We start from the raw sequence: 54,624 nt of genomic DNA, 5'->3' as shown, positions 1-54,624 counted from the left end.
CGCGCTCGATGGTGGTCGAGATCGCCTCCAACGACGGCTACCTGCTGCGCCATTTCCTCGCCGCCGGCGTGCCGGCGCTCGGGGTCGAGCCGGCGGCCAATGTCGCGGCGGCGGCGGTCGCCAGCGGCGTCCCGACCGAAGTCGCCTTTTTCGGCCGCACGACCGCGGCGTGGCTCTCGACGCGCGGCGTCAGCGCCGACCTGATCGCCGCCAACAACGTGCTCGCCCATGTGCCCGACATCCGCGATTTCGTCGCCGGCTTCCCGATCCTGCTCGCCGCCGAAGGCGTCGCGACCTTCGAGTTTCCCCACCTGCTCAATCTGATCCACGACGTCCAGTTCGACACCATCTACCACGAGCATTTTTCCTATCTGTCGCTGACGGCGGTCGAGACGGTGTTCGCTTTGGCCGGCTTGCGCGCGTTCGATGTCGAGCCGCTCTCGACCCACGGCGGTTCGCTGCGCCTCTTCGCCTGCCGCGCCGGCGCCGCCCATCGCCAGACCGACCGGCTCGTCGCCCTGCGCGCCAAGGAGCGCGCGGCCGGCCTTGACCGGCTCGACGCCTATCGCGGCTTCGCGCCGCGGGTCGAGGCGGTCAAACGCGACTTCCTCGCTTTCCTCGCCGCCGCGCGCGCCGAGGGCAAGCGCGTCGCCGCCTACGGCGCGGCGGCCAAGGGCAACACGTTCCTCAACGTCTGCGGAATCGGCGCCGACGACATCGTCTGCGTCTTCGACCGCAGCCCGGCCAAGCAAGGCCTGCTGCTGCCCGGCAGCCACATCCCCATCCTCGCGCCGGAGCGGCTCGCCGACGCGCGGCCGGATTATCTCCTCGTGCTGCCGTGGAACCTCTTCGAGGAGATCCGCGCCCAGACCAAGACGATCGCCGACTGGGGCGGTCGCTGGGTCGTCGCGCTGCCGCGCTTCGAGGTGATCGCGCCATGAAATTCGCGCCGACCGCATTGCCGGGCGTCGCGCGCGTGTCGCTCGATCGCTTCGTCGATGCGCGCGGCTTCTTCGCCCGCCTGCATTGCCCGGAGGAATTCGCCGCCGCCGGCTTGCCGTTCGCGCCGCAGCAGACCAGCCTGTCGCGCAACGACGCGGCCTTCACCCTGCGCGGCCTGCATTTCCAGGCGCCGCCGTACGACGAGGCGAAGCTGGTGCGGGTCGTGCGCGGCGCCGCCTTCGACGTCGTCGTCGATCTCCGCCGCGACAGCCCGACCTACAAGGGCTGGATCGCCGCGACGCTCAGCGCCGAAAACGGCGAAGCGCTGCTGATCCCGGCCGGCTGCGCCCACGGCTTCCTGACGCTCGAAGATTCGACTGACGTGCTCTACCAGATCGACCGCATGCACGTCCCCGGTCAGGCGCGCGGCTTGCGCTACGACGACCCGGCGATCGGCGTCGTCTGGCCCGCCGCGCCGCGCGTCATCGCGCCCGCCGACCTCGCCTGGCCGGGGCTGGCGGAGTGACGCTCGCTTGGGCAAAAGGCCTTTCTGATATTCAGAATGCGTGCTATCCTTCTTTTTCGATGGAATCCCACCTCGGCTCGCCCAATGACCGCTTCCGCTCTCTCGCCTTCCGCCGCCGGCCCGCGCGAAGCCGACCGCGCCCTTGACGCGCCGCAACATCTTGATCGCATTGAGAATTCCGCCGCGGCGTCAAGCCCCGGACTTGACATCGCTTGACAAAACTTGACGAAACTTGACGTCAGCCTTGACGCCGTCAATCACGCCGCTCGGAAATCCTCGGCGAAGCGGGTCAGCGCGGCGAGGGCGATGGCGCAATCGTCCGCGCTGATCGACTCGGCGGGGTTGTGGCTGACGCCGCCCTTGCAGCGGACGAACAGCATGCCGGCCGGCCAGCGCTGGCCCATCACCATCGTGTCGTGGCCGGCGCCCGACGGCAGCAGGCGCGGATCGGCGCCGACCGCGACGACCGCCGCCGCGAGCCCGGCGACGATCGCCGGGTGGCAGACGTAGCCGGCCGCCTCGTGGGTCGGCGTCAGTTCGTCGAGCCTGACGCCGCGACGCCGGGCGATCGCCTGCATCGCCGCGGCGATGTCGGCGACGGCGCGGCGGCGGGGCTCGTCGAGCGGCGCGCGGATATCGATCGTGAAGCGCGCCCGACCCGGGATGACGTTGACGGCGCCGGGTTCGACGTCGAGCCGGCCGACGGTGGCGACCAGTTCGTCCTCGGCGCGCGCGCGCGCTTCGATCGCCAGCACCATCTCGGCGGCGGCGGCGAGCGCGTCGCGCCTGAGGTCCATCGGCGAGGCGCCGGCGTGACCGGCGCTCCCCGTCACGACGGCGCTGAGCCGCGTCGCGCCGTTGATCGCGCTGACGATCCCGAGCGGCCGGCCCTCGGCCTCCAGCACCGGCCCCTGCTCGATATGCAGTTCGACGAACGCCGCCACGCCGTCGGCGCGCGCCGCGCCGAGATGATCGGGGTCGCCGCCGAACGCCTTCAGCGCGTCGCGCATCGTGACGCCGCCGGCGTCCTTCTGCGCCAAGGCTTCCGGCTCGTTGACCCCGGCGAGGCCGCGCGAGCCGGTCAAAGTGTAGGGGAAGCGCACGCCCTCCTCGTCGCCGAAAGCGACGATCTCGAGCGCGACGTCGAGCCGTCGCCCTTGCGCCGCGAGGCCCTCGGCGAGGCTGAGCGCGGCGAGCGCGCCGAGCGCGCCGTCGTAGCGGCCGGCGTCGCGCACGGTGTCGATATGCGAGCCGATCATCAGCGCCGGGGCGCCCGGCCGCCGGCCTTCGTAGCGCGCGCGGACGTTGCCGACCGGATCGATGCGCGCCGCAATGCCGCTCTCTTTCGCCCAGGCGATGAACTGCTCGGCGGCGCGCCGGTGCGATTGCGACAGGCAGAGCCTCGTCAGTCTGGGCGGGTCGTCGGTGAAGGCGGCGAGCGCGTCGAGCCGCGCCATCAGCCGCCGCGCCTGGCTTTCCGTCGTTAGCGCCATCGCGCGCTTGTCCCTCAATTGCCGGCGAGCGACGCGCCGGCGAGCCAACGGCCAAGCACGCGGCGCTCGGCCTCGGTCATCTCGGTCAGGTTGTTGGGCGGCATGGCGTGGGTCAGCACCGCCTGCATGCGGATCGACGGCGCCAAAGCGGCGATCCGCTCCGGCGTATCGAGCATGACGCCCTTCGGCGCAATGCCGATCCCGTCCCAGACCGGCTCGGGCGCGTGGCACATGACGCAGCGGGTCTCGACCACGTCGACGACGTCCTGCGGCGCGCGCGGCAGATCGAGGCCTGCGGCGAGCGTCGGCTGGGGCGTCGGCGCGAGGCCGAGTTCAGGCCGCATGCCGGGCGAGGACGCCATCGCGACCCAGAACGCCGCCCAGATCGCCACGGCCGCCGCCAGCCACGCCCACCACGGCGCCTTGCCGGCGTCCTCGTCGGCGTGCCAGCGGTTGTAGAAGTAGCGCACCAGCGCGCCGGCGACGACGACGCAGGTGACGATCGCCGGGATCGCGGCGCGATTGGCGAAAGTCACCGGATAGTGGTTGGACAGCATCATGAACAGGACGGGCAGCGTGATGTAATTGTTGTGGGTCGAACGCTGCTTGGAGCTCTTCGCCCATTGCGGCTCGGGCTCGCGCCCGGCGATCAGCGCCGCCACCGACTTGCGCTGGTTGGGCATGATGACCAGAAAGACATTGGCGGTCATCATCGTCGCCATCAGCGCGCCGGTGTGGATCAGCGCGCCGCGCCCGGAGAAGACGAGCGTGTAGGCGAAGCTGGTCAGCACCACATAGCCGAAGCCGACCAGCGCCAGCAGCGCGTCGTGCTTGCCGAGCGGCGACTTGCACAGCAGGTCGTAGACGATCCAGCCGAGCGCGAGCGAACCGACGCCGATCGCCGCCGCCTGGATCGGGCTGAGCGGCATTACCGTCGGATCGATCAGGAAGACGCTCGATCGGCCGTAATAGACCCAGCACAGCAGGCTGAAGCCGGAAATCCAGGTCCAGTAGGACTGCCACTTGTGCCAGACGAGGTGATCGGGCAGCTCCGCCGGGGCGAGCGTATATTTGCTCATCTCGTAGAAGCCGCCGGCGTGCACCTGCCACGAGACGCCGGCGACGCCGGTCTTCATGCCCGGCATTCTGCGTAGGCCGGCGTCGAGATGCATGAAGAAGAACGAGGCGCCGATCCAGGCGATGGCCGCGGTCACGTGCAGCCAGCGCAGCAGGATCGACCCCCATTCCCAAAGATAAGGACCCCACGCCGCCATCGTCTTTCCCGCCCTCGTCCGCCGCCGCGCGCCCCCATCGAGCGGCGCGCCGATTGCGACAATAACGACGGCCCCCGCGCTTGCCCACGAAGAATCTCAGGAATATTTTGCGATTGGATTGGAGGCGGATTCGCCCCGTCGCGGGGAGGAAAGCCATGACGACGCCCTTCCATCGCGCCGCGCTCATCGTCGGGGCCGGACACGGCCTCAGCGCCGCGCTCGCCCGCCGTCTGGCGCGCGAAGGGATGCTGGTCGCGCTCGCCGCGCGCAACGTCGACAAGATCGCCGACGTCGCCGAGCAGACCGGCGCGACGACCTACGCCTGCGACGCCGCCGACCCCACAGCGGTGCGGAAGCTGTTCGCCGAGACGGAATCCCGCATCGGCGTTCCCGACCTCGTCGTCTACAATGCGGGGCTTCGCGTGCGCGGCGCGCTCGTCGAGATCGACGCGGAAGCGGCGCGCGAGGCGCTGATCGTCAACGCCTATGGCGCGTTCCTGGTGGCGCAGGAGGCGGCGCGGCGCATGATCAAGAGGGGCGACGGCGCGATCTTCTTCACCGGCGCTTCGGCGAGCGTCAAAGGCTACGCAAAGTCGTCGCCGTTCGCGATGGGCAAGTTCGCGCTGCGCGGGCTCGCTCAGAGCCTGGCGCGCGAGCTGGCGCCGCACGGCGTCCACGTCGCCCATTTCGTCATCGACGGCGCCATCCTCGGCCCCAGCCGCATCGAGGACCCCGACCGGCCGGATTCGCTGCTCGATCCCGAGGCGATCGCCGAGACCTACCTGCACGCCCTGCGCCAGCCGCGCAGCGCCTGGACCTGGGAATTCGAGCTCAGGCCGTGGGTGGAGCCGTTCTAACGGGCCCATTAAGAGTCCCTTCTCCCCGTAGACGGGGAGCGGGGCATCGTTCGTCAGTCGCGCGACGCGATCTCGGCGGTCAGCTTGCGGATCATCGCGTCGCCGAAATTGCCGAAGTCGTCGATCGGCACGACGAAGGCGCCGGGGCCGCCGATGACGTTGTCGTGGTAGTACTTCGCCAGCCCGCCGGGCGGGTTGGTGTGCAAAGCGAGATAGCCGCCCTGCGCCGCCGCGCGGCGGTTGAAGATGGCGAGGCCGTTGATCACCGCGCCGGCCTGGAGTGCGGCGTCGCGCGCTTCGGTAACGCCGCGCCCTTGATTGCTGGTGCCGTCGCCCGACACGTCGATCACCTTGCGGTCGGCCTCGATCCCGCCTTCGGCGAAAAGCCCCATGGCGAAATCGAGCGCCGAGCCGATCGCCGTGCGGCCGAGAAAGGAGCGCGGCGAAGCGGTCAGCGCGGCGGCGAATTTCGCCGCGTCGGTCGAATTGCGCAGCACCGTCCAGTCGACGACGATCGCCTGCTCGCCCTCGCCCGCCCATTCGACATAGGCGAGCGCGATCGCGCCGTGCGGGCCCGAACGGATGGCCTCGATCACCTTGTCGCTGACGATCGCCGCCGCATAGCCGCGGCGCTGCAAGTCGAATTCCTCGTCGTCGATGCTGCGGGAGACGTCGGCCGCGAGCACGATCGCCGCGTCGACGGTCTCGTCGCCGCGCGCCGGCGACGCCGCGGCGAAGAGCAGCGCGAGGATCGCCAGACCAAGACCCGGACCCGCTCGACCAAACCGCATCGGACGCTCCCGCTCGCGCCCCCCGTCCGCGAGCAGAGCGACGGCGCGGCGCGGCGTCAATGCAAGTTCGCGTGACGGCGATCGGCGCCGTTCATGGCGTCCGTTCGAACAGCTCCCAGCTCGAAAGCTCGGTTCGACCCTGCGCGGCCAAGGAATAGTCGCTCGCCAGCGCGACGCGGATCGCGTCGGCGTAGGCGGCGGATTCGCAGACCGGGCGCCGATCGGGGTCGTCGAACACCACGTAGCGCGGCCTGGCGCCGAGATCGGCGACGAGCGCGGGAAGACCGGCCCCGGGGAAATCGCAGAGGATGTGCGCCCAGTGGAAGATCGGAGTCGGCGGTCGCAAGTCGGTGACGATATTGGCGAAGGCGGCGCCGTTGACGACCAGCAGCCGGTCGTCGCGCCGCGGGCCTGTCGCCGCGACGGCGGTTCTGATCTGGCGGAGCGACAGGTCATCGACCCGCGGCAGTTTCTCGAGCATCGCCAGGCCGCGGCCGGCCATCGCCGCCCAGACGGCGACTGCGCCGAACACGGCCAGGGCCGCGGCGCGGCGCCCCGACCCCTCGGCCTCGAAGCGCGCGCTCACCGCCTGGGTCGCGATGAGCAGCGCCGGCGCGATGAGCGGCGTGACATAGGTGCCGCAACCGGCGCGCTGCGCCGCCAGCCCCGCGGCCTCGATTCCCAGCCAGACGGCGGTCGCGCGGAGCGCCAAGCGTCCCCCGGGCCTGGCCGGCCGCGTCAACGCCGCCGCGGCGACGATCAGCACGACCGACGCCGGGAAGAGGCAGTCGGCCCACGAAGACAACGCGGCCCCGAGCGCGACATCGGCGCCGCGCCGCCAGGCGGCGACGACGACGTCGGCGATGAAGGCGTCCGCGGCCCCGAGCCAGACGTAGTAGAGAAAGAAGCCCGCCGGGACGATCGGCGTCGCGGCGGCGAACGCGGCGAGGACGCCCAACCGGTCGCCTTTCGCCCCCGCCCTCGCCCACAGCACGTAGGCGACCGCCAGCGCATCGATGACGCAGGTCTGCTTGATCGCGCAGGCGAGGCCGATCGCCAGGCCCGCCGCCGCGGCGCGGCGGCGCCCGAGCGGCCCGCCGAACGCCAGCGCGAAAGCGACGAGCAGCGTCGCGTTGATCATCTGGTAGACGACGTCGCCGCATACGACCATGAAGATCGGATAGAGCGCGACGCAGGCGATCGCCGCGACGCGGTCGCGCGTCGCCGCGATTCGGTAGAGAGCCGCCCCCGCGACGCTCGAGGCGACGACGGCGACGATCTTCAACGTCGAAAGCGTCGGGCCGAGCAGCGCCACGGCCGCGGCGAGAAAGGCGAAACCGGCGGGTCCCTTGACGTCGTAAGCCGCGACATAGGGCGGTAGGCCCTCCGTCCAAAGTCGGGCGACCTCGAGGAAGAAGGCGTCGTCGGCGTCCTGACGGGCGAAGGTCGGCAGATTGACCAGAAGGGTCCAGACGACGATCGCCGCGACGACGACGAAAGGCCGCGCCAGGGGGCGTGCGGCGGCGCGGCGGTCCGTGTCGGGGCCGGGCCGACGGCAGAGGAACTCATGGGCCAGCGCACCGTCTGCGAAGGAACGTTCGCCCCGGATTACGCCCCGCCGCGGTTAAGATTGCCTCACTCGCCGCCGCGCCGGCCCCGCCAGCGCTTCAGACGTCGAACTTGACCCCCTGCGCCAACGGCAGGCTGCGGCCGTAGTTCACTGCGCTGGTCTGGCGGCGCATGTAAGCCTTCCATGCGTCGGAGCCGCTCTCGCGGCCGCCGCCGGTCTCCTTCTCGCCGCCGAAAGCGCCGCCGATCTCGGCGCCCGAGGTGCCCATGTTGATGTTGGCGATGCCGCAGTCGGAGCCGACCTCGGACAGGAAGCGCTCGACCTCACGGATGTCGGTGGCGAAAATCGACGACGACAGGCCCTGCGGCACGCCGTTGTGCAGCGCCAGCGCCTCGTCGAAGTCGCGATATTTGAGCACGTAGAGAATCGGCGCGAAGGTCTCCTCGATCACTGGGCCGACCTGCGCCGGCATCTCGACCAGAGCGGGGCGGGCGTAGAACGAGTCGGCGCCGTTGACATCGACGCGCTCGCCGCCATGGACGATCCCGCCCGCGGCCTTGGCCTCGGCGAGCGCCTTCTGCATCGCCGCGAATGCGCCGCCGTCGATCAGCGGGCCGACCAGCGCCGACGAAGCGGTGGGGTCGCCGACCGAAATGTCGCGATAGACCTTCGCCAGCTTGGGCGCCAAGGCGTCATAGACGCTCTCGTGGACGATGAGGCGGCGCATCGAGGTGCAGCGTTGGCCGGCGGTGCCCATCGCGCCGAAGGCGACGGCGCGCAGCGTCAGGTCGAGGTCGGCCGACGGCGTGACGATCGAAGCGTTGTTGCCGCCGAGCTCGAGAATGCCGCGGGCGAAGCGGCGCGCCAGCCGCTCGCCGACGATCCGGCCCATGCGGGTCGAGCCGGTCGCCGAGACGACCGGCACGCGCTCGTCGTCGACCAGCGCCTCGCCGACCGTGCGCCCGCAGATGAGCAGCGTCAGCAGCCCATCGGGCGCGTCGGAGCCGAACTTGGCCGCCGCGCGGCGGTACAGCGCCTCGACCGCCAAGGCGGACAGCGGCGACTTCTCCGACGGCTTCCACACCACCGAATCGCCGCAGACAAACGCCAGCGCCGCGTTCCACGACCACACGGCGACCGGGAAGTTGAACGCCGAGATGACGCCGACGACGCCGGCCGGCCGCCACGCCTCGGTGAGCTTGTGGTCGGGGCGCTCGGACTGGATCGTCAGGCCATAGAGCTGGCGCGACAGGCCGACGGCGAAGTCGCAGATGTCGATCATCTCCTGCACTTCGCCGAGCCCCTCTGACTCGACTTTGCCGACTTCGATCGTCACCAGCCGGCCGAGCTCGGCCTTGGCGGCGCGCAATTCCTGGCCGAGCAGGCGGACGAGCTCGCCGCGGCGCGGGCCGGGGACGCTGCGCCATTTGAGGAACGCCGCGTGAGCGCGGCCGATCGTCGCTTTCGCGTCGCCGACGGTCGCCTCGTCGAGCGTCGCCAGTGGCCGGCCGTCGATCGGCGAACGGACGACCAGGTCCGCGCCCTTGAGACGCCGGACGTCGACGCCGAGCGACTCGAGGATGCGGCGGGTCTCGCCGGCGAGCTTGGAATCGGGAACGGGAACGGTCATGGGCGGTTCTCGACGGTTTGGCGCCGACGCGGGGCCTAGACCCGAGCGTAGACGAAATGGGCGGCCTGAGCGCCGACTTCGTAGAAGGCTTCGGCGACATGGCGCAAGGGCGCCGTTTTCGGCTCGCTGACCGGCAGCGGCAGGTCGGCCTCGCCGACCGCGCCGAGCGCCAATTCGGCCAGGCAGCGTCCGAACACCGTGCCGGGCGCGATGCCGCGGCCGTTGTAGCCGCTGAACGAGACGACATGGCGCGCGAGGCGGTGGAAGCGCGGCAGGTGGTCGGCCGTCATGCCGATCATGCCGTACCATTCGCCCGCGAATTCGACGCCGGCGAGCCGCGGGAACAGTTTGGCGAGCGACCGCCGCGCCCAGGCGCGGTGGATCGGCAGGCCGGTTCCGCGCAGCGCGCCGACGCTGCCGAACACCAACCGGCCGGCCTGGTCGAAGCGGAACGAGCTCAACACCTGGCGGGTGTCCCAGCAGCCTTGCCGCTCCGGCAGGATCGTGCGCCGGGTCGCCTCGTCGAGCGGGACGGTGGCGAAGTTGAAATAGGGCAGATGGGTCAGCTCCGCCCGCAGCTCGGCCCACGGCGCGACCGTGTAGGCGTTGGTGGCGACGAGGACCCATTTCGCTCGCGCCGCGCCCTGCGGCGTGCGCAGGATCCAGCGGTCGCCGTCGGCGCGGCAGCCGAGGACCGGGCTGGACGAGAACACGCGGGCGCCGGCCGCGATCGCTGCGCCGGCGAGACCGCGCGCATAGGCGAGCGGCTGGATCGTCCCGGCGCGCTCGTCGAGCAGCGCGCCGGCGTAGGCGTTCGCGCCGATCTTCGCCGCCGCCTCGGCCTTGTCGAGCAGGCGCACCGGAGCGCCGCGCGCGCGCCATTGCCGCTCGCGCTCCTTCAGTTCGGCGAACCCGCTCCGGTTGACTGCGCAATGCAGCGTGCCGACGGGCTCGATTTCGCAGGCGATTTTGTGCTTGTCGACGAGTTCGAACACGACCCGCGGCGCGTCGCCGAGCAGCCTCAGCAGGCGCTGGCCGTATGTGTCGCCCAGCGTCTTGGGCAGTTCGTCGGGCATCACCCACATGCCGGCGTTGACCAGGCCGACGTTGCGCCCGGAGCCGCCGAAGCCAATCTCGGCGCCGTCGAGCACGGCGACCGTCGCGCCGCCCTCAACCGCATGCAGCGCCGCGGAGAGGCCGGTGTAGCCAGCGCCGACGATGGCGATGTCGCAGTCGATGTCGACCTCCAGCTTCGGCGCCGGCGGCGCCGCAGGAGCGGTCTGTTCCCACAAGCCGTGGCTCAGCGGATCGCCGTTCATAGCGCGCCTCCCTCTCGCCGCGGGCGCCGATCGGAAAAGAACGCGCGAATGCCGGCCGCTGAGGCCATCGACCTTCCTCCTTGTTTCAGAAGATTGCGCGCCAATCCCGCCGGGCGGCCGCGCCCGGCATTCTAAGCTCGGCCAACTTCGCTAGGGAATAGCGCATCTGGCGCCATGCGGCGATGGGACGCGGGCGGTCGGTGCGCCAATCCGGGTTTCGGCGCCTGTCGACGCGAGCGGACTCGACCTGCTGGGCTCAGCGGCCCGCATTCGCCTTGAGGCCGCGCCCGGCCGCGGACGGCGTGTGCGCCTTCGTCAACGCATCGGCGAGCGCGGCGCATTGCCGCCGGATGTCGGGGATGGCGATGCATTCCCAGAACGCGGCGCGCGCAAGCGGGCCGATCGCCTTGATCCGCCGCGAAACCGCGCCCTCGGCGCCGACGAGGCCGAACTCGGGCGCGACGTCGAAACCGATGCCGAGCGCATCCGGCCGCGCCGCGCCGCGCTTCAGCAGCGCGCGCAGCAGCGGATTGGCGCTCTTCAGCGGCTGCTCGCAAAGGCCGGTGCAGTCGATGATCCGCGCGAAGCGTCGCGGCTCCGCCGCGCTGGCGCCGCGGCGCAGGATGTCGACCTCGATCTCTTCGCCGCTGCGGCGGGCAGCGACGACCCGACCGGCGACGAGCTCGAGCTGGCCGGAATCGACGAGCGCGCCGAACGCCGCCTCGATCTCGGGCGCCATGCGATGGCGGTGGACGTCCCAGTAGACGCGCGCGTGGCGCAGGAAGCGGCGGCGCTGTTCGAGGCTCATCGCGCTCCACAGCCGCTGGGTGTGCGGCCTGAGCGCGTCGACCGCCGAGCGCCAGTCGGCGCCTTCGGCGGCGAAGCGGCGCAGCCACGCGAGCAAGTGCGACAGCTCGGCGCCGAAAGGGATTTCGCTGGCGTTCACGCTGCGCGGCGGCGCCAGTCGGTGCGCCGTCGGCAGTAGGCCGCGACGCGACAGGACGACGATCGGACCGCGCTGGCCGCGACGTTCGAGCGACAGCGCCATGTCGACCATGGTCAGGCCGGAGCCGAGGATGAGGATCGGCGCGTCAGGCGAGAGGCCTTCGAGCGCGCCGGCGCTCCACGGCTGCTCGGCCGGAAGACCGCCGAGCGTCGGCTTCGCGTCGTGGCCGGTGGCGAGGATCGCGACGTCCGCAGCCAACGTTTCGCCGGTCGAGAGGGCGAGCCGCACGCCATCGACCCGCTCCTCGACGTCGAGACAACACGCGCGTTCGCGCCGAACGAGGCCGTTGGACAGCGTCTGCTCGGCGAGGTCGGCGAGGTAATCGCCGTAAAGGCCGCGCGAGATGAACGAGAACGGGCTCGTCGCGCCCGTGCCGCGGCGCCGGTTGAGCCACGCGGTGAGGTGGTCAGGCTCGTCGGCGAACGCGCTCATATTGGCGACGCGCACGTTCAGGAGATGCCGGGGATCGTCGGTGGCGTAGGCAAGCCCGCGGCCGAGCGTCTCGCCCGGTTCGACCGCCACGATTTCATCGATGGCCGGGTCGAGCCGCCGCGCAAGATGCGCCGCCGCGAGGATTCCGGTCGCGCCGCCGCCGACGATCGCGATTCGCATGGCCTTCTCCATATAATATAATCTACTATGATTATAGACACAGTATAAAAATAGCCATTGTCAAGTCGGCGGCGGCCGGCCGCAGATTCACGGGCCATCGACGGGCTTGCCAAGGCCGCCGCGGCCTCGGGAATCACCCGGAGTTGCGGCGGACGGCGGCGGCGCGCGACAGTCGCGCGTCAACCGACACCGCGAGGCGGCGATGGATTTCGATAGCCCGACGGCCCTGCGCGCGCGCGTGGTCGCGCTCGAAGAAACGGTTCTGCTGCTCGCCAGCGTAATGGCGAGCTATCCGCAGACGCGACGCGATCTCGAGGTCCGGTTCGCGGAACTCGCGGCCCACGCCGAAGCGCGCGGCGCGTCGGCGGCGGGCAAGGTCCTCTACGAAACTCTCGCCGAGCAGATGGCCCAGCTGCAATCGCTTTCGGGCCTGACTCGGCATTGAGGGTCGCCGAAAACCCGAGCGTCCATTCCCTCGGCCGGGCCTCAACGCGGCGCCTCTATCGCCTGGCGCGCGCGCGACTGTAACAAATCCGTCGCATTGCGAGGCTAGCAGGCGAACTATAGACGTCGAGCTTGGCGTCGAGGTCCGCGAGCCGGTCATGCCTTCCCCAGTGCAATCGCGCGCGTCGGCGCGCTCCGAAACCGGCGATCCGCTGCTGCTGACGCCCGGCCCGTTGACGACGTCGAAGGCCGTCAAGCAGGCGATGGTCCACGATTGGGGCTCGCGCGACGCGACCTTCATCGCCCTCAACGCCGAGGTCCTCGACAGCCTGCCGAAGATCATCCACGGCGAAGGCGCTTACGTGACCGTGCCGATGCAGGGCTCGGGCACTTTCGCCGTCGAGGCGATGCTGACGACCTTCGTCCCGCGCGACGGCGCCGTGCTGGTCTTGATCAACGGCGCCTATGGCCAGCGCGCCAAGCGCATTCTCTCCGTCGCCGGCCGCAAGACCTTTGTCCACGAGACGGCCGAGGACACGCCGCCCGATCTCGACGCGGTCGAGCGCATGCTCGAGGCGACGCCTTCGATCACGCACGTCTTCGCCGTCCATTGCGAAACGACGAGCGGCATTCTCAATCCGATCGAAAAGATCGCCGCCCTCTGCGCGCGCCGCGGCCGGCGGCTGCTGATCGACGCGATGAGCGCCTTCGGCGCGCTCGAGCTCGACGCGCCGGCGACGCCGTTCGACGCGGTCGCGGCCTCCGCCAACAAGTGCTTCGAAGGCGTGCCGGGGCTCGGCTTCGTCGTCTGCCGCCGCGAGGCGCTCGCCGAGACCGAGGGCAATGCGACGACGCTGTCGCTCGACCTGCTCGACCAGTGGCGCAACCTCGACAAGACCGGACAGTACCGCTTCACCCCGCCGATCCATGTCATCGTCGCCTTCCACCAGGCGCTGCAGGAATTCTGGGCCGAGGGCGGCGTCGCCGGCCGCGGCGGGCGCTACGCGGAGAACGCGCGCATCCTCATCGGCGGCATGCGTTCGCTCGGCTTCGAGACGCTGCTGCCCGACGCGTTGCAGGCGCCGATCATCGCCACTTTCCGCACGCCGAGCCACCCGAATTTCGTCTTTCAGCGTTTCTACGATTCGCTGAAGGACCGCGGCTACGTCATCTATCCGGGCAAGCTGACGGTCGCCGACTCGTTCCGCATCGGCTGCATCGGGCGTCTCTATCCCAGCCATATGCGCGGGGCGCTGGAGGCGGTGCGCGAAACGCTCGAAGAGATGGGCGTCGCGCTCGCGCCCGCGCCGGCGGCATGAGAGGAAATGCGATGTCGGAACATCCGCCGCGCGTCTCGGTCAACGGCCGCGACTATCGTTGGCCGGCGGCCCCGAGCGTCGTCATCTGCCTCGACGGCTCGGAGCCGGGCTATATCGAGACCGCGATCGACAAGGGCCTCGCACCCCATCTCGCCCGACTGATGCGCGACGGCGCCAACCTGACTGCGCTCAGCGTCATCCCGAGTTTCACCAACCCCAACAACCTGTCGATCGTCACCGGCCGGCCGCCGAGCGTCCACGGCGTCGCCGGCAATTACTTCCTCGATCCGGCGACGGGCGAAGAGGTGATGATGAACGACGCGCGCTTCCTGCGCGTCGACACGATCATGAAGGGCTTCGCCGACGCCGGCGCACGCGTCGCCGTGGTCACCGCCAAGGACAAGCTGCAGGCGCTGCTCGCCAAGGGGCTCGATTTCGCCGCAGGGCGGGCAATCGCTTTTTCCGCCGAGAAGGCCGACCAGGCGACCCGCGCCGCCAACGGCCTCGACCACGCGCTCGCCTTCGTCGGTCAGCCGCTGCCGCCCGTCTATTCGGCGGCGCTGTCGGAATTCGCCTTCGCCGCCGGCGTCAAACTGCTCGCCTCCTTCCACCCGGACGTCATGTATCTGTCGACGACCGACTACGTTCAGCACAAGGCGCCGCCCGGCTCGGCCGCCGCCGACGCGTTCTACGCGATGGTCGACCGCCATGTCGGCGCGCTCGACGCCGCCGGCGCGGTCGTCGTCCTGACCGCCGACCACGGCATGAACGACAAGCACCTCGCCGACGGCTCGCCCGACGTGCTCTACCTCCAGGACGTCGTCGACGCGCTGCTCATTCCCGGCGCGGCGCGCGTCATTCTGCCGATCACCGACCCTTACGTCGCCCACCACGGCGCGCTCGGTTCCTTCGCCACCATCTATCTGCCGCCCGAAGTCGACCGCGCGAAAGTCGTCGCCGCGCTCGCCGCCGAGCCGGGCGTCGAAGCGGCGATGGAGCGTGAGGAGGCCTGCGCCCGTTTCGAGCTGCCGCCCGACCGCGTCGGCGACATCGTCGTTCTCTCCGGCCGCCACAAGGTTCTGGGAACCACCGCCGCGCGCCACGACCTTTCCGGGCTCGCCGAACCGCTGCGCTCGCACGGCGGCCTGTGGGAGCAGCGCGTGCCGATGATCGTCAACCGCCGCCTCGCCGGCCCGACGCCCGAGCCGCTGCGCAATTTCGACGCTTTCGACGTCGCCCTCAACCGGATCGCTCGATGAACGTTCCCGCCGTCCTCCCCTTCCGCCGCGAGGCGATGCGCATCGCGGGCAAGCCGATCGAGACCGGCGAGACGATCGACGTCTTCAATCCCTACACCGGCGCAGCGGTCGGCGCGGTCCCGGCCGCGCGGCCCGAGCACGTGCGCGACGCTTTCGCCAAGGCCAAGGCGTTCAAGCCGCGGCTGACGCGCTTCGAGCGCCAGCGCATCCTGCAGACGACGGCGGAGCTGCTGCGCGACCGCAAGGAGACGTTCGCGCGCCTCATCACCGCCGAGTCGGGCCTGTGCTGGAAGGATTCGCTCTACGAGGCGAGCCGCGCCTACGATGTGTGGTCGTTCGCGGCGCAGCTCGTCATCAAGGATGACGGCGAGATCTATTCCTGCGACATCAGCCCGAACGGCAAGATGCGCAAGATCTACACCACTCGCACGCCGCTCCTCGGCGTCGTCGCGGCGATCACGCCGTTCAACCACCCGCTCAACATGGTGAGCCACAAGCTCGCGCCGGCGATCGCCACCAACAACCGCATCGTCCTCAAGCCGACCGAACTGACGCCGCTGACGGCGCTGGCGCTCGCCGACGTGCTCTACGAGGCCGGCCTGCCGCCGGAAATGCTGTCGGTCGTCACCGGCAATCCGGCGACGATGGGCGACGCGATGATCGTCGATCCGGATTGCGACCTCATCACCTTCACCGGCTCGGTCAAGGTCGGCAAACATATCGCCGAGATCGGCGGCTATCGTCGCCTGGTGCTGGAGCTCGGCGGCAACGACCCGCTGATCGTCATGGAGGACGCCGACCTCGACAAGGCGGCCGAGCTCGCGGTCATGGGCGCGACCAAGAATTCCGGCCAGCGCTGCACCGCGGTCAAGCGCATCCTGGTCGTCGACAGCGTCGCCGACCGCTTGGTCGAGAAAGTGCTGCCCCGCGCGGCGGCGCTCAAGTGCGGCGACCCGATGGACCCGTCGACCGACGTCGGCACAGTGATCAACGAGCGCTCGGCCAAGTTGTTCGAAGCGCGCGTCGCCGACGCGGTCGCGCACGGCGCCGAGCGGCTCTTTGGCGGCGAACGGCGCGGCGCGCTGTTCCCGCCGGTCGTCGTCGACCGGGTTCCATTCGATTGCGAGCTGGTGCGTGAGGAGACGTTTGGGCCAGTGATTCCAATCATTCGCTGCCCCGACGACATTGCCGAAGTGATCCGCATTTCGAACGCGACAACGTTCGGGCTGTCGTCGGGCGTCTGCACCAACCGCCTCGACTATGTCGGCCGTTTCATCGCCGAGCTGGAAGTCGGGACCGTCAACGTCTGGGAGGTCCCCGGCTATCGCATCGAGATGTCGCCATTCGGCGGCGTCAAGGATTCCGGCCTCGGCTACAAGGAAGGCGTGGTCGAGGCGATGAAGAGCTTCACCAACGTCAAGACCTATTCGTTGCCGTGGTCGGCATGAGATGACGCGCGAAGTCCCGTTGAGCGAAGGCGACGTGAACGTCAGCGCGGCGCGCGCCGAATGGCGCGCGTCTTTGAGCGAGCGGGCGCGCACGGCGGTCGACGAGGACGAGCGCTATTTTCTGCGCCAGTCGCTGTCGACGCCCTGCCTCACCGAGATCGTCCGCGCCGAGGGCGCGTGGCTCACCGACGTCGAGGGGAAGCGCATTCTCGATTTCCACGGCAACAGCGTCCATCAGCTCGGCCACGGCCATCCGAGGGTGGTCGAGGCGATCCGCCGCGAGATGGAGACCCTGCCCTTCTGCACGCGCCGCTATTCCAACCCGACTGCGACTGCGCTCGCCCGTCGGCTGATCGAAACCGCGCCGGCGGGGCTCGACAAGACGCTGTTCGCGCCGAGCGGATCGGCGGCGGTCGGCATGGCGCTGAAGCTTGCGCGCTACGCCACCGGCCGGCACAAGACGCTGTCGTTCTGGGATTCGTTCCACGGCGCCAATCTCGACGCGATCGGCGTCGGCGGCGAAGCCCTGTTCCGCCGCGGCCTCGGGCCGATGACGCCCGGCGCCGAACACCTGCCGCCGCTCGACCTCGCGCGCCGCTTCTTCGGTGACGACCATCCGTTCGACCGCCTCGCCGACCTCATCGACTATGCGCTCGACGTCCAAGGCGACGTGGCGGCGCTGATCGCCGAGCCGCTGCGTTGGACGACGGTCGCGGCGCCGCCGCTCGACTTCTGGCCGCGCGTCCACGACTCGTGCGTGCGGCATGGGGCGCTGTTGATCTTCGACGAGATCCCGAGCGGCTTGGCGCGCTCTGGGGCGATGTACGCCTGCGAACGGCTGGGCGCGACGCCCGACATCCTGGTGATCGGCAAGGGGTTAGGGGGCGGAATCATGCCGCTGGCGGCGATTCTCGCCGCCGGCGCGCTCGACTGCGCGCCCCACGCCGCGCTCGGCCATTACACTCACGAGAAGAGCCCGGTCGCCTCCGCCGCGGCGCTGGCGACGCTGGCGGCGATCGAGGACGAGGGGCTGATCGACCGCGCGCGCGATCTCGAGGCGCACGGCCTCGCCCGGCTCGTCGCCCTGCAGGCGAAGCGCGCGCGCGTCGTCGAGGTCCGCAGCTTCGGCGCCTATTTCGGCGTCGTGATCGGCGGCGGCGACGCGGCCGAATTCGCCGACCGATTGATGTACGCCTGTCTCGCCAAGGGGTTGAGCTTCAAGATCGGCGGCGGCGCGGTCGTCACGCTCTGCCCGCCGCTGACGATCGGCTTCGACGATTTCGATGCGGCGTTCGACCGGCTCGAAGCGGCCTTCGACGAACTCGACCGCTGAGCCGCAGCGACCGTCGCCGTAACGTCACATGAGCTTCACGAGCGCTTCATAGCCTGCCCCTAGGCCGGTCCCGGCTCCACTCCGGCGCCGAAAAAGGTGCATCCATGAAATCGCTAGTCAGCGCTCTGCTCGCCGGCGCGGCCGTCGTCGTCGCCGCGCCCGCTTTCGCCGCTTCCGACGTCGTCACCATCTATGCCGCCGATGGCCTGCACGACGGCAAGGGCAGCTGGTTCGAGACCCAGTTCGACGCCTTCACCAAGGCGACCGGCGTCAAAGTGCAATACGTCGAGGCCGGCTCGGGCGGCGTCGTCGAGCGCGTCGCCAAGGAGAAGTCGAACCCGCAGGCCGACGTTCTCGTCACCCTGCCGCCGTTCATTCAGCGCGCCGAGGCCGAGGGCCTGCTGCAGACGTTCAAGCCGACCGCCGCCGACCAGATCGACGGCGGCGACGATTCCTACCAGCCGCTGGTCAACAACTTCCAGAACTTCATCTACGATTCCGCCAAGCTCGACGCGGCGCCGAAGACCTTCGCCGACCTGCTCGATCCGAAGTTCAAGGGCAAGATCCAGTATTCGACCCCCGGCCAGGCCGGCGACGGCACGGCGGTGATGCTGCAGGTCATTCACGCCTTCGGCTCGAAGGACGCCGCCTTCGACTATCTCAAGAAGCTGCAGGACAACAACGTCGGCCCCTCGTCCTCGACCGGCAAGTTGACCGCGCTGGTCAACAAGGGCGAAATCTACGTCGCCAACGGCGATCTGCAGATGAACATGTCGCAGATGGCCGACAACCCCAACATCAAGGTGTTCTGGCCGGCCGGCCCCGACGGCGTGCGCTCGGCGATGCCGCTGCCCTATTACGTCGGTCTGGTCGCCGGCGCGCCGGACTCGGACAACGGCAAGAAGCTGATCGAGTTCCTGCTCGCCAAGGACGCGCAGTCGACCGTGTCGTCGATCGCCATCGGCGCGCCGGTGCGCAAGGACGTGACGCCGACCGACGCCAACTTCGCCAAGCTGCACGAAGCGATGCAGGGGGTGACGGTGTGGCAGCCCGATTGGACCGCCGTGCTCAAGGACCTGCCCGACGACGTCGCGCATTGGAAGCAAGCGACGGGGAGCTGACATGAGCCTCGCCGCTTTCGTCGACGAAGCGGCGATCGCCTCCGGCGCCGCGGAACTGCGCGGCGCCGCCTCGACCGTCGCCTTCGACCGGGTGAGCGTCGCCTATCGCGGCGCCGTCGTGCTGAAACCGCTCACCCTCGAGGTCGCGGCGGGCGAGATTCTGGCGATGATCGGGCCGTCCGGCTCGGGCAAGACGACGGCGTTGCGCGCCGTCGCCGGCTTCGTGCGGCCGGCGAGCGGCCGCATCCGCATCGGCGGCGCCGACGTCACCGACCTGCCGCCCTACGCGCGCGGCCTGGCGATGGTGGTGCAGAACTACGCGCTGTTTCCGCACATGCGCGTGTTCGACAATGTCGCCTTCGGCCTGCACGCGCGCCGGGCGCCGAAGGCGCTGGTCGAGGCGCGGGTCGCCGAGGCGCTGAACGTCGTCGGCATGGCGCCGTACGTGCGGCGCTACCCGCGCGAGCTTTCCGGCGGCCAGCAGCAGCGCGTCGCCATCGCCCGCGCGCTGGCGGTGCGGCCGAAGGTGCTGCTGCTCGACGAGCCGCTCTCCGCGCTCGACGCGCAGATCCGCCGCTCGATGGTCGAAGAGATCGCGCGGCTGCACGGCGAGCTGCCCGACCTCACCATTCTCTACGTCACCCACGACCAGAGCGAGGCGCTGACGCTCGCCGACCGCATCGCCATTCTCAAGGACGGGGCGCTCAGCGCGGTCGGACGGACCGGCGACCTCTACCGCCGGCCGCCCAATCGCTTCTCGGCGGAATTCCTCGGCCGCGCCAACCTGCTGTCGGTCGTCGTCGAATCCGACGCCGACGCCAGCGGCTTCGTCGCCGTGCGGGCGGGCGACGAGCGGCTCGTCGTTCCCGGCGCCGACGACCGCGTCGGCGCGACGCGGCTCTTGTGCGTGCGGCCGCAGAACCTGACGCTCGCGCCCGATGGCGCGCACTCGAACCGGCTCGTCGGCACGCTGCGCGAGATCCACTGGCAGGGCGAGCTCACCCATCTCGTCGCTCAGGTCGGCGACGCGCTGTTGCGCGTCGTCGCGACGCGGCTGCCGACGATTCCGGCCCGCGGCGAGCGGCTGGAGATGTTCTTCGCGCCGGCCGACGCGAGCCTGATCGCCGAGGACGCGGATGTCTGACGCCGCGGCCTCGCCGCATGGCGCGAGGGTCGATCTCGGCGCGCTGTGGATCGCGCCGCCGCTGATCGCGCTCGCCGTCCTGTTCCTCTATCCGCTGACGCTGATCGCCCATGCCGCGGTCTACGATTCCGGCGACGCGCTCAATCTCGCCGCGGCGTGGGCGACGCTCGGCTCGCGCGCCTTCGTCAACGCCCTCGTCAACACCGCCGAGATCGCGCTCGCTTCGACCGCCGGCAGCCTCGCCCTCGGCCTGGCGCTGGCGCTGATCATCGCCTTCGTCCCGTTCCCCGGCGCGACCTTCGTCGCCCGGCTGATCGACACGTTCATCGCCCTGCCGACCTTTTTGGCGACGCTCGCCTTCACCTTCCTCTACGGATCGGCCGGCGTGCTCAACGGCGCGCTGATGCAGTCGCTCCATCTCGCCGATCCGCCGGTTCATTTCCTCTATTCCGCCTGGGGCGTGATCCTCGCCGAGGTGACGGTCTATTCGCCGTTCGTGCTCAGGCCTCTGCTCGCCGCCTTTTCGCTGGTCGACCGCGGCCAGATCGAGGCCGCCAGCCTGCTCGGCGCGCGGCCGTGGCGGATCGTGCGCCAGGTCATCCTGCCGGCGGCGCTGCCGGCCGCGATCGCCGGCGGCAGCCTCTGCCTGCTGCTGACCGTCAACGAATTCGGCATCGTGCTGTTCATCGGCGCCAAGGGCGTCATCACCCTGCCGCTACTGATCTACGACAAGGCGATCCAGGAATCCGACTACCAGGCCGCCTGCGTGATCGCGATGGTCAATGTCGCGCTGTCGCTCGGCCTGTTCGGACTCTATCGGCTCGCCGCACGCCGATTGGGGGCGTGAGATGCTCGTCTGGTCGCGCTCGGGCAAGTTGGCGGTGTGGAGCTTCGCCGCGCTGCTGGTCGGAATCGTCTTTCTCGCTCCGCTCGCCGTCATCCTGGCGGCGAGCTTCGCCGGCCAGTGGAACGGCGTGCTGCCGAGCGGTTTCACCTTCGAACACTACCGCCAAGCCGGCGACGGCGCTTCGGGCGAGGCGGTGTTCGCCAGCCTCGCCACCGGCGTCGTCGCCAGCCTGCTGGCGCTGATCAGCGGCGCCTGGGCGGCGCTCGCCTTGCGCTCGCAGGGCGGCGGCGCGGCGCGAACGCTCGGCGTGCTATTCTTCGTGCCGAGCGCCGTGCCCTCGGTTTCGGTCGGGCTCAGCCTGCTGGTCGCGTTCAGCCAGAAACCGTTGCTGCTCAACGGCACGACGGCGATCGTCTTCATCGCCCATTTCGTGCTGATCTCGGCTTTCTCGTTCGGCAACGTCTCGGCCGGGCTGGCGCGGGTGTCGCCCGATTTCGAGGAGGTCGCGTCGTGCCTGGGCGCGACGCCGTTCTACCGTCTGCGCCGCGTCACGCTGCCGCTGGTCGCGCCTTATCTGTTCGCCGCCTTCGGGCTGAGCTTCGCGCTGTCGATGGGCGAGCTCGGCGCCACCGTCATGGTCTATCCGCCCGGCTGGGTGACGCTGCCGGTCGCCATCTTCGGCCTCACCGATCGCGGCGACATCTTCTCCGGCGCCGCGCTGACCATCGTCCTCGTCGCTGTCACCCTGGCGCTGCTGCTCGCGCTGGAGCGGATTTCCTCCGTACAGACGCAGGCGCGAAACGGCTGATTCCCTCCGTCGTCTGCGTTTCAGCGACAACGCCGCATACGGTCCGGCGGCTCGCGCGTCGCGACCAAGCGCGCGTGTTGGCGCATGAATCGCGCACTCGTCGAGCTCATGCGCGCGCACCCGGCGCCGGACCCAAGATATCGTAGGCGGTCGACTGCCTGGTCAGCGAGGGCGGCTCCCTGGGGCCGACCCGGCCGCCTTCAGTGGCGCTCGGAGACGGCGCCCTCGTCAGTGGCGAAGCGCAGCGCGAGCCGCCGCGCGGCGCGAATGGCGTCGATCCGATTCTGGCCGCTATCGCCACTATCGGCGATGCCGACCCGGACCTGCATGACCTCGCTCGCGTCGTCGAAGCAAACAACGACGGTCGTGAACAACGGGCCGCGCCCGCGGGACTGCGCAAAATGACTGGAGATCTCCGTATGCGTCGGCATCGTAAGCCCTCGTCCTGGCGCTAGCGGAAGCGCGGCGGTGTTGACTTCTCGGCTTGAGAGGCGCGACGCCCTCCGGCGATCGGCTTCTCTCGGCGCAGTCGACATTCAACCGCTCGCAGCCACCAATACCGACGTCATGTGGCGAGATTTTGAAGCTTGCGGCCGATTTGAAGGATTTCGTGATCGGCGCCGTCACAGCTCGGGTCCGAGCGCGATCCCATTTGCGTGACAGAGCGGACCCAGCGCTGGCGCATGTGACGCTTCCCCATCGCTCCACGGTTCGGGGTTCGTCCAGCCGGAACGCGCCCCGGTTCTCAGCGCCAACCGAGGGCGGGGGCGACAGACTTCAGAATCGACTCGATGACGTGGGCGTTGTAGTCGACGCCGAGCTGGTTCGGCACGGTCAACAGCAGCGTGTCGGCCTCGGCGATCGCTTCGTCCTGCTTCAGCTCCGCGATGAGGGCGTCCGGTTCGGCGGCGTAACTGCGGCCGAAAATCGCGCGGGTCGTCTCGTCGATATAGCCGATCGAATCCTCGGCTTGATTGCCGCGGCCGAAATAGGCGCGGTCGCGGTCGTCGACGAGGGCGAAAATGCTGCGGCTGACCGAAACCCGCGGCTCGCGCTTATGCCCGGCGGCCTTCCATGCCTCGCGGAACGCCTGGATCTGCTTGGCCTGCTGGACATGGAACGGCAGCCCGCCTTCGTCGTTCTTCAGCGTCGAACTCTGCAGGTTCATGCCCCTCTCCGCCGCCCAGACCGCGGTCGAGTCGGACCCAGCGCCCCACCAGATGCGGTCGCGCAGGCCCTGCGAATGCGGCTCGAGGCGCAACAGGCCGGGCGGGTTGGAGAACATCGGCCGCGGATTGGGCTCAGCGAAACCGTCGCCGCCCAGAAAGTCGAGGAAAATCTCGGCCTTGCGGCGCGCCATGTCGGCGTCGGTCTTGCCCTCCTCCGGGTCGTAGCCGAAGTAGCGCCAGCCATCGATCACCTGCTCGGGCGAGCCGCGGCTGATGCCGAGCTGCAGGCGGCCGCCGGCGATGAGATCCGCCGCGCCGGCGTCCTCGACCATGTAGAGCGGGTTTTCGTAGCGCATGTCGATGACGGCGGTGCCGATCTCGATCCGGCTCGTCTTCGCGCCGACCGCCGCGAGCAGGGGAAACGGCGAGCCGAGCTGACGGGCGAAGTGATGGACGCGGAAATAGGCGCCGTCTGCGCCCAATTCTTCGGCGGCGACGGCGAGGTCGATCGACTGCAGCAGCGCATCGGACGCCGTTCGCGTCTGCGAATGCGGCGAGGGCGTCCAATGGCCGAACGAAAGGAAGCCAATTCTCTTCATCGCCGCCTCACGCCCCGCTGTGGCGCACGCGCGCCATTGAGTCCATCGCGAATGTACCGGGCGCGAATTCGCCGGCCAAGCTGGCGGCGCGCCGGCCGCGCCGCCGCGATCACTGTCCGTTGGGATAGATCAAGACTTTGCCGAGCCCGGACTCGCTGTCGGCCAGCGCCCGGAACAAGGCCGGCGCCGCCGCCAAGTCGATGCGGTGGGTGACGATCGAGGCGACGTCGACGCGCCCCGAAGCGACCAGTTCGATGGCGCGCGGATAGGCGTCGACCATCCGGCGCGAGAATTTGATTTTCAGGCCGCGGCGGCGCGCTTCGGCCGCCGGCAGCGTGTAGGTGTCGCCGTCGGGAATGCCGACCAGGACGACGCGGCCGCCGATGCGCGCCGCCCGTGCGGCGTCGCGGAAACCGAGCGGATTGTTGGTCGCCTCGACGACCAGGGAGAAGCCCTTGCCGTCGCTTCGGTCGAGGACCTCGGCCAACGATTGGCCGACAGCGGCGGCGCCGAGCCGCATCGCCATTTCGCGCCGATGCGCCTGCGGCTCGACCACGCAGATCTCGCCGGCGCCGGCGACTCTCAACACTTGCAGGATGAGGAGCCCGATCGGGCCGGCGCCGAGCACCGCCGCACTTTCCAGCAGCCGCGGCTTGGCGAGATCGACGGCATGCATGGCCACGCCCAGCGGCTCCAGCATCACGGCGTCGAGCGGCGTCAGCGCCGGCGGCAACTTGACGAGCTGCGAGGTAGGAACCCAAATCCGCGACGTCATCGCCCCGTCGAACGGCGGCGCGCCGAAGAACTCCACATTCGGGCACAGGTTGGAGTAGCCCTCGCGGCACCAGTCGCAGTGGCCGCAGGCGATGTTGGGGTCCACCGCCACCAACGCGCCGCGCGTTAGGCCGAGCGCAGCGACGTCGTCGCAAAGGTAGCCGCCGAACTCGTGGCCCGGCACGAACGGCCGGCGAACGACCGCGCCGCCGATGCCGCCATCCTTGTAGTAGTGCAGGTCGCTGCCGCAGATGCCGACGGCGGCCACTTCGATCAGAACCTCGCCCGGCTTGCCTTCACGCAAGTTGAACGGCGCAACGCGAGCGTCGCGCGGCCCATTGAGGAACAGCGCCTCGGTCATCGGTCCCCCTCCGTGGGGCGCAGTTTCGGGGTCAGCGCGCCGGGGCGCGGGCCAGCCGGGCAAGTTCGCGTTTCGAGCCGCATCACTGTTTGCGTCGCCCCAAAAATTCCGGCGACGCGAAGCGCTCGGCGATCGCCGCCGCGTCGGTCATGCCGTCGCCGGCTTGGCCTGTCAAATCGACGAGCGTCCCGGGGGCCGCTCGCCACACGCCTTCACGTCTCAAGCGTCAATGGAGCGACGGGATCCGCGCCGCCGCGTCGATTTAACGCGCCGAATCAACTTGCTGGACACGGGTGTTCGGTCGGACCATGATCGCGTCCGGCCCGCGCAGGCGACCGCCGCGAGCGTCCGGCCTTCCGGGCCCGCGGAATTGTCAGCGTCGCCGCACGGGACGGCATTCGGCAAAGCGCGAGATCGATGTCGTCGTCCCGCTCGGCCGCGGGGCGCCGTCGGCGTGCGCCCGTCGCTGGACGGGACCTTAGGCCAGCCGCTTGTCGAGACTGGGAAGGGAAAGTGGAATGGCGCGGCTCGGACTGGAAACGCATCTGGTCGACGGCGACGTCTACAAGCGAACGCTGGCCCGCTTCCGCGACGCCGGGGTCGTCCTGCCGACCTTCGGCGAATTGAAGGACCCCTCGACGATCCCGCCGGCGATCGCGGAGCGCCTCGGCGCAATCGATCCCGATGCGCCCCATCCGCTGAACCTGTTTCGCGTCCACTGGTTCAACGACGAAACGCGCCGCGGTCGCGTGGGCGAGCCCGCCGCGATCGAATTGCCGTCGGAGCTGACGGGCTCGCCGGCGCGCATCGTGCTCGCGCTCGGCGACCGCTTCCCGATGATCCGCGCCCACAAGGTTCTCGCCGCCTACGGCTGCCTCGCGCCGCGCGTCGTCACCGGCCAGTTCGACCCGACGCGCCACCGCGCGATCTGGCCCTCGACCGGCAATTATTGCCGCGGCGGCGTCGCCATCTCGCGCATTCTCGACAGCCGCGGCGTCGCGGTGCTGCCGGAGGCCATGAGCCAGGAGCGCTTCGACTGGCTCGACCGCTGGGTCGCCGACCCCGCCGACATCGTCCGCACGCCGGGCTCGGAAAGCAACGTCAAGGAGATCTACGACGCCTGCGCCGCGCTCGAACGCGATCCGGCCAACATCGTCTTCAATCAGTTCTGCGAATACGGCAATTACCTCGTCCACCGCCTGTGCACCGGCGCGGCGTTGGAGCGCGTCTACCGCGCCGCCGCCGCCGGCCGGCCGCGCGCTCGGCTCGCCGCCTTCGTCTCGGCCACCGGTTCGGCGGGCACGATCGCGGCGGGCGACCACCTCAAAGCGACGTTCGGCGCGAAGATCGCGGCGGTCGAGGCGGTCGAATGCCCGACCCTGCTCTACAACGGCTACGGCGAGCACAACATCCAGGGCATCGGCGACAAGCACGTGCCGCTGATCCACAACGTCATGAACACCGACGTGGTGATCGGCGTCAGCGATCGCGCGACCGACACGCTGCTCGCGCTGTTCAACACCGACGAGGGCCGTCGCTATCTGGTCGAGCGGCGCGGCGTCGAGCCCGCCTTGGTCGCTTCCCTCGACAACTTCGGCCTCTCCAGCATCTGCAACATCGTCGCCGCGGTCAAACTCGCCAAATATTTCGACCTCGGACCCGACGACGTCGTCATCACCGTCGCCACCGACGGCGCGGAGATGTACGGCAGCGAAGTGCGCAAGGCGATCGTGCGTCACTTCGGCAATCGCTTCGACGCCGTCAGCGCCGGCGAGACCTGGGGCCGGTCGCTCGCCGCGGCGGACGTCGACCACGTGCTGGAGCTCAGCCACGTCGACCGCAAGCGGATGTTCAACCTCGGCTATTTCACCTGGGTGGAGCAGCAGGGCGTGTCGCTGGCGGATTTCCAGGCCCGTTCGCGCCAGGCGTTCTGGGACGGACTGCTCGAGCTCGCGCCGGCGTGGGACGCTTTGATCGCCAAGTTCAACGCGGAGAGCGGCGCCGCCGCCAGACTGTCGTGACGGGCGAAGACGCGGCTCCGCTGTTCGTCTGCCACGGCTGCGGCGCCACGGTCGATCCGGCGCGCGCCTTTCCGTTCGCCTGTCCCAACGCCGGCGCGCCGGGCGACGACGTCGACCACGTGCTGGTCGCCCCCACGAACGCGCTTAGCCGCCGGGACGGCGACGAAGACAACCCCTTCCTGCGCTACCGGCAATGGCTGACGCCCTACCGGCTCGCGCGCGCCGTCGGCCTTTCCAACGCCGCCTGGGCCGAGCTAGTCGGCGAACTCGATTTGCGTCTGCAGCAGATCGACGGCCGCGGCTTCCGCGTCACGCCGATGGCGCGCCAGCCGACGCTCGCCGCGGCGCTCGGCCTCGCCGGCGACCTGTGGATCAAGGATGAGACGGGAAACGTCTCCGGCTCGCACAAGGGCCGCCACCTGATGGGCGTGGCGCTCTACCTGCGTGTGCTGGAGCGCTCCGGCCTCGCGCTCGGCAAGGATTTGCGCGCGCGGCGCCTGACGATCGCCTCCTGCGGCAACGCCGCGCTCGCCGCGGCCGCGATCGCACGCGCCGCCGATTGGCCGCTCGACGTCTTCATCCCGGTCGACGCCGAGCCGAGCGTCGTTCGGCGGCTCGGCGAGCTCGGCGCCGCCGTCGTCGTCTGTGAACGGCGAGGGGGCGAAGCCGGCGACCCTTGTGTGCGCGCCGCGCGCGTCGCGGTCGCGGCCGGCGCCATTCCGTTCAGCGTCCAGGGGCCCGACGACGGGATTGCGGTGGAAGGCGCGCGCACGCTCGGCTTCGAAATGGCCGAGACGCTCGCAGCCGAGGGCGCTGAAGTCGAGGCCTTGTTCGTCCAGGTCGGCGGCGGCGCTTTCGCCAGCGCCCTCGCGCAAGGGTTTGCGATCGCCGCCGCCGCCGGGCTGGCGCGGCGCGCCCCGCGCCTGATCGCCGTGCAGACCGCAGGTTGCGCCCCGCTGGCGCGCGCCTGGCGGCGCCTCGACGGCGTCGATCTCAATGAAGCGGCCCGCTGTCGGTCGCGATTCATGTGGCCGTGGGAAAGCGCGCCGGCGAGCCTCGCCCACGGCATCCTCGACGACGAGACCTACGATTGGTGGGAAGTCGTCAAGGCGATGCGCGAAACGGGCGGCGAGGCGGTCGTCGCCGACGAGGCCGCCATCGCCCGGGCGCTGAGCCTCGCGCGCGCCCATACGGCGATTCCGGTGTCGGCGACCGGCGCGGCCGGGCTCGCCGGCGCGCTCATCGCGCCCCGCGCCGGCAAGTCGGCCGCCGCGGTGTTTTCCGGGGTCGAACGAGGCGAGAGCGCCTGAAGGCAAACCCGCCCGAGCGGCGCTTTGATCGGCGTCAAGACGCGCCGGGCGGTTTGCGCCGATCGATAGGCGGACGGCGTTTGTCGTTCCCGTTCAAGGCCCTGCGGAAGCGCCCATGGTCCAACTCGCTCCTGTTCCCTTCGACGTCCTGGTCGGCCGCATGCTCAGCGAGCTGGAGCGGAAGCGATCGGCGTTCGATCTGCCCGCTCAACGGTTCGTCAAGGCTCATCCGGGGCGCGATCTCTCGATCGCCGTCCACCACCGCCGCGCCGCGACCCCGTTCGGGCCGGCCGCCGGACCGCACACCCAGATGGCGCAGAACATCGCGCTCGCCTGGCTGGCGGGCGGCCGGACGATCGAATGCAAGACGGTCCAGGTCAAAGACGACATCGAAGTGCCGCGGCCGTGCATCGACATGGAGACGGTCGGCTACAACGTCGAATGGTCGCAGGAGCTGACGATCGGCCAATCGCTCGAGGAATACGTCAAGGGCGCGATGCTGATCGAGATGCTGAAGGCCTCGGGCGTCGGCGCGGGGCTCGAAGAGACGGTGTTCGACATGAGCGTCGGCTACGATCTCGCCGGCATCCGCTCGGCCAAGGTGCGCGGCTTCCTCGACAGCATGATCGACGCCAGCAAAGTCGTCGAGCGGTTGCGGGCGAAAATCCCCGACGCCTATCGTCCGTTCAGGGACTTGCCGTTCCCGACCCGCCTCTCCGATACGTTGACGCTGTCGACCTTCCACGGCTGCCCGCCCGGCGAGATCGAGGCGATCGTCGAGCACCTCATCGGCGAAGTCGGTCTCGACGTGACGGTCAAGCTCAATCCGACGCTGCTGGGACGCGAGAGGGTCGATGCGATCCTTCACGATGCGTTGGGCTATCACGAGATCAAGGTCCCCGAGCGCGCCTTCGCCGAGGACGCGAGCTGGGAAGACGCGGCGGCGATGGTCGAGCGTCTCGGCGCCTACGCCGCGGCGCGCGGACGCAGCTTCGGCGTGAAGTTCTCCAACACGCTGGTGGTCGAGAACCACAAGCGCTTCTTCCCCGCCAGCGAGCCGCTGATGTACCTGTCCGGGCCGCCGCTGCACCCGCTGGCGATTGCGCTGGTCAATCGCTTCCGGCGCGCCTTCGCCGACCGTTTCCCGATCTCGTTCGCCGGCGGCGTCGAGGCGACCAATTTCGCCGACACGGCGGCCTTGGGCCTGACGCCGGTGACCGCGTGCAGCGACCTGTTGAAGCCGAGCGGCTACCGGCGCGGCTGGACCTACATCTCCGACCTCGTCAAGCGCATGGACGCAGTCGGGGCGAAGGACATCGAAACGTTCACGCTTCATGCGCACGGCCAGGCCGAGGCCGCGCTCGCCAAGCTCGGTCTGCCGGAGGAGCGCAGCGCCGTCTGCCGCGCCGCGCTCGCGGCCGGCGGCGATTTGCGCGGCGCGGCGGGCGAGGCCTTCGCGGCCTGGGTCTCCGCCGCGCGGGTGCTGAACGCCGCCGTCTACGCCGAACGCACGATCGCCAACCCGTATTACAGCGCCGCCGAGAACGCGAACCCGCCCAACAAGGTCGGCAGCGCGCTGGTTCTGTTCGACTGCCTCACCTGCGACAAGTGCATCCCGCTCTGCCCCAACGACGCCAACTTCATCCTGCCCATCTCGCCGCGAGAGACGCCGGTCGAGCGGGTGACGCGCGGCGCGGACGGCTGGAGCGTCGACGTCATCGGTTCGGTCAAGTTCGCCAAGCCGCGGCAACTCGCCACCTTCGCCGACGCCTGCAACGAATGCGGCAATTGCGGCGTGCTGTGCCCCGAGGACGGCGGCCCCTATCTGGCAAAGCCGCTGTTCTTCGGCAGCCTCGCCGCGTTCGAGGCCGCCCGCGACCACGACGGTTTCGTCGTCGAGAAAAGCGACGGCGGTTTCGCGATGCGCGGGCGCTTCGGCGGCGAGGTGGTGACGGTCGAAAAGACCGACGCGCGCGTGCGCTACAGCGGCGCCGGCTTCGACCTCGCCTTCGACCCCGCCGACGTCGCCGCGACCGTCAGCGGCTCAGCCGACGGTTCGGTCGACCTCACCCGGCTGCGCATGATGCTGCCGATGCTCGAGGCGATCGTCGCGCCGGACTCGATCAACTACGTCAGCGTGGCCTTGCGCGCCGCGACCGCATGAGGCGGCGCGAGGCCTTCCCGGCGCCTTCGTCAAGCGGCGTCAAGTCCTGTCAAGTTCTGTCAAACTTTGTCAAGTTTTGTCAAGCTTTGTCAAGGCTTTCCTTGACACGACTTTGAGCAATTTCAAAGACTTACGACCGCCGCAACTTGACAAACGGGCCTCTGCGAAAATCTCTTGCCGCACGACCACTGTCGGATCGAGCGGAGGTCGCCTCGGCGACCTAAGATTCATGATAGGCCCGGTTCGACAATTCGGGAAGACTTTGTCGCGCTCGTGTCGGTAGCACACGATATGTCCGGTTTAGGTAGCACACGATCTGTCCGGTAGCGTCTTGCCCTTTGAGGAGGGTTTTGATGCGCCGGTCGGAAGCCCTTCAAGGTGTGCGTGTGATGAGGTTTCTGGACATTTTGGGCCGCTACGAGGCGGCGGAGTTCAATCAGTTGGAAGCGGCGGAGTTGCTGGGCGTCGACGAGCGGACGTTTCGCCGTTGGCGTCAACGGTTTGAGGATGACGGCGAGGCGGGTCTGCTGGATCGGCGGCTCGGCAAGGCGTCGGGCAAGCGGGTTCCGATTGATCGCGAACATGAGGTCGAGGCTTTGTATCGCGAGCGTTATCAGGGCTTCACGGCCAAGCATTTTCACGAGCATCTGGTGGCGAAGCATAATTTCGCGTGGAGCTACACCTGGACGAAGACATTTCTTTATTCGAAGGGTCTTCTGGAGAAGGCGAAGCGGCGTGGCGCGCATCGGCGCAAGCGACCGCGTCGGCCTCTGCCGGGGATGATGTTGCATCAGGACGGCTCGCGCCATGTCTGGGTTCAGGGGCAGTCGGCGCTCGATTTGATCGTGACGCTGGATGACGCGACGAGCGCGATCTATTCCGCCTTTCTGATCGAGGAGGAAGGCACGGCTTCGACGTTTCGGGGCTTACGCGAAGTCTTTGGCGAGCGCGGCCTGCCGCTCAGCCTTTATACCGACCGGGGCGCCCACTACTTTTTCACCGCCGAGGCTGGCGCGGTCGACCGCAAGCAGCCGACGCAGGTCGGGCGGGCGCTCGAGCGGCTGGGCGTCGAGCATATCGCCGCCTATTCGCCGCAAGCGCGCGGGCGCTCGGAGCGGGTGTTCCAGACCCTGCAGGACCGCTTGGTCAAAGAGCTGGCGCTGGCCGAGATCGACACGATCGAGGCGGCCAACGTCTTCATTCGCGATCGTTACATCCCCGCACATAACGCGCGCTTCGCGGTTCCCGCCGAGCAACCGGGAACGGCGTTCGTGGCCATCCCCGGCGTCGATCTCGACGAGGTTCTCTGCGTGCAGGAGGAGCGCCAGGTCGGCAACGACAATTGCGTTTCGTTCAACCGGCTCAAGTTGCAAATCCCGGAAAGCCCGCTGCGCGCCCATTTCGTCAAGGCGCGGGTGAAAGTGCGCCAGTATCCCGACGGAAGCCACGCCATCTTTCACGGCCAGCGCTGCCTGGGCCGCTACGACAAGAAAGGGACCTTCAGGAAAGAAAAAAGCGTCGCCTAAATCCGCTCGGCGGCGCGCCTGTGGAAATGTGGACAACGCTGACGCGTTGACCACATTCCCACAGGAGAACAAAAGCAGAAGAAGCGGACAATTGATGTGCTACCAAAACCGGACACGTTAATTCGCTATCGACAGACTTTGTCGCGCTCGCGACGACGGGGCATGGCGAAGACGCGATGCGCATTGCCATTTTCGGCTCTGCAGCCTTACGCGAGCCGCACGACCCGGCGGGCGATGGGGCAGCGCAGCCGCTTGCCGGCGCCGGCTTGGCGGGGGACGGAAAGCGGCGGAGCGGCGCCGACCGCGGAGGGCGTCGCAAACACCCCGAAACATTGACGGCCAGCAACGTTCCGGCGGCGGCGGCCGCGCCATAAAGCTCCTGAGCCAACGAACATCCAGGAGCAACCCCATGTTCAACCGCCGCGATCTGTTTCTCGCCGCCGGCGCCGCCGCGGGCGCGGCCGCCGTGCTGAAGGCGCTGCCGGCGACGGCGGCGGAGGCCGCCGACCTGCCGCGGCGCGAAGTCGAGCTCGTCGCTCCGCCCTACGTTCATCCGCACGAGCAGGCGACAAGCCGCGGACCGGAGGTCGTCGCCTTCAAGATGACGATCATCGAGAAGGAGCACGTCATCGACGACGACGGGACCAAGATTCACGCCTTCACCTACAACGGTTCGATCCCCGGTCCGTTGATGGTCGTGCACGAAGGCGATTATCTCGAGCTCACCCTCGTCAATCCGCCGACCAATCAATTCGACCACAACATCGACTTCCACGCCTCGACCGGCGCGCTCGGCGGCGGCGCGCTCACCCACATCAATCCGGGCGAGGAGGTGACGCTGCGCTTCAAGGCGACGCGCGCCGGCGTGTTCATCTATCATTGCGCGCCGGAGGGGCCGATGATCCCCTGGCATGTCGTCTGCGGCATGAACGGCGCGGTGCTGGTGCTGCCGCGCGAGGGCCTGACCGACGGCGCCGGCAAGACGCTCGCTTACGACCGCATCTATTATGTCGGCGAGCAGGACTTTTATGTCCCGCGCGACGCCGGCGGCGCCTACAAGACCTACGCCTCGGCCGCCGATTCCTTCGTCGATACGATGGCGGTGATGCGCGGACTGATTCCGACCCATGTCGTGTTCAACGGCGCGGCCGGCGCGCTGACCGAGAAGAACGCCTTGCCGGCCAAAGTCGGCGAGACGGTGTTGATCATTCACAGCTCCGCCAATCGCGACACGCGGCCGCATCTGATCGGCGGCCACGGCGACTACGTCTGGCTGATGGGCAAGTTCGCCAATCCGCCGATGCGCGACCTCGAAACCTGGTTCGTGCCCGGCGGCTCGGCGGTCGCCGCGCTCTACACGTTCCGCCAGCCCGGCGTCTACGCCTACCTCAACCACAACCTGATCGAGGCGGTCCTGCTCGGCGCCACCGCGCACTTCCGGGTCGAAGGCAAGTGGAACGACGACCTGATGACGCAGGTGCGCCGCCCGGGCCCGTTCGGCTGAGCGGCCGCGCGCCGTCGCGGCGGAGAACACGGAACGGAGGCTCAACGATGCGTTTCTCCCGCCTCGCCATCGCCGCCGCCGCCGTCGCGACGGCGTCGCTCGCCGCCATTGGAATGACGCCGCCCGCAACTGCGCCCTCCGGCGCGTCGCGCCCCGCCGTCGCAACCCTGCAGCCCGGCTGGTTCGCCTACCGGCCGCTCGGCGACTACGAATCCAACGGCCGCGTGATCGACGCGCCGGCGCGGGCGACGCGGCTCGACGCGCCGCTCGACGTGATGGTCGAACCGGTCAGCCAGGCCGAGTACGCCCGCTGCGTCGCCGCCGCCGCCTGCCCGAAGCTGAAGTCCGTCGATCCGGCGGCGGAGAACCTGCCGGTCGTCGGCGTGAGCTGGCTCGAAGCGACCGCCTACGCCGAATGGTACGCGGCCAAGACCGGCGAGGACTGGCGCCTGCCGACCGACGAGGAATGGGCCTATGCCGCGGCCGAACGCTTCCGCGGCGAGCCGCCGCGCATCGCGAGCGGCGACGACTTCGCCCGCCGCTGGCTCGCCAAGTTCGACGCCGATTCCGCCCTCGCGCGCCAGCCGAAAGCCCCGCAACCGTTCGGCCATTTCGGGCTCGACACGCTCGGCGTCGCCGACCTCGCCGGCAACGTCTGGGAATGGACGAATTCCTGCTACGAGCGGCGCTCGGTAGAGGCGGGCGGCGAGGCGCGCCTGCTGACCCGCAATTGCCGCGTGCGCGCGCTCGAAGGCGAGCACCGCACCTTCATGAGCGATTTCATCCGCGACGGCGTCGCTGGCGGCTGCTCGGTCGGCCCGCCGCCGACCAACCTCGGCTTCCGCCTGGTGCGCGCCCACGCCAGCGCCGTCGCACGAATGCTGAGCGGCGTCGGCGCGCTCTTCGCCGCGTTGTAGCGTTCGCTTGCGGCGGCCCTCTCCCCCTCGTCCTTCGAGGCCGCTTCGCGGCGCCTCAGGATGAGGGAGCGGCGGCGCTGCCGTCGCTTAATCCGCTGCGCCACCTTCGGCGATTGTGCGTGTTGACCCTTTCCCCTCATCCTGAGGCGCCCTCGCGCTAGCTGTGAGCATGCTGCGATCAAGTCGAATCGACTGCGTCGTCATTGCGAGCAAAGCGAAACAATCCAGACTTAGGGATTACGGCGACGGCTAAGTCTGGATCGCTTCGCTGTCGCTCGCGATGACGGCGGAGAGCGGGTCAATCCAAGCACAAAATGCTGTAGCGAGGGCCTCGAAGGACGAGGGGGCCGCGCCGCCGTCGTTCACCCGACTTCGCCGCCCTCGGCGATCGCCGAGAGGCGATCGGGGCGGCGCACGACGATCCGCGCCCGCCCGCTTTCGACCAGACCCTCGCTCTCCCAGGCGCTGAGCAGGCGGCTGACGGTGAACAGCGTCGAGCCGACCATCTCGCCGAGATCCTGGCGCGTCACCGGGAAGTCGATCTCGACCCCGCCCTCGACCGAGCGCCCCGATTGCGCCGTGAGCTTGAGCAAAGCGCGCGCCAGCCGGCGTTCGACCGGCTCGGTCGCCATCTCCATCACCCGCGCGTTGGCGTCGGCGAGCCGCGCGCCAACCGATTGCAGCAGGCCGGACGACAAAGCCGGGAACTTCGCGGCCAGCTCCGGCCAGACCGACGACGGCCAGGCCAGCGCCAGGCACTCGACCACCGCCTTGGCGGTCGCCGGATAGGTCGTCTCGCGGATCTGCGCGGCGATGCCGAACAGTTCGCCCGGATCGATGTAGCGGATGACGATCTGCCGCCCGTCGGGCGTCAGCTTGCTCGCCTGCACATGGCCGTCGAGCAAGAGGAAGAACGACTCTGCCGGCGCGCCCTGTTCGAACAGCGAGGCGCCCTTGTCGAAACGGCGTGCGTGCGCCGGCGCCAGCAGCGCGTCGAGGTCGGCGGCGGCCCATCCGGCGAAGGCCTTGAGGTCGGCGAGAACGGACCGATCGACGCCGCTCACGACGCCTCGCTCCGCCGCCGGAGCTTCGGCCCGCCGACATTGTGGAAGCGCAACGTCGCGCTGTTCGATTCCATGCCAGATCGTCTCGTCAGCTCGCGCGGCGCGACTGTCTCCGATTTGCCGCGGCGAGTCGACAGGGCGCCGCGCCGCGCCCGCTTGCTCTGGAGTCCGCCGATGTCGCCCGTCCCGCGCACGAAGCCTTATGACGGCCCGCCGCTGTTCTCCTACGGCTTCCGCCCGTTCTTCCTCGGCGCCTCGCTGTTCGCCGGGCTCGCGGTCGCGCTGTGGCTGCCGGCCTATTTCGGCGAACTGACCCTGCCGACCGCCTATCCGCCGCTCGACTGGCACATCCACGAGATGATCTACGGCTACGGCGCCGCGGCGGTCGCCGGCTTCACGCTGACCGCCATCCCCAACTGGACCGGCCGCCTGCCGCTGCAGGGCGGCAGGCTGATCGCGCTCACGGCGCTGTGGATTGCCGGCCGGCTGGCGATGGCGTTCTCGGCGCCGATCGGCGCCATTCCGGCGGCGGCGGTCGATCTCGCCTTTCTCGCGCTGCTGATCGTCTTCGTCGCGCGCGAACTCGGCCACGGCGGCCAGAGCCACAACCGCAAGGTCGCCGTGGCGCTCGCCGTGCTGTGGCTCGGCGATCTCGTCTTCCATGTCGAAGCGATCGCGCGGGGCTACGCCGATTATGGGGTGCGAGTCGGCCTCGCCGCGCTGCTGTTGCTGATCACGCTGATCGGCGGCCGCATCATTCCGAGCTTCACCCGCAACTGGCTGGCGCGCATGAATCCGGGCCCGCTGCCGGCGCCGGCCGACCGTTGGGACGTCGCTGCGATCGTGCTGACCGCGCTCGCGCTCGCGGCCTGGGTCGCCGCGCCGGGCGCTGCGCTGACCGGCTGGGCGCTCGTCGCCGCCGGTCTCGCGCAGGCGGCCCGGCTCGCGCGCTGGCGCGGCTGGCGGGCGTGGCGCGACCGCCTGGTGCTGGTGCTGCACGTCGCCTATCTGTTCGTGCCGGTCGGCTTCGCGCTGACGGCGCTCTCCGCTTTCGGCCTCGCGCCGGAATCGGCGGGCGTGCACGCCTGGGCGATCGGCGCGATCGGCGGCATGACGATCGCGGTGATGTCGCGCGCCGCGCTCGGCCACACCGGCCGCGCGCTGATCGCCAGCCCCGCCGCGCAGGCGGTCTATGCGCTCGTCTTCATTGCGGCGATCGCGCGCATCTATGCGGCGCTCGCGCCGGAGCACGGCTTCGCGGCGCTGCATTTCGCCGCCTTCGCTTGGATCGCCGCCTTCTTCGGCTTCTCGATCGCCTATTGGCGCGTATTCACCGGGCTGCGACGCGAAGCCAACCGGACTTAGGAATTGCGGCGGCGGCTGAGTCTGGATCGCGTCGCTGTCGCTCGCGATGACGCCCCATCGAACGGCCGTCAACAGCCGCGCTTCACGCGTGCGCCGGGCTCATCAGCGTGCGGCCGGGGAACGGGCGCGGCGCCGACAGCGCGCCGTGATCGAGCACGCGATGGCCGTGAATCCATACCATGTCGATCCCGGCGGGCCGGGTCGACGGGTCGAAATAGTCGTTGCGCTCGCCGACGCTCGCCGGGTCGAACAGGGTCAGCGAAGCATCGGCGCCGACCTTGAGCGTCGGGTCGGCGAGGTGGAGAAAGCGGCACGGCAGCGTCGCCATCCGCCACACCATCTGCTCGAGCGGAATGCCCATTTCGCGCCCCAGGCGCAACGCCTTGGGGAAGGCGCCGAGCGAGCGCGGATGCGGCTTCTGTCCCGGCCCCGGCATCAGTCCGTCGGTGCAGATCGCCATCGTCGGCCGGCGGAAGAAGCGCTCCATCGTCGCCTCGTTGCCGTAATGGGTGATGATCGCGATCTCGCCGGAATTGGCGGCGAAGAAATCGAACGCCGCCGCGAAAGCTTCGTCGCTGTCGAGATTGTCCGCGCCAGCGGCGCGCGCGACGTCGCCGAGACGCCGGCCGAGCCAGGCGTCGCCGACCCCCGGCTTCACCCCGGCGATCTGGATGCCCTGCAGCCCGCCGCAGAAGTGGACGAAATTGTCCCAGCTCGTGGAGTCGAAGCGCATCTTGGCGATCATCTTGGCTCGCAGCGAAGGATCGGCGAGTCCCGCCAGGAATTCGGCGCGGCCGCCCGATCGCATCTCGGGCGGGAAGATGGCGTCGCCGGTGGTCGAGCCGGCGGTGTAGGGATACATGTTCTCCATCGTCGGGATGAGCGAAGCGGCGTCGGCGAGAATGCTCTCCAGCTCGCCGATGCGGTCATAATTCTGCGCCCCGGCGATCTTCGAGTGCTCGTTGCAATAGCCGCCGCCGCCGTCGACCGCCGCCTCGACAACTTCCTTGACGCTGCCGATGATGTTGTCGCTCTCCGAGCGCAGGTGGGGAAAGAGCGCGCCGGGCTTGACCCCATTGAAGGCGCGCACCAGCGCCGTCAGCTCGCGCTGGTCGCAGTAAACGGCAGGGTTGTAGACGAGGCCGGTCGACAGGCCGAGAGTCAGCGGCGCTTCGCGCCGCACCACCTCGGCCATCGCTTCGAGCTCGGCGTCGGAGGCGACGCGCGCGACGTTGGCCATCACGACCCGGCGCACCGCCGAATGGCCGAGATAGATCCCCATGTCGGTGACCGAGCGGCCGCGATGCCAGGCGAGGAACTCGGCGATCGAGCTCCATGTCCATTCGCCGTCGATCGCGCCGTCGAGCGGCTTCAACTGCGCCGCGTATTGCGAGCGCTGCGCCGCGGCGACGGGCGCCGGCGACAGGCCGTCGACGCCGCAGATGCGCTTGGTGACCCCGCCGAGAATGGCGAGCTCGCAGGCGCGGGGAAGCCCGTTGGCGCCGATCGCCGCGCCGCCGAGCGCGCCGTGATTGTGCGTGTCGACGAAACCCGGCGCGAGCGCGCGGCCGCGCGCCTCGATCACCCGGTCGGCGCTCGCCGCCTGCGAGGCGGTCACCGCGCCGAGCGCGACGATGCGATCATCGTCGATGAGGACGTCGCCCGAATAGGGCGGCGTGCGTCCGTCGCCGTTGACGATCAACGCGTCGCGGATGAGCTGGCGCGTCATTCGGCGAGCTCCGTCACCAGCCGCAGCAGCACGTCGGCGCCGGCGGCGATGTCTTCGGGCTTGGTGTATTCGGCGATGTTGTGGCTGATTCCGCCGGCGCTCGGGGTGAAGATCATGCAGGCCGGGCAGATCGCCGCGAGCATCTGCGCGTCGTGGCCGGCGCCGCTCGGCAGCCGCTTGACCGGCAGATCGAACGCCTTGGCGATCGCCTCGACCCGCGCCACCAGATGCGGCGCGAACGGCACGGGATCGAAGCGGGCGAGCGAGCGGGCTTCGAGCGTCACCCCCTCCCCCGCCGCCGCCTTCACGGCAAACGACATCAAGCGCGCCTCGGCCTGCTTGAGCCGCTCGTTGTCGGTGTTGCGAAGGTCGATCGTCATCAGCGCCCGCTCGGCGACGACGTTGACGAGATTGGGCGACAGCGTCAGCGCGCCGACGGTCGCGACCTGATCGCCGCCGAGTTCGTCGGCGATCCGCCGCGCGTGGACGGCGATCGCCGCCGCGACGTAGCCGGCGTCGTGGCGCATCCGCATCGGCGTCGTGCCGGCGTGGTTCGCCTGGCCGGTGAGGGTGAATTCGGTCCAGGAGATGCCCTGCACGCCTTCGACCGCGCCGATGGCGAACCCCTCCGCCTCCAGCGTCGGTCCCTGCTCGACGTGCAGCTCGACATAGGCGTGAACGTTCGGCTTGCCGACCGGCGCGTCGCCGCCATAGCCGATGCGCTTCAGCTCCTCCCCGGCTTTCCTGCCGTCGATGCTGACCGAGGTCAGCGCCGTTTCGAGCGCCATCGCGCCGGTGAACACCAGGCTGCCGAACATGTCGGGCTGGAAGCGCGCGCCCTCCTCGTTGGTGAAGAAGGCGACGGCCAGCGGCCGCTTGGTGACCACGCCGGCGTCGTTGAGCGTCTCGATCACCTCGAGCCCGCCGAGCACGCCGAGCGCGCCGTCGTAACGCCCGCCGGTCGCCACCGTGTCGATGTGGCTGCCGATCATCACCGGGGCGCCGTCTTCCTCGCCGCGCCGAACGCCGACGACATTGCCGATCGCGTCGATCGTGACCGTCAGCCCGAGCTCGCGCATCCACTGGACGACCAGGTCGCGGCCCGCCTTGTCGGCGTCGCTGAGCGCGAGGCGGCACACCCCGCCGTCGGGCCGCGCGCCCTCTTCGGCTAGCCGCTGCAGGCGCGACCACAGCCGCGCGCCATTGACTCGCAGGTTTTGACGCATCTCATGGCCCCGACGGCTGGATCGTCGCAACCAATTATTACACGAGCGGTTCGGCGATCTTTCGTGATTGATGCATAATGTGCGCTCGGGACAGGCGGAATATGAGGACGATCAAATTCCAACTGAACGGCGAAGCGCGCGCGGTCGAGGCCTGGCCGGACGAGCCGCTGCTCGACGTCCTGCGCGAGAGCTTCAAGCTCAAGTCGCTCAAGTCGGGCTGCGCGCCGCAGCGGGAGTGCGGCGCCTGCCTGGCGCTGATCGACGGACAGCCCAAGGTGACCTGCGCGGTCAGGATCGAGCAGGTCGAAGGCCGCTCGGTCACGACGCTCGAAGGGGTCGCCGAGGACGAGCGGCGCCTCTATGCCGACGCCTTCCAGGCCGCCGCCGGGCTGCAATGCGGGTTCTGCACCCCGGGCTTCGTCCTGCGCATCAAGTGGATGACCGATCAGGGCGAGAAGCTCACGCGCGCCGAAATCGCGCGGGTGCTCGACGGGCATCTGTGCCGCTGCACCGGCTACGCCAAGATCATCGACGCGGTCGAACTCATCCAGGCGGCCAAGCTCGGCGGCGCCGCGCCGGCCGTGGTCGAGAACGGCGGCGTCGGCCAGCCGCTCAAGCGCTATCAGGGCGGCGAACTCGCGCTCGGCGAGCGGCCGTTCGTCGCCGACGTCGACGCGCCCGGGCTGCTTTACGGCGTCGTCGCGTTGTCGGCGCACGCGCGCGCGCGGATCGTCAAGATCGACGTCGCCAAGGCGCGCGCGCTTCCCGGCGTCGTCGCCGTCGCGACCGCCAAGGACGTGCCGGGCGAACGCTGGATCGGGCAAATCTACGCCGACTGGCCCTGCTTCGTCGCCGAGGGCGAAGAGGCGCGCTATGTCGGCGACGTGCTGGCGGCCGTCGCCGCCGAGACCCCGCGCGTCGCGCGCGAAGCGGCGAAGCTCATCGAGGTCGAATACGAGGTCCTGCCCGCGGTGCTCGACCCCGCCGAAGCGCTCAAGCCAGGGGCGCCGCGCGTCAATCCCAAGCACGACAACCTGCTCTCGACGACGCGCTACGCGCGCGGCGACGCCGAGGCCGCCCTGGCCGCGTCGGCGCATGTGGTCAGCGGCGTCTGGACGACCCAGCGCATCGAGCATCTGTTCCTCGAGCCGGAGGCGTGCCTCGCCCGCCCGCTGCCCGACGGTCGCCTGCACATCTATAGCCAGGGCCAAGGGATCTTCGACGATCGCCGGCAGATCGCCGCCGTCCTCGGCGAGCCGGAAGAGCGGCTGTATGTCGAACTCGCGCCGAACGGCGGCGCCTTCGGCGGCAAGGAGGACATGACGATCCAGGCGCAGACGGCCCTGCTGGCGCGGCTGACCGGGCGGCCGGTGCGGATCGCGCTCACGCGCGAGGAATCGATCCGCATCCACCCCAAGCGCCACCCGCTCACCATGACCTACACGGTCGGCTGCGACGCCGAGGGCCGGCTGACCGCGGTGAAAGCGGATATTCTGGGCGACTCCGGCGCCTACGCTTCGGTCGGCGGCAAGGTGCTGGAGCGCGCCGCCGGCCACGCCTGCGGGCCCTACCGGACGCCGGCGGTCGCCATCGAGTCGGTCGCCGCCTACACCAACAATCCGCCCTGCGGCGCGATGCGCGGCTTCGGCGTCAACCAGACGAGCTTCGCCATCGAGGGCTGTCTCGATCTGCTCGCCGCCAAGGTCGGGCTCGATGGCTGGGAGATGCGCTGGCGCAACATCGTGCGGGTCGGCGACCTGACGACGACCGGACAGATCCTCGAGAAGTCGGTCGGCGCGGCGAAGACCTTGCTCGCGGTCAAGCCGGCCTACGAGGCGGCGCGCGCCGCGGGGCGTGCGGTCGGCATCGCCTGCGGCCTCAAGAACTCCGGGCTCGGCAATGGCGCGATCGAATACGGCAAGTGCCGGCTGGTCGTGCAGGCGGACGGCGCGATCGATCTCCACACCGGCTTCACCGAGATGGGCCAGGGCCTGCTGACCGTCCTCACGCAATGCGCGGTCGAAGTCACCGGCCTGCCGGCCTCGGTCTTCCGGCCTCAGGTCAACAGCCGCTTCGAAGTCGGCGCCGGCCAGACGACCGGCTCGCGCGCCACGCTGCTCGCCGGACGGGCGACGATCGACGCCGCAGAAAAGCTCAAGGCCGACCTCGACGCCGGGCGAACGCTCGCCGATCTCGTCGGAAAGATCTATGTCGGCGAGACTCGCATCGACGACACTACGGCGGCGGGCGAGTTGAAGAACGGCAAGATCAAGACCCACACCACCTACGGCTTCGCCACCCAGGTGGCGGTGCTCGACGAGAAGGGCGCGGTCGAGAAAGTGATCGCCGCCCACGACGTCGGCCGCGCGATCAACCCGCAGCTGTGCGAGGCGCAGATCCAGGGCGCGGTGCAGATGGGGCTGGGCTACGCGCTGACCGAAGAGCTTCCCTGCAAGGACGGCATGCCGGCGATCTTCAAGACGCGCGAGATCGGCGTCCTGCGCGCCCAGCATATGCCTGAAGTCGAGGTCATCCTGGTCGAGGAGCCCGAGCCTGAAGGTCCGTTCGGCGCCAAGGGGGTCGGCGAGATCGGCCTGGTGCCGACCGCCGGCGCGGTGGCGGGCGCGCTCGCCGCCTACGACGGCGTGCGGCGCATGCGCCTGCCGATGAAGGATTCGCCCGCCGCGCGCGCGATCAATGTCGGCCGCTTCCCCGACGGCGAGCGCGAGCAATGGCATTGATCGGCCCGATCGTCGTCGGTCCCGACGCCCACGGCCGCAGCGTGGCGATCGTGGCGGGGCGCGTCGTCGCTTCGGCGCCCGCGGGCGCGGCGCATCTCGCGTGCGGAGACGGCGAGATCGAGCCTGGCGCCGTCTGCGCCCACACCCACCTCTACAGCGGCCTCGCGCCCTACGGCATGCCGGCGCCGGAGCCGCCGCCGGCCGACTTTCTCGAGATCCTGCAAAAGGTGTGGTGGCGGCTCGACCGCGCGCTTGACGCCGACAGTCTCCGCGCTGCGGCGCGCGACTACGTCGCCCGTGCGCTGCTCGCCGGGACGACGACGCTCGTCGACCATCACGAATCGCCGAATCGGATCGAAGGGTCGCTGGCGATCCTCGCCGAAGCCTGCGAGGAACTCGGCGCGCGCGCGCTCGTCTGCTACGGCGCGAGCGAGCGCAATTTCGGCCGCGAAGAGGCGCGGCGAGGACTGGCGGAGTGTCGTCGCCTCGCCGCCTCGCCGCTGGTGCGCGGCCTCATCGGGCTGCACGCGAGCTTCACGGTTTCCGACCAAACGGCGCGCGAGGCCGGCGCGCTGGCGCGCGAGCTCGGCACGGTCGTCCACGTCCATCTCGCCGAGGATCAGGCCGACGTCGACGACGCGCGCCGGCGCGGTTATCCGGGGCCGCTCGAGCGGTTGCTGTCGCTGGACGCGCTGCCGGAGGGCTCGATCCTCGCCCACGGCGTGCGGTTGAGCCGCGATCAGGTGCGCCTCGCCGCCGACGCCGGCTGCTGGTTCGTCCACAACCCGCGCTCCAATGAAGGCAACCGGGTCGGCTACGCCGGCGCGCTGTCGGCTGCGACGCGAGTCGCGTTGGGCGCGGACGGCTGGGACGCCGACATGGCCGCGGAAGACGCCGCGCTCATGCGGCTCGCCGAGCAGAACGGCGATGTCGGCGTCGGCGGACGGCTTGCGTTGGGCGCCGCGCTGGCGGCCGAGCGTTTCGGCGCGGAAGCCGAGCCGCTGGCGCCAGGGTCGCTCGGCGATTTGGCCGTGCGGCGAAATGGCGCTGTGCGCCACGTCGTCGTCGGCGGTCGCGTCGTGGTCGAGAACGGGGTTCTGGCGACGGCTGACTACGAATCCGTTACGGCCCAGGCGCGCGCCGAAGCGACGCGCCTGTGGTCGCGCATGGCGACGATCTGAAGCCAGCGGAGGCGGAAGGACCTAGGCGCCGGCGGGGCTGGCCCCAGGCTGGCCGGCCGTCGCCGGCACGCAGGTGTTGGGGACCGGGCAGACCGAGGCGCAATGCGGCGAGTCGTGGAAGCCCTTGCATTCGGTGCATTTCGTCGGGTCGATCACATAGGTGAAGCGGTCCATGCTGATCGCCGAATTCGGACAATCCAGTTCGCAGGCGCCGCAGCTTGTGCACTGCTCGGCGACGATCCGATAGACCATGCTCTCCGCTCCAACGCCTACGTCCGGCCGCCTCTTGGCGCCGGCAGGTCCGCTTACGGTCGCGCGCATGCGCGCCCGCAAGGCGAGCCGATCCTAGAACCCTCGAGTCCTTTCCACAATCGGCCGATCGACCGCGAGATCGCGGCTGGCCGCCTTCCCCGCGCCGTTCGCCGCCATCGCGTGGCAAATCGGCAAGCGCCGTCCGGCGCCGCTCCGGCGCGCGGCCGCCGTGGGCGGCTCTCCTCGCGGCGTCGATAGGGATCGTCTGGCTGATCGAGGCTTGGGCGCCGATCAGCGCTCTGGGGACGCGTTTGCGACAGCGCCCTGATCGCCGCCTGCGATTGTCCGCGCGGGTTTCAGCGGTCGGAGAGACGCAGCGCTTCGAGGTCGGCGATCAACGTGGGCCCGATCGGCGCCCATCCGAGCTTCTTCCGTGTCTGCGCGCTGGAGGCGGGCACATCGTGCCCGGCGAACGCGGCGAGCCAGCCGAAATAGGCTGGAGCTTCTTCAGGGGCGATGGATTTGACCGGCAGCTTTAAGCGTCGACCGAGGGCTTCGGCAATTTCGCGCATCGACACGCCTTCTTCGGCGACCGCGTGATATTTTGCGTTCGGCTCGGCCTTCTCGATCGCCAGCCTGTAGAGGCGGGCGACGTCGAGATAGTGCGCCGCCGGCCAGCGATTGACTCCATCTCCGAGGTACACGCACGCGCCCTTGTCGCGATACATGGCGATGACGGGGGTGATGAGGCCTTGCCTGGCCGTGTCGTGAACCTGGGGGAGCCGCACCACCGACACATTGACCCCGTCTGCGGCGGCGGCGGCCTCCTCCGACGCGGCGCGCGGATGCACGTTGGCGCCGACGATCGCATTGTCTTCTCTCGCCGGTTCGCCCGGCGCCGTATTGGCCAAGCCGGTCCCGGAGGTCACGATCAGTGGCCGGTCGGAGCCGGCGAGAGCAGAGGCGAGCGCCGCAATGACAGGGCGATCGTCCTCACAATTTTGCACGAATCTCGAAAAGTCGTGGTTGAAGGCGAGGTGGATGACGCCGTCCGCTCGTGCCGCCCCCGCCTTGAGGCTGTCGGGGTCCGCGATTGACCCGTGATAGACCTCGGCGCCAGCGGCCGCCAAAGCTGCCGCTTTCTCTTCCGAGCGATAGAGGCCGATCACCTGATGGCCGGCCGCGATCAATTCCTTGACGACGGCCGAGCCGATGAATCCGGTGGCGCCGGTGACGAACACGCGCATGAGCAAAGTCTCCGTTGGTTTCGAAAATCTCGCGAACGACGGCCGCTCGGCGGCCCCTTCTCTATTGTGCGAAATAGGCCGGGTGATCGATGTCGGCGATCAGCCCGGGTTGTTCGGGCGCCCAGCCGAGCCGCGATCGAGTCCGCTCGCTCGATGTCGGGGCGTCCGCGCCTGCGAACATGGCGAACCAGCCGAAGTGCTGTGCCGCCTCTTCCGGCGACAGTGAGACAACCGGAAGGTTCAGGCGGCGGCCGATTACCTCCGCGATCGCCTTGAAGGGTACGCCCTGTTCGGCCACCGCGTGGAAGGGGCTCCCTTCCGCGCCATGCTCGAGAGCGAGCCGATAGACACGGGCTGCGTCAAACCGATGTACGGCCGGCCAGCGGTTGAGCCCATCGCCGATATAGGCGGACACGCCCTTTTCGCGTGCGAACTGGATCAGGCGCGGCACGAAGCCGTGATCGCCATGGCCATGAACCGACGGGGCGAGACGGATGCTTCCCGCCTTGACGCCGCGTTCCACCAGCGCGGCCGCCGCCGCTTCCGACTTGCGCGGAAAGGAGTCCGGCGGAGCAACCGCCTCGGTCGCTACGCGGCCAGGAGCGAGCAGCAGCAACCCCGAGGTTACGAGCAACGGACGATCGGAGCCTTCGAGCGCAGCGCCGAGCGTTGCGATGGCGCGTTGGTCCTGCGCCCCACTCTCCGCCAATTTCGAGAAGTCATGATCGAAAGCGGTGTGGATCACGCCATCGGCCTGCGCGACGCCGCTCTCGAGACCGTCGAGGTCATCGAGCGACCCGCGATGAACCTCGGCGCCCGCTGCAGCCAGGGCTTCGGCGCCCGCGTCCGAGCGGGCAAGGCCGAGCACCGCATGGCCGGCGGCGATCAGATCCTTAACGATCGCCGAGCCGACCCAACCGGTGGCGCCAGTGACAAACACACGCATGAGCAGAATCTCCTGGGGTTGCTGGAGACAAATGTCGGCTCATTGTCTATTCTGGTAAAGTAGTGACTTTATCATAGTAAGATGGCTAACAGGATGACCGAACCCCTGACGACCGAGAACCCGCTCGGAACCTATCTGAGGAACCGGCGGACGAAGCTCGATCCGACCGCTCTCGGCTTTCCCTCGGAGCGCCGCCGGACCGTCGGCCTGCGTCGCGAGGAAGTGGCGCAGCGGGCCAACATCAGCCCCACCTGGTACACGTGGCTCGAGCAGGGGCGCGGCGGGGCGCCGTCGGCCGACGTGCTCGATCGCATCGCGCGCGCGCTCATGCTGACGGACGTCGAGCGCGAGCACCTCTTCCTGCTCGGCCTCGGCCGCCCGCCAGAGGCGCGCTACCGAAAGAGCGAAGGCGTCACGCCGCGGCTGCAGCGCGTTCTCGATGCGCTGGACCCGAGCCCCGCCGTGATTAGGACCGCGATTTGGGACGTCGTCGCCTGGAACCGGGCGGCGACCGTGATGCTGATCGACTATGGATCGCTGCCGCCGGATCGGCGCAACATCCTGCGCTTCATCTTCCTCGACCCGCGCGCTCGCGGCGCCCAATACGACTGGCAAAGCGTGGCGCGGTTCGCGTTGGGCTCGTTCCGGGTGGACGCGGCCCGCGCCGGCGCCGCGGCGGAAGTGGAATCGCTCGTCGAAGAGCTATGCCGACTCAGCCCCGAGTTCAGGGCGATGTGGCGTGAAAACGACGTCCATGGCGCCCACGGCGAGGCCGTCAAGCACATCCGGCATCCGCTGCTCGGTCGGCTCGCCTTCGAGTACTCCGCCTTCGCGGTCGACGGCCGGCCGGATCTCAGCATGGTGGTCTACAATCCGGCGACGCCGCAGGACGCCGAACGGATCAAGTCGTTGCTCGCCTGAACCGCCGCTGCGGCGAAGCTGGCTGGGGCGGCGCAGCCGGGGCGAGCGCGGGCCGGTCGGGCGCGGCGGCGAAAGCGGTCGGACGCGGCGCTTGAAGCGCCAGCCGTCGTCGCCGGTTTCGACGATGTCGCCGTGGTGAGCGAGGCGGTCGAGCAGCGCGGCGGCCGTCTTGGGATCGCCGATATGAAGCGCGAATCCGGCGCTCGCGTTCGCCGTTGATCGCTCTGCCGGCCCAGAACGCGATGCTGATCGTCGAGTCCGCGCGAGCCGCGCGCCGACAGGCGGCCGTCGATCGAGGCTGCGGTCGAGGCCTCGCGCCGCGCTTCCGGCTTCAATGCCCGCCGACGCGCGCCGCGTTTTCACCGGACTGAAGACGCTCACGTCACCCGGCGGCGGAACAGCCATCCCGCGGCGGTGAGGCTCGCCGCGGCGATCAACGCCATCGGCCAATATTGCGAGGCGAGCGAGGACAGGCCAGCGCCTTCCAGGAACACGCCGCGCACGATGACCAGGAAGTAGCGCATCGGGTTGACGAGGGTGATGTCCTGCACCCAGTCGGGCATGTTGGCGATCGGGCTGGCGAAGCCGGAGAGGAGGACCGAGGGCACCATGAACAGGAACACCCCGAGCAGCGCCTGCTGCTGCGTCGCCGCCAGCGAGGAGATCATCAGCCCCACGCCGACGACCGCGACGACGAAGACGAGCAGCCCAAGATAGAGCGGCGCCAGTCCGCCGCGCAGCGGAACCTCGAACCACCACACCGTTGCGGCGATGATCGCCGAGGCTTCGATCGCCCCGATCAGCACGCCCGGCAAACCCTTGCCGAGCAGGATGTCGATCGGGCGCAGCGGCGTGACCAGCAATTGGTCGAAGGTGCCGCTTTCGCGCTCGCGCGCGACCGAGAGGGCGACCACCATCAACGTCACGATCTGGGTCAGCAACGCGACGATGCTCGGCACGAAGAACCAATGCGAGCTGAGGGTCGGGTTGTAGCGGGCGCGGATGTCGAGCGTCGCCGGCGGATTCGCCGCGCCGTGCGCGGCGGCCCAGGCAGTCGAGAAGTCGCTCAAAATGGCGTTGGCGTAGCCCTCGATCAGCAGCGCGGTGTTGGAGTTGCGGCCGTCGAGGATCGTCTGCACCGGCACCGGCCGTCCGGTCAGCAGATCTCGGGTGAAGCGCGGATCGATCACCAGCGCCAGCTTGATCGTGCGCGAATCGATCAGCGCGTCGATCTCCTGGCTGCTGTGCAGCGTGGCGACCAGCCGGAAGGTCGGCGCGCCGAGAAAATGCGCGACGAGATCGCGGGACGCCTCGCTCGCATCCTGGTTGTAGATCGCGATCGGCACGCGGTCGAGATCGTATGTCGCGGCGTAGCCGAACAATATCAGCATGACGATCGGCGGGCTGATCAGCACCGAGCGGCTCTTGGCGTCGCGCAGCACCGCCAGCAGCTCCTTGACGATCAAAGCCAGAACCTGCCGCCACATCGTCGTCAGTCCAATCGTTTGCGCGCCAGCGCGCGGGCCGCGCCGAGGAAGATCGCCGCTATCGCGATCAGCGCGGCGGCGTTGGGCAGGATCACCGACCAGACGTCGCCGGCCAGAAACGTCGATTGCAGGATGGCGACGAAATAACGCGCCGCGACGGCGTAGGTGATGATCTGCACCGGCCACGGCATGGAGTTGATGTCGAATACGAAGCCCGAGAGGATGAACGCCGGCAGGAACGTCGCGATGATGGCGATCTGCGCGGCGACGAACTGGCTACGGGCGACGGTCGAGATCAACAATCCCATGCCCAGCGCGGCGAGCATGAACAGGCTGGAGGTGACGGTGAGCGCCCACAGCGAGCCGCGCAGCGGCACGTCGAACCGGAACACGCCGAGCGCCACCGTGGCCGCCATGCCGCCCATGCCGAGCACAAAATAGGGAATCAGCTTGGCGATCAGAATTTCCCGGATCGTCACGCGGGTGACCATCAACGCTTCCATCGTGCCGCGTTCCCACTCGCGCGCGATCACCAGCGCCGTCAGCAGCGCGCCGCTCAAGGTCATGATCATCGCGATGAGGCCCGGCACGATGAAGTCGCGGCTGTTCACCGTCGGGTTGAATCGCACCCGCGGCTGCAGGGCGATCGGCAGCGGGGCGGGCCGCCCCGCCTCGGCCGCCTGCTGGGCGAGCCAGCCGGCCCAGACCTGTTGGACGTAGCCCTCGACGATCCGCGCGGTGTTGGTGTCGACGCCGTTGACGAACACGCCGATCGGCGCGTTTCCGCCGGAAATCGCCCGGCGGTCGAAATCGCTCGGCAGCCAGACGACGCCCTGCGCCTCGCGGTCGGTCATCGCCCGCTCCGCCTCCTGGATGGTGAGGAACCGCCGCATGCGGAAGGACGACGACTGCTCGAACGCGCCGGCAAAGCTCGCCGCGAGCGCGCTCGGGCGTTGCGTCACCAGCGCCAGCGGCACGTTGCTGGCGTCGAGCGAGACGCCGTAGCCGAACAGAAACAGCAGCACGGCCGGCAGCAGGAAAGCGATGGCGAGCGAAGAAGGGTCCCGCCAGATCTGCAGGAACTCCTTGCGCAGCAGCCCGCGCAGGCGTCGCAGCGAGGCCATCATGGTCGTGACGCCTGCGTCGGCGCGTCCGCCGCCGCCTCGATCATGGCGATGAACGCGTCCTCCATGGTCGGATCCGGGCGCGCCTTGGTCCTGGCGGCGGCCTTGATCGTCTCCGGCGCCCCCTCGGTCAGCACGCTGCCCTGCGCCATGATCGCCAAGCGGTCGCAGTACTCCGCTTCCTCCATGAAGTGCGTCGTCACCATGACGGTGACGCCGGTCTCGGCGAGCGCGTTGATGCGCCGCCAGAAGTCGCGACGCGCGAGCGGATCGACTCCGGACGTGGGCTCGTCGAGGAACAGAATGTCGGGCTCGTGCATCAGCGCGCAGGCGAGCGCGAGCCGCTGCTTGAATCCGAGCGGCAGGTCGCGCGCGGTCGCGCTCATTTGCGAGGCGAGGTCGAACTCGGCGACCGCCCAGTCGATGCGCCGACGCTGCCGCGCGCCGAACAGTCGATAGACGCTGCTGAAGAAGCGCAGATTGCGCTCCACCGACAGATCGCCGTAGAGCGAGAACTTCTGCGCCATGTAGCCGATCCGCCCGCGCGCCGACGCGGCGGCCTTGCGCAGATCGAAGCCGGCGACGCGCAAGGCGCCTTCCGAAGGCGGCAGCAGGCCGCAGAGCATGCGGAAGGTGGTCGATTTGCCGGCGCCGTTGGCGCCGAGCAGGCCGAAAATCTCGCCGCGGGCGACGTGGAAGCTGACGTCGTTCACGGCGACGAAGTCGCCGAAGCGGCGGGTGAGACGGGTCACCGCAATGACGTCTTCGGTGGGCGACGCGGCGGCCGGCGGCGCGGCGGCCGGCGGCGCCGCCGGCGCCGCAGCGGACGGGGCCGCGGCGTCGAGCGCGCGCAACCGGGCGACGAAGGCGTCCTCGAAGCGCGGCGGGGTGGGCGCGAACGTCAGGCCCGGCAGGTCCAAGGCCAGCGCAGCGGCGTCGGGCGGCGTCGGCGCGCCCGTCACCACCCTGACCCGGCTGCCCTGGATCACCGCGTCGATCACGTCAGGCGCGCGCGCCAGCCGCTCCTGCAGCCGCCGCCGGCTGACGGCGGCGCTGGCGAAGAAGCTGCGCCCCGCCAATTGCGCGGTGAAGGCGGCGGGTGGACCGCCGCCCAGCAGCCGGCCTTCATGGATCAGCAGCACGGCGTCGCAACGCTCGGCCTCGTCGAGATAGGCGGTGCTGAACAGCACCGTCACTTTTGCGCTGTGCGTCAGGTGGTCGATGATCTGCCACAACTCGCGCCGCGACACCGGATCGACGCCGACCGTCGGCTCGTCGAGCAGCAGCAGATCGGGCGGATGGACCAAGGTGCAGGCGAGGCCGAGCTTCTGCTTCATGCCACCCGAAAGCCGTCCCGCCCGGCGCTCGGTGAAGGGCCCGAGCGCGGTCATGCGCATGAGTTCGGCGTAGCGGGCGGGGCGTTCGTCGGCCGGCACGCCTTGCAGATCTGCGTACAGATCGAGGTTCTGGCGCACGCTGAGGTCGTCGTAGAGCCCGAAGCGCTGCGGCATGTAGCCGATGCGCGCCTGGACGGCGAGCGGATCGCGCGCGACGTCGATCCCCAGCGCCTCGATCTTGCCGGCGTCGGCGCGCAGCAGGCCGGCGATCAACCGCATCAAGGTGGTCTTGCCGGCGCCGTCCGGTCCGATCAGGCCGGTGACGGCGCCTTGCGCCGCGCTGGCGGTGATCCCATCGATCGCCTTGACCACCCGCTTGCCCACGCGAAAGCTTCGGCGCACGTCTTCGAGCTGCAGCGCCGGCGCGCCTTCATTGGGAGGCGGCATCGCTCGCTCCGCAGCCGGGCGGCGGCGCGCTCGCCGGCTGGGTCAGATCGATATGCACACTGGCCGGCATCCCCAGCCGCAACTCGCCGCGTGCGTCGCAGACGTAGACCCTGAGCTGATAGACCAGCGCGGTGCGCAGCTCCGGCGTCTCCACCGACTTGGGCGTGAACTCGGCGGTCGGCGAAACGTAGCCGATCCAGCCGTCGTAGGTTCGGCCGGGATAGCTGTCGGCGCTTACGCTCGCCTTCATGCCGAGTCGGATGCGGCCGAGTTCGCGCTCCGGCGCGTAGGCTCTGACCCACAGCGGGTTCAGCAAAGCGATGGTGAAGACCGGCGTCGCGGGAGACGCCATGTCGCCGGGCTCCAGGATGCGATCCTCGACCACGCCGTCCGACGGCGCGTACAGCCGGGTGTCGTCGAACTGCCGCTGCGCCAGCGCTACGGCCGCCTGCGCCGCCTCAAATGCGGCGCGCGCCGCGGCGATGTCTTCGGCCCGCGGGCCGGCGACCGCCAGAAGATAGGCCTGCCGCGCCGCTTCGTATTGCTGGCGCGCCGATTCGAACGCCGCTTTCGCGTCGTCGCGCTGCTGGATGGTGCCGGCGTTGGAGGCGGCCAAGTCGGCGAAGCGCTTGTAGCTCGCCTCGTTGTTCAAATAGGTCGTTTGCAGCGCGTCCATGGTCGCCTGGGCCTGCGCGATCTCTTCCGGGCGAGACCCGGCCAGCAGCTTGGCCAGCGTCTGGTTCTGGTTGTCCATCTGCGCCTTCGCCTGCGCCAACGCCGCGGCGTAGCGGACGTCGTCGAGCGTCGCGAGCAGGTCGCCGCGCTTCACGCGCGCGCCTTCCTGCGCCACCATCGTCGCGATCGTTCCGGAGTCGTTGAAGGCCGGTTGCGCCTCCCGAATGTCGACATCGCCGTAGAGCGCGAGCGTATCCTTTCCCTCTGCGCCGTCGCCGCGCAGATAGAGCCAGGCGCCGCCGCCGAGCGCAACAGCGGCCAAGACCGCAAGAATGAAGAAGGCGCGTTTCGACATGGTCGGAGTCAATTCATCAGCGGGTCGTCTCGTCGACTGCAGCGTCGTCGCGGCCGGGGTCGGAACTTGACGGCGGCGCAACCTTCGCCGTGTGCGGGCGGGCTAGAATCGGCGTTGGCGCAACGATCGAGATCGCGCCACGGCGACCGATAGCACGAGGCCGGCGGTCGGCTCAGCCGAAGGTGAACATTTCCGCTGCGGCGTTTGGTCCGGCCCTAGGAAAACGCGACGCCCGACGTTCACCCAGCCGGGGCCAGGGCGGCGGCTGACGAAGCAAAAAATTATCGTTCTATATCAATGACATAAATCATGCGCCGGGAAAGCCTCGAACTCCCGGCCGCCAGATTCGCAGTAGGGGGCGCGTCGATGAAGCCCTGCCGCGCCCGGCCCGCGGCGGCGTTGACGAGCCGGCCGCCGAAGAAGCCGCCGCGCAGCGATCCCGATCCGCCGATGATGACCGCCTCGAAGGCGATCAGCGGCCGTTCGGCGCCGGCGAAGGGCGAGAAGGAGCTGCGCATCGCCGGCGGCAGACCGGCCCTCGCCGACAGCGCGATCGCCAGGCCACAACCTTGTCGAATAGGTAAAATCCGAACCTTCCCCGCGGAACCGAAAGCGCTATCCTGAGCGACCCCTACGGCGGGAACAGGGACAATTCGTCATGCGCGCAATCATTGCTCTGGTGGTGATCGTCTATCTTGTCGGCGTTGGCGTTGTGCTTGCGCCGACAATTCAGGCCAAGTGGAATAGCGCTCCAGCGTCGGATCTCGTCGCAAGCGTCGGGCAAGCTCTGCCCAATGCGCTTGCGTGGCCGGCAAGCGCTTACCGCAGCTTGATCGGCCATGGTTGACCGCGTTTGACGGCGCTGCGCGCGGAAGTCCGAGCCGGTCGGCGATTTCACGACGAGGCGACCTGATCGGATTCCGGCTCCACATTTGCGACCCGCTTGCCGCCGACGATGTCGACGCCGGCGCGCGCTTCAGACGATTCGGGCAGGGACCGGGCCAGAGCGCCGGTTCGGGCCGATGCGACAGCGGGTCACAGAGCTTCGCGCAATTCGACCATCGACCGCACACGAAATTCAGCGACGCCTCTAGCGCCCGCATCGGGGGCGCTTGCGAGGCGATCATGAGTAGTTTCCGATTCTAGCGCCCCGGCGCGCGGCCGCGTTGAGTGATGGGAGTTTCCGCATTCCTCGTCACCACGGAGTCGCGATCATGAAAACCCATCTGCTGAGAGACATGTTCATCGTCGGCTCGGCGACGCTCGCCTTGGCCGCCAGCACGGTCATGCTGCCGTCCGTCGCCGACGCCGCCGGCGCCGCCGGCGTGCGCCCGCATGGCCAAAGCTTTTCTAGCGGGCGCATGGGCGTCAGTGGGCGCATGGGCGTCAATTTCCGCGGCCGCAGAGGACCTAGCGGGTACGGCGGCTACGGCGGCTACGGCGGCTACGGCGGCTACGGCGGCTACGGCGGCTACTATGGCGGCTACTATCCCGGCTTCTGCGGTCCTATCCAGTTGACCCTTGGTCTCTGCGGTCCCTGGGGCTACTGAGGCCGGCGCCGCGGCTTCTCCGTAATGCCGGCCCACCCGGATTTCCGGGTGCGCCGTCTTGGAGGAGAGGGATCGCGCGCCAGGCTCGGCGATCTGCCGGGCGCGGCGTTTCGCGATCGACCTGCCGACCGAGAGATCGACGTCGAGCGCAGAGCGATATCTGGTTGGCGCCGGCAAATTCGCCTTTGACTTTCGCGCGCCGAACTCCGGCGACGATGCAATGCTTCAACCCATAGGCGCCCTTATGAGGAAATTTCTTTTCGCCTCCGTCGCGATCGCCGGCTTGGCGGGTTCGACCTTCGCCGTGAATGCGTTCGCCGCCCCCGGCGATCAGCCAAACGCGGCCATGATGCAACGGTTGCAGGAACGCCAGGCCGTCATGCTCGACGCGCATCTCGCCGCGATGAAGGCGGGGCTCAAGCTCACCGATGAGCAAGCCAAGAACTGGCCGGCTTTCGAATCGGCGATCCGCGACGCCGAGAAGACGCGCGCGGATCGATGGCGCCAAGCGCAAGACCGTATGAGTCAAGGCGAACGCCCCTCGCCGATCGAACGCATGACGATGATGTCCGAGCACCTTCAGAAAATGGGCGAGCAACTGAAGCTGGTCGCGGATGCGGCCAAGCCCCTTTATGACGGCCTCACCGATGCGCAAAAGAGCGATTTCGGTCCGCTGATGCGCGAATTCAAGCTGCGGGGCCGCCACTAGCCATTGTCGTTGCCGCCGCAATCGAAGCGAGGGGCGGCGAGGAATCCGTCAGTCGCCGCTCGCCGGCGCGGGCCGCCGTTGTCGATTGAGCGCCAGTCGTCGCGCGCTCGCGTGCGTAGATTCCGAGTCTCTCGCCGATTGCGTGCCTGGCCTATGCAGGGGTCACGTCGATGTTCTGTC

The 54,624-nt window shown here is 69.4% G+C and carries 45 protein-coding genes and 1 pseudogene; 25 read left to right on the top strand and 21 right to left on the bottom strand.

The window, feature by feature from the left end; translation table 11 throughout:
- Together ABSF49_RS01535 and ABSF49_RS01530 are read left to right on the top strand one after the other, a co-directional pair.
- A partial coding sequence (locus tag ABSF49_RS01535; protein WP_424110868.1) for a class I SAM-dependent methyltransferase occupies positions 1-941 on the top strand: 941 nt, incomplete at its 5' end.
- Positions 938-1,468 carry a dTDP-4-dehydrorhamnose 3,5-epimerase family protein gene (locus tag ABSF49_RS01530; RefSeq protein ID WP_424110867.1) on the top strand — a complete coding sequence of 177 codons (531 nt, stop codon included), beginning with the start codon at positions 938-940 and terminating at the stop codon, positions 1,466-1,468. The genes ABSF49_RS01535 and ABSF49_RS01530, both read left to right, overlap by 4 nt.
- Positions 1,469-1,725: 257 nt before the next feature.
- Here the strand turns inward: ABSF49_RS01530 and ABSF49_RS01525 are convergent, their stop codons facing one another.
- Together ABSF49_RS01525 and ABSF49_RS01520 are read right to left on the bottom strand one after the other, a co-directional pair.
- Positions 1,726-2,961, bottom strand: a complete 1,236-nt coding sequence (locus tag ABSF49_RS01525) for an allantoate amidohydrolase (protein WP_424110866.1) — start codon at positions 2,959-2,961, stop codon at positions 1,726-1,728.
- Positions 2,962-2,975: 14 nt separating this feature from the next.
- On the bottom strand, positions 2,976-4,235 hold the full coding sequence (locus ABSF49_RS01520; protein WP_424110865.1) for a urate hydroxylase PuuD: 1,260 nt from the start codon (positions 4,233-4,235) through the stop codon (positions 2,976-2,978).
- Between the two features lie 155 nt (positions 4,236-4,390).
- Between ABSF49_RS01520 and ABSF49_RS01515 the strand changes: the two genes are divergently transcribed.
- Positions 4,391-5,092, top strand: coding sequence for an SDR family NAD(P)-dependent oxidoreductase (locus ABSF49_RS01515; RefSeq protein ID WP_424110864.1), 702 nt, complete (start codon positions 4,391-4,393; stop codon positions 5,090-5,092).
- A 53-nt stretch (positions 5,093-5,145) separates the two neighbouring features.
- On the opposite strand, the gene ABSF49_RS01510 is transcribed toward ABSF49_RS01515, so the two are convergent.
- The 5 genes from ABSF49_RS01510 to ABSF49_RS01490 form a co-directional block, all read right to left on the bottom strand.
- Complete coding sequence (locus ABSF49_RS01510; protein ID WP_424110863.1) at positions 5,146-5,883, bottom strand: DUF1194 domain-containing protein; 738 nt, start codon at positions 5,881-5,883, stop codon at positions 5,146-5,148.
- A gap of 91 nt (positions 5,884-5,974) precedes the next feature.
- Positions 5,975-7,198, bottom strand: coding sequence for a hypothetical protein (locus ABSF49_RS01505; protein WP_424110862.1), 1,224 nt, complete (start codon positions 7,196-7,198; stop codon positions 5,975-5,977).
- Positions 7,199-7,550: 352 nt separating this feature from the next.
- Positions 7,551-9,083 (bottom strand): L-piperidine-6-carboxylate dehydrogenase, encoded by a 1,533-nt coding sequence (gene amaB, locus ABSF49_RS01500; protein ID WP_424110861.1) that lies wholly within the window; start codon positions 9,081-9,083, stop codon positions 7,551-7,553.
- Positions 9,084-9,118: 35 nt separating this feature from the next.
- Positions 9,119-10,402, bottom strand: coding sequence for an NAD(P)/FAD-dependent oxidoreductase (locus ABSF49_RS01495; RefSeq protein ID WP_424110860.1), 1,284 nt, complete (start codon positions 10,400-10,402; stop codon positions 9,119-9,121).
- A gap of 256 nt (positions 10,403-10,658) precedes the next feature.
- The gene (locus tag ABSF49_RS01490; RefSeq protein WP_424110859.1) at positions 10,659-12,020 is read right to left on the bottom strand and encodes an FAD/NAD(P)-binding protein; all 1,362 of its coding nucleotides are present in this window, start codon (positions 12,018-12,020) and stop codon (positions 10,659-10,661) included.
- Positions 12,021-12,222: 202 nt separating this feature from the next.
- On the opposite strand from ABSF49_RS01490, the gene ABSF49_RS01485 reads away from it, so the two are divergent.
- The 9 genes from ABSF49_RS01485 to ABSF49_RS01445 all read left to right on the top strand — a co-directional run bounded on the left by ABSF49_RS01485 (position 12,223) and on the right by ABSF49_RS01445 (position 21,743).
- Entirely contained in the window at positions 12,223-12,465 is a 243-nt protein-coding gene (locus tag ABSF49_RS01485) for a hypothetical protein (RefSeq protein WP_424110858.1), read from the top strand.
- 157 nt (positions 12,466-12,622) lie between these two features.
- A complete protein-coding gene (locus ABSF49_RS01480; protein ID WP_424110857.1) occupies positions 12,623-13,783 on the top strand; it encodes a 2-aminoethylphosphonate--pyruvate transaminase in 1,161 nt (386 codons plus the stop codon).
- Between the two features lie 11 nt (positions 13,784-13,794).
- Positions 13,795-15,042: a phosphonoacetate hydrolase gene (gene phnA / locus ABSF49_RS01475; protein ID WP_424110856.1), complete on the top strand. Its 1,248-nt coding sequence runs from the start codon at positions 13,795-13,797 to the stop codon at positions 15,040-15,042.
- Complete coding sequence (gene phnY, locus ABSF49_RS01470) at positions 15,039-16,490, top strand: phosphonoacetaldehyde dehydrogenase (protein WP_424110855.1); 1,452 nt, start codon at positions 15,039-15,041, stop codon at positions 16,488-16,490. Before phnA ends, phnY begins: the two co-directional genes overlap by 4 nt.
- 19 nt (positions 16,491-16,509) lie before the next feature.
- Positions 16,510-17,823, top strand: a complete 1,314-nt coding sequence (gene pbfA, locus ABSF49_RS01465) for a (R)-1-hydroxy-2-aminoethylphosphonate ammonia-lyase (protein WP_424110854.1) — start codon at positions 16,510-16,512, stop codon at positions 17,821-17,823.
- Positions 17,824-17,927: 104 nt separating this feature from the next.
- On the top strand, positions 17,928-18,944 hold the full coding sequence (locus tag ABSF49_RS01460; RefSeq protein ID WP_424110853.1) for a 2-aminoethylphosphonate ABC transporter substrate-binding protein: 1,017 nt from the start codon (positions 17,928-17,930) through the stop codon (positions 18,942-18,944).
- Position 18,945: 1 nt separating this feature from the next.
- Positions 18,946-20,088 carry an ABC transporter ATP-binding protein gene (locus tag ABSF49_RS01455; protein ID WP_424110852.1) on the top strand — a complete coding sequence of 381 codons (1,143 nt, stop codon included), beginning with the start codon at positions 18,946-18,948 and terminating at the stop codon, positions 20,086-20,088.
- Positions 20,081-20,935 (top strand): 2-aminoethylphosphonate ABC transporter permease subunit, encoded by an 855-nt coding sequence (locus ABSF49_RS01450; RefSeq protein ID WP_424110851.1) that lies wholly within the window; start codon positions 20,081-20,083, stop codon positions 20,933-20,935. The genes ABSF49_RS01455 and ABSF49_RS01450 overlap by 8 nt, the downstream gene beginning before the upstream one ends.
- Before the next feature lies 1 nt (position 20,936).
- Complete coding sequence (locus ABSF49_RS01445) at positions 20,937-21,743, top strand: ABC transporter permease subunit (protein ID WP_424110850.1); 807 nt, start codon at positions 20,937-20,939, stop codon at positions 21,741-21,743.
- Positions 21,744-21,943: 200 nt separating this feature from the next.
- Here the strand turns inward: ABSF49_RS01445 and ABSF49_RS01440 are convergent, their stop codons facing one another.
- The 3 genes from ABSF49_RS01440 to ABSF49_RS01430 form a co-directional block, all read right to left on the bottom strand.
- Positions 21,944-22,174: a hypothetical protein gene (locus tag ABSF49_RS01440; protein WP_424110849.1), complete on the bottom strand. Its 231-nt coding sequence runs from the start codon at positions 22,172-22,174 to the stop codon at positions 21,944-21,946.
- A gap of 314 nt (positions 22,175-22,488) precedes the next feature.
- Entirely contained in the window at positions 22,489-23,511 is a 1,023-nt protein-coding gene (locus tag ABSF49_RS01435) for an LLM class flavin-dependent oxidoreductase (RefSeq protein WP_424110848.1), read from the bottom strand.
- A gap of 109 nt (positions 23,512-23,620) precedes the next feature.
- On the bottom strand, positions 23,621-24,646 hold the full coding sequence (locus ABSF49_RS01430; RefSeq protein ID WP_424110847.1) for a zinc-dependent alcohol dehydrogenase: 1,026 nt from the start codon (positions 24,644-24,646) through the stop codon (positions 23,621-23,623).
- Between the two features lie 518 nt (positions 24,647-25,164).
- On the opposite strand from ABSF49_RS01430, the gene ABSF49_RS01425 reads away from it, so the two are divergent.
- The 6 genes from ABSF49_RS01425 to ABSF49_RS01400 all read left to right on the top strand — a co-directional run bounded on the left by ABSF49_RS01425 (position 25,165) and on the right by ABSF49_RS01400 (position 34,088).
- Positions 25,165-26,667, top strand: coding sequence for a pyridoxal-5'-phosphate-dependent protein subunit beta (locus tag ABSF49_RS01425; RefSeq protein ID WP_424110846.1), 1,503 nt, complete (start codon positions 25,165-25,167; stop codon positions 26,665-26,667).
- A complete protein-coding gene (locus tag ABSF49_RS01420; protein WP_424110845.1) occupies positions 26,664-27,977 on the top strand; it encodes a pyridoxal-phosphate dependent enzyme in 1,314 nt (437 codons plus the stop codon). The genes ABSF49_RS01425 and ABSF49_RS01420 overlap by 4 nt, the downstream gene beginning before the upstream one ends.
- Before the next feature lie 115 nt (positions 27,978-28,092).
- Positions 28,093-30,141: a hypothetical protein gene (locus ABSF49_RS01415; protein WP_424110844.1), complete on the top strand. Its 2,049-nt coding sequence runs from the start codon at positions 28,093-28,095 to the stop codon at positions 30,139-30,141.
- Positions 30,142-30,530: 389 nt separating this feature from the next.
- Positions 30,531-31,667: an ISNCY family transposase gene (locus tag ABSF49_RS01410; RefSeq protein WP_424110843.1), complete on the top strand. Its 1,137-nt coding sequence runs from the start codon at positions 30,531-30,533 to the stop codon at positions 31,665-31,667.
- A gap of 409 nt (positions 31,668-32,076) precedes the next feature.
- Entirely contained in the window at positions 32,077-33,171 is a 1,095-nt protein-coding gene (gene nirK, locus ABSF49_RS01405) for a copper-containing nitrite reductase (protein ID WP_424110842.1), read from the top strand.
- Positions 33,172-33,218: 47 nt separating this feature from the next.
- Positions 33,219-34,088, top strand: a complete 870-nt coding sequence (locus ABSF49_RS01400; protein WP_424110841.1) for an SUMF1/EgtB/PvdO family nonheme iron enzyme — start codon at positions 33,219-33,221, stop codon at positions 34,086-34,088.
- 362 nt (positions 34,089-34,450) lie between these two features.
- On the opposite strand, the gene ABSF49_RS01395 is transcribed toward ABSF49_RS01400, so the two are convergent.
- Complete coding sequence (locus ABSF49_RS01395; protein WP_424110840.1) at positions 34,451-35,152, bottom strand: Crp/Fnr family transcriptional regulator; 702 nt, start codon at positions 35,150-35,152, stop codon at positions 34,451-34,453.
- A gap of 174 nt (positions 35,153-35,326) precedes the next feature.
- On the opposite strand from ABSF49_RS01395, the gene ABSF49_RS01390 reads away from it, so the two are divergent.
- On the top strand, positions 35,327-36,517 hold the full coding sequence (locus ABSF49_RS01390) for an NnrS family protein (RefSeq protein WP_424110839.1): 1,191 nt from the start codon (positions 35,327-35,329) through the stop codon (positions 36,515-36,517).
- An 82-nt stretch (positions 36,518-36,599) separates the two neighbouring features.
- Here the strand turns inward: ABSF49_RS01390 and ABSF49_RS01385 are convergent, their stop codons facing one another.
- Both ABSF49_RS01385 and ABSF49_RS01380 read right to left on the bottom strand, forming a co-directional pair.
- Positions 36,600-38,246, bottom strand: a complete 1,647-nt coding sequence (locus ABSF49_RS01385) for an N-acyl-D-amino-acid deacylase family protein (RefSeq protein ID WP_424110838.1) — start codon at positions 38,244-38,246, stop codon at positions 36,600-36,602.
- On the bottom strand, positions 38,243-39,472 hold the full coding sequence (locus ABSF49_RS01380) for a Zn-dependent hydrolase (protein WP_424110837.1): 1,230 nt from the start codon (positions 39,470-39,472) through the stop codon (positions 38,243-38,245). The genes ABSF49_RS01385 and ABSF49_RS01380 overlap by 4 nt, the downstream gene beginning before the upstream one ends.
- 101 nt (positions 39,473-39,573) lie before the next feature.
- Between ABSF49_RS01380 and xdh the strand changes: the two genes are divergently transcribed.
- Both xdh and ABSF49_RS01370 read left to right on the top strand, forming a co-directional pair.
- The gene (gene xdh / locus ABSF49_RS01375; RefSeq protein ID WP_424110836.1) at positions 39,574-42,213 is read left to right on the top strand and encodes a selenium-dependent xanthine dehydrogenase; all 2,640 of its coding nucleotides are present in this window, start codon (positions 39,574-39,576) and stop codon (positions 42,211-42,213) included.
- Positions 42,204-43,394 (top strand): amidohydrolase family protein, encoded by a 1,191-nt coding sequence (locus tag ABSF49_RS01370; RefSeq protein WP_424110835.1) that lies wholly within the window; start codon positions 42,204-42,206, stop codon positions 43,392-43,394. The genes xdh and ABSF49_RS01370 overlap by 10 nt, the downstream gene beginning before the upstream one ends.
- Before the next feature lie 21 nt (positions 43,395-43,415).
- Here the strand turns inward: ABSF49_RS01370 and ABSF49_RS01365 are convergent, their stop codons facing one another.
- From ABSF49_RS01365 to ABSF49_RS01355, 3 genes are all read right to left on the bottom strand, one after another.
- Entirely contained in the window at positions 43,416-43,646 is a 231-nt protein-coding gene (locus ABSF49_RS01365; RefSeq protein ID WP_424110834.1) for a 4Fe-4S dicluster domain-containing protein, read from the bottom strand.
- A 356-nt stretch (positions 43,647-44,002) separates the two neighbouring features.
- Positions 44,003-44,893 carry an SDR family oxidoreductase gene (locus ABSF49_RS01360; RefSeq protein WP_424110833.1) on the bottom strand — a complete coding sequence of 297 codons (891 nt, stop codon included), beginning with the start codon at positions 44,891-44,893 and terminating at the stop codon, positions 44,003-44,005.
- A gap of 61 nt (positions 44,894-44,954) precedes the next feature.
- Complete coding sequence (locus tag ABSF49_RS01355; protein ID WP_424110832.1) at positions 44,955-45,839, bottom strand: SDR family oxidoreductase; 885 nt, start codon at positions 45,837-45,839, stop codon at positions 44,955-44,957.
- Positions 45,840-45,932: 93 nt separating this feature from the next.
- On the opposite strand from ABSF49_RS01355, the gene ABSF49_RS01350 reads away from it, so the two are divergent.
- On the top strand, positions 45,933-46,760 hold the full coding sequence (locus tag ABSF49_RS01350; protein WP_424110831.1) for a helix-turn-helix transcriptional regulator: 828 nt from the start codon (positions 45,933-45,935) through the stop codon (positions 46,758-46,760).
- Positions 46,761-46,844: 84 nt separating this feature from the next.
- Here ABSF49_RS01350 and ABSF49_RS01345 read toward each other — a convergent pair.
- The 5 genes and pseudogenes from ABSF49_RS01345 to ABSF49_RS01325 all read right to left on the bottom strand — a co-directional run.
- Positions 46,845-46,940: pseudogene (locus ABSF49_RS01345) on the bottom strand (ATP-binding protein); the annotation flags it as partial.
- A 197-nt stretch (positions 46,941-47,137) separates the two neighbouring features.
- A complete protein-coding gene (locus ABSF49_RS01340; RefSeq protein WP_424110830.1) occupies positions 47,138-48,247 on the bottom strand; it encodes an ABC transporter permease in 1,110 nt (369 codons plus the stop codon).
- Between the two features lie 5 nt (positions 48,248-48,252).
- Entirely contained in the window at positions 48,253-49,374 is a 1,122-nt protein-coding gene (locus tag ABSF49_RS01335) for an ABC transporter permease (protein WP_424110829.1), read from the bottom strand.
- Positions 49,371-51,155 (bottom strand): ATP-binding cassette domain-containing protein, encoded by a 1,785-nt coding sequence (locus ABSF49_RS01330; RefSeq protein WP_424110828.1) that lies wholly within the window; start codon positions 51,153-51,155, stop codon positions 49,371-49,373. The genes ABSF49_RS01335 and ABSF49_RS01330 overlap by 4 nt, the downstream gene beginning before the upstream one ends.
- Entirely contained in the window at positions 51,139-52,185 is a 1,047-nt protein-coding gene (locus ABSF49_RS01325; protein ID WP_424110827.1) for an HlyD family secretion protein, read from the bottom strand. Before ABSF49_RS01325 ends, ABSF49_RS01330 begins: the two co-directional genes overlap by 17 nt.
- A gap of 658 nt (positions 52,186-52,843) precedes the next feature.
- On the opposite strand from ABSF49_RS01325, the gene ABSF49_RS01320 reads away from it, so the two are divergent.
- From ABSF49_RS01320 to ABSF49_RS01310, 3 genes are all read left to right on the top strand, one after another.
- Positions 52,844-53,032, top strand: coding sequence for a hypothetical protein (locus tag ABSF49_RS01320; protein ID WP_424110826.1), 189 nt, complete (start codon positions 52,844-52,846; stop codon positions 53,030-53,032).
- A gap of 367 nt (positions 53,033-53,399) precedes the next feature.
- Positions 53,400-53,735, top strand: a complete 336-nt coding sequence (locus ABSF49_RS01315; protein WP_424110825.1) for a hypothetical protein — start codon at positions 53,400-53,402, stop codon at positions 53,733-53,735.
- Positions 53,736-54,018: 283 nt separating this feature from the next.
- Entirely contained in the window at positions 54,019-54,444 is a 426-nt protein-coding gene (locus tag ABSF49_RS01310) for a Spy/CpxP family protein refolding chaperone (RefSeq protein WP_424110824.1), read from the top strand.
- The last annotated feature ends 180 nt before the right edge of the window (positions 54,445-54,624 follow it).

The sequence above is a fragment of the Roseiarcus sp. genome, from assembly GCF_049514155.1.
Classification (GTDB): Bacteria; Pseudomonadota; Alphaproteobacteria; order Rhizobiales; family Beijerinckiaceae; genus Roseiarcus.
Note: the sequence above shows the minus strand (reverse complement) of the source record. Positions and strands in the feature narration are given on the sequence as shown.

Coding starts and splice junctions, on each gene's coding strand:
- ABSF49_RS01365 (WP_424110834.1), bottom strand. CDS start 43,646: ATGGTCTATCGGATCGTCGCCGAGCAGTGCACAAGCTGCGGCGCCTGC.
- ABSF49_RS01410 (WP_424110843.1), top strand. CDS start 30,531: ATGAGGTTTCTGGACATTTTGGGCCGCTACGAGGCGGCGGAGTTCAAT.
- ABSF49_RS01340 (WP_424110830.1), bottom strand. CDS start 48,247: ATGTGGCGGCAGGTTCTGGCTTTGATCGTCAAGGAGCTGCTGGCGGTG.
- ABSF49_RS01530 (WP_424110867.1), top strand. CDS start 938: ATGAAATTCGCGCCGACCGCATTGCCGGGCGTCGCGCGCGTGTCGCTC.
- ABSF49_RS01390 (WP_424110839.1), top strand. CDS start 35,327: ATGTCGCCCGTCCCGCGCACGAAGCCTTATGACGGCCCGCCGCTGTTC.
- ABSF49_RS01415 (WP_424110844.1), top strand. CDS start 28,093: ATGGTCCAACTCGCTCCTGTTCCCTTCGACGTCCTGGTCGGCCGCATG.
- ABSF49_RS01335 (WP_424110829.1), bottom strand. CDS start 49,374: ATGATGGCCTCGCTGCGACGCCTGCGCGGGCTGCTGCGCAAGGAGTTC.
- ABSF49_RS01455 (WP_424110852.1), top strand. CDS start 18,946: ATGAGCCTCGCCGCTTTCGTCGACGAAGCGGCGATCGCCTCCGGCGCC.
- amaB (WP_424110861.1), bottom strand. CDS start 9,083: ATGACCGTTCCCGTTCCCGATTCCAAGCTCGCCGGCGAGACCCGCCGC.
- ABSF49_RS01330 (WP_424110828.1), bottom strand. CDS start 51,155: ATGCCGCCTCCCAATGAAGGCGCGCCGGCGCTGCAGCTCGAAGACGTG.
- ABSF49_RS01520 (WP_424110865.1), bottom strand. CDS start 4,235: ATGGCGGCGTGGGGTCCTTATCTTTGGGAATGGGGGTCGATCCTGCTG.
- ABSF49_RS01360 (WP_424110833.1), bottom strand. CDS start 44,893: ATGCGCGTGTTCGTCACCGGCGCCACCGGATTCATCGGCTCGGCCGTC.
- ABSF49_RS01380 (WP_424110837.1), bottom strand. CDS start 39,472: ATGCGTCAAAACCTGCGAGTCAATGGCGCGCGGCTGTGGTCGCGCCTG.
- ABSF49_RS01315 (WP_424110825.1), top strand. CDS start 53,400: ATGAAAACCCATCTGCTGAGAGACATGTTCATCGTCGGCTCGGCGACG.
- ABSF49_RS01480 (WP_424110857.1), top strand. CDS start 12,623: ATGCCTTCCCCAGTGCAATCGCGCGCGTCGGCGCGCTCCGAAACCGGC.
- ABSF49_RS01320 (WP_424110826.1), top strand. CDS start 52,844: ATGCGCGCAATCATTGCTCTGGTGGTGATCGTCTATCTTGTCGGCGTT.
- ABSF49_RS01485 (WP_424110858.1), top strand. CDS start 12,223: ATGGATTTCGATAGCCCGACGGCCCTGCGCGCGCGCGTGGTCGCGCTC.
- ABSF49_RS01525 (WP_424110866.1), bottom strand. CDS start 2,961: ATGGCGCTAACGACGGAAAGCCAGGCGCGGCGGCTGATGGCGCGGCTC.
- ABSF49_RS01430 (WP_424110847.1), bottom strand. CDS start 24,646: ATGACCGAGGCGCTGTTCCTCAATGGGCCGCGCGACGCTCGCGTTGCG.
- ABSF49_RS01435 (WP_424110848.1), bottom strand. CDS start 23,511: ATGAAGAGAATTGGCTTCCTTTCGTTCGGCCATTGGACGCCCTCGCCG.
- ABSF49_RS01495 (WP_424110860.1), bottom strand. CDS start 10,402: ATGAACGGCGATCCGCTGAGCCACGGCTTGTGGGAACAGACCGCTCCT.
- ABSF49_RS01445 (WP_424110850.1), top strand. CDS start 20,937: ATGCTCGTCTGGTCGCGCTCGGGCAAGTTGGCGGTGTGGAGCTTCGCC.
- ABSF49_RS01450 (WP_424110851.1), top strand. CDS start 20,081: ATGTCTGACGCCGCGGCCTCGCCGCATGGCGCGAGGGTCGATCTCGGC.
- ABSF49_RS01400 (WP_424110841.1), top strand. CDS start 33,219: ATGCGTTTCTCCCGCCTCGCCATCGCCGCCGCCGCCGTCGCGACGGCG.
- phnA (WP_424110856.1), top strand. CDS start 13,795: ATGTCGGAACATCCGCCGCGCGTCTCGGTCAACGGCCGCGACTATCGT.
- nirK (WP_424110842.1), top strand. CDS start 32,077: ATGTTCAACCGCCGCGATCTGTTTCTCGCCGCCGGCGCCGCCGCGGGC.
- ABSF49_RS01370 (WP_424110835.1), top strand. CDS start 42,204: ATGGCATTGATCGGCCCGATCGTCGTCGGTCCCGACGCCCACGGCCGC.
- ABSF49_RS01440 (WP_424110849.1), bottom strand. CDS start 22,174: ATGCCGACGCATACGGAGATCTCCAGTCATTTTGCGCAGTCCCGCGGG.
- ABSF49_RS01350 (WP_424110831.1), top strand. CDS start 45,933: ATGACCGAACCCCTGACGACCGAGAACCCGCTCGGAACCTATCTGAGG.
- phnY (WP_424110855.1), top strand. CDS start 15,039: ATGAACGTTCCCGCCGTCCTCCCCTTCCGCCGCGAGGCGATGCGCATC.
- ABSF49_RS01460 (WP_424110853.1), top strand. CDS start 17,928: ATGAAATCGCTAGTCAGCGCTCTGCTCGCCGGCGCGGCCGTCGTCGTC.
- ABSF49_RS01510 (WP_424110863.1), bottom strand. CDS start 5,883: ATGCGGTTTGGTCGAGCGGGTCCGGGTCTTGGTCTGGCGATCCTCGCG.
- ABSF49_RS01425 (WP_424110846.1), top strand. CDS start 25,165: ATGGCGCGGCTCGGACTGGAAACGCATCTGGTCGACGGCGACGTCTAC.
- ABSF49_RS01355 (WP_424110832.1), bottom strand. CDS start 45,839: ATGCGTGTGTTTGTCACTGGCGCCACCGGTTGGGTCGGCTCGGCGATC.
- ABSF49_RS01385 (WP_424110838.1), bottom strand. CDS start 38,246: ATGACGCGCCAGCTCATCCGCGACGCGTTGATCGTCAACGGCGACGGA.
- ABSF49_RS01490 (WP_424110859.1), bottom strand. CDS start 12,020: ATGCGAATCGCGATCGTCGGCGGCGGCGCGACCGGAATCCTCGCGGCG.
- ABSF49_RS01515 (WP_424110864.1), top strand. CDS start 4,391: ATGACGACGCCCTTCCATCGCGCCGCGCTCATCGTCGGGGCCGGACAC.
- xdh (WP_424110836.1), top strand. CDS start 39,574: ATGAGGACGATCAAATTCCAACTGAACGGCGAAGCGCGCGCGGTCGAG.
- ABSF49_RS01325 (WP_424110827.1), bottom strand. CDS start 52,185: ATGTCGAAACGCGCCTTCTTCATTCTTGCGGTCTTGGCCGCTGTTGCG.